Origin of the sequence: Bifidobacterium aerophilum, from assembly GCF_010667685.1 — a bacterium.
Lineage (GTDB): Bacteria > Actinomycetota > Actinomycetes > Actinomycetales > Bifidobacteriaceae > Bifidobacterium > Bifidobacterium aerophilum.
The window spans coordinates 1-57,671 of the sequence record NZ_WHZW01000009.1 but is presented as its reverse complement, the minus strand read 5'-3'; the positions used below and the strand labels follow the sequence as shown (position 1 = coordinate 57,671).

43 protein-coding genes and 1 pseudogene (1 of these 44 running past the window's edge) are annotated in these 57,671 nt (G+C 65.0%); 30 read left to right on the top strand and 14 right to left on the bottom strand.

What is annotated here, in order from left to right:
* On the top strand, positions 1-1,549 hold the 3' portion of the coding sequence (locus tag GFD25_RS05440) for a Na+/H+ antiporter (RefSeq protein ID WP_163230726.1). The gene continues 530 nt to the left of window position 1, outside the view; 1,549 of the gene's 2,079 nt are visible here — the last part of the coding sequence; its start codon lies off the left edge, out of view; it ends in the stop codon at positions 1,547-1,549.
* Positions 1,550-1,627: 78 nt separating this feature from the next.
* On the opposite strand, the gene GFD25_RS05435 is transcribed toward GFD25_RS05440, so the two are convergent.
* Positions 1,628-2,815, bottom strand: coding sequence for a hypothetical protein (locus GFD25_RS05435; RefSeq protein WP_163230724.1), 1,188 nt, complete (start codon positions 2,813-2,815; stop codon positions 1,628-1,630).
* Positions 2,816-2,973: 158 nt separating this feature from the next.
* Between GFD25_RS05435 and GFD25_RS05430 the strand changes: the two genes are divergently transcribed.
* Positions 2,974-5,616: a prolyl oligopeptidase family serine peptidase gene (locus GFD25_RS05430; protein WP_163230722.1), complete on the top strand. Its 2,643-nt coding sequence runs from the start codon at positions 2,974-2,976 to the stop codon at positions 5,614-5,616.
* Between the two features lie 240 nt (positions 5,617-5,856).
* On the opposite strand, the gene GFD25_RS05425 is transcribed toward GFD25_RS05430, so the two are convergent.
* The gene (locus tag GFD25_RS05425; RefSeq protein ID WP_163230720.1) at positions 5,857-7,278 is read right to left on the bottom strand and encodes a DUF4032 domain-containing protein; all 1,422 of its coding nucleotides are present in this window, start codon (positions 7,276-7,278) and stop codon (positions 5,857-5,859) included.
* Between the two features lie 176 nt (positions 7,279-7,454).
* Positions 7,455-8,582: an ABC transporter ATP-binding protein gene (locus GFD25_RS05420; RefSeq protein WP_163230718.1), complete on the bottom strand. Its 1,128-nt coding sequence runs from the start codon at positions 8,580-8,582 to the stop codon at positions 7,455-7,457.
* A gap of 354 nt (positions 8,583-8,936) precedes the next feature.
* Here GFD25_RS05420 and GFD25_RS05415 point away from each other — a divergent pair, with 354 nt between their 5' ends.
* A complete protein-coding gene (locus GFD25_RS05415) occupies positions 8,937-9,650 on the top strand; it encodes a LytR/AlgR family response regulator transcription factor (RefSeq protein WP_163230716.1) in 714 nt (237 codons plus the stop codon).
* 25 nt (positions 9,651-9,675) lie between these two features.
* The gene (locus GFD25_RS05410; protein ID WP_163230714.1) at positions 9,676-11,019 is read left to right on the top strand and encodes a sensor histidine kinase; all 1,344 of its coding nucleotides are present in this window, start codon (positions 9,676-9,678) and stop codon (positions 11,017-11,019) included.
* Between the two features lie 88 nt (positions 11,020-11,107).
* Here the strand turns inward: GFD25_RS05410 and GFD25_RS05405 are convergent, their stop codons facing one another.
* The 5 genes from GFD25_RS05405 to GFD25_RS05385 form a co-directional block, all read right to left on the bottom strand.
* Positions 11,108-11,605 (bottom strand): GtrA family protein, encoded by a 498-nt coding sequence (locus GFD25_RS05405; protein ID WP_239512421.1) that lies wholly within the window; start codon positions 11,603-11,605, stop codon positions 11,108-11,110.
* A gap of 58 nt (positions 11,606-11,663) precedes the next feature.
* The gene (gene gluB, locus GFD25_RS05400; protein ID WP_163230710.1) at positions 11,664-14,141 is read right to left on the bottom strand and encodes a beta-glucosidase GluB; all 2,478 of its coding nucleotides are present in this window, start codon (positions 14,139-14,141) and stop codon (positions 11,664-11,666) included.
* A 233-nt stretch (positions 14,142-14,374) separates the two neighbouring features.
* Positions 14,375-15,025 (bottom strand): helix-turn-helix transcriptional regulator, encoded by a 651-nt coding sequence (locus tag GFD25_RS05395; protein ID WP_163230708.1) that lies wholly within the window; start codon positions 15,023-15,025, stop codon positions 14,375-14,377.
* On the bottom strand, positions 15,006-15,683 hold the full coding sequence (locus GFD25_RS05390) for a DUF3990 domain-containing protein (RefSeq protein ID WP_163230706.1): 678 nt from the start codon (positions 15,681-15,683) through the stop codon (positions 15,006-15,008). The genes GFD25_RS05395 and GFD25_RS05390 overlap by 20 nt, the downstream gene beginning before the upstream one ends.
* A gap of 255 nt (positions 15,684-15,938) precedes the next feature.
* Positions 15,939-18,839: a glycoside hydrolase family 3 protein gene (locus tag GFD25_RS05385; RefSeq protein WP_163230704.1), complete on the bottom strand. Its 2,901-nt coding sequence runs from the start codon at positions 18,837-18,839 to the stop codon at positions 15,939-15,941.
* A 297-nt stretch (positions 18,840-19,136) separates the two neighbouring features.
* On the opposite strand from GFD25_RS05385, the gene GFD25_RS05380 reads away from it, so the two are divergent.
* The 4 genes from GFD25_RS05380 (at position 19,137) to GFD25_RS05365 (ending at position 24,082) form a co-directional block, all read left to right on the top strand.
* Complete coding sequence (locus GFD25_RS05380) at positions 19,137-20,096, top strand: LysR family transcriptional regulator (RefSeq protein WP_239512416.1); 960 nt, start codon at positions 19,137-19,139, stop codon at positions 20,094-20,096.
* A gap of 183 nt (positions 20,097-20,279) precedes the next feature.
* Positions 20,280-20,849 carry a LemA family protein gene (locus GFD25_RS05375; RefSeq protein ID WP_163230702.1) on the top strand — a complete coding sequence of 190 codons (570 nt, stop codon included), beginning with the start codon at positions 20,280-20,282 and terminating at the stop codon, positions 20,847-20,849.
* Positions 20,849-23,113 (top strand): DUF2207 domain-containing protein, encoded by a 2,265-nt coding sequence (locus tag GFD25_RS05370; protein ID WP_163230700.1) that lies wholly within the window; start codon positions 20,849-20,851, stop codon positions 23,111-23,113. Before GFD25_RS05375 ends, GFD25_RS05370 begins: the two co-directional genes overlap by 1 nt.
* A 108-nt stretch (positions 23,114-23,221) precedes the next feature.
* The gene (locus GFD25_RS05365) at positions 23,222-24,082 is read left to right on the top strand and encodes an aldo/keto reductase (protein ID WP_163230698.1); all 861 of its coding nucleotides are present in this window, start codon (positions 23,222-23,224) and stop codon (positions 24,080-24,082) included.
* Here GFD25_RS05365 and GFD25_RS05360 read toward each other — a convergent pair whose 3' ends face one another.
* Positions 24,083-25,630, bottom strand: a complete 1,548-nt coding sequence (locus GFD25_RS05360; RefSeq protein ID WP_163230696.1) for an aminotransferase-like domain-containing protein — start codon at positions 25,628-25,630, stop codon at positions 24,083-24,085.
* Between the two features lie 240 nt (positions 25,631-25,870).
* Here GFD25_RS05360 and GFD25_RS05355 point away from each other — a divergent pair, with 240 nt between their 5' ends.
* Entirely contained in the window at positions 25,871-26,542 is a 672-nt protein-coding gene (locus tag GFD25_RS05355) for a LysE/ArgO family amino acid transporter (RefSeq protein ID WP_163230694.1), read from the top strand.
* Positions 26,543-26,822: 280 nt separating this feature from the next.
* On the opposite strand, the gene GFD25_RS05350 is transcribed toward GFD25_RS05355, so the two are convergent.
* Complete coding sequence (locus tag GFD25_RS05350) at positions 26,823-28,433, bottom strand: peptidase U32 family protein (protein ID WP_163230808.1); 1,611 nt, start codon at positions 28,431-28,433, stop codon at positions 26,823-26,825.
* A 141-nt stretch (positions 28,434-28,574) separates the two neighbouring features.
* Between GFD25_RS05350 and GFD25_RS05345 the strand changes: the two genes are divergently transcribed.
* The 14 genes and pseudogenes from GFD25_RS05345 (at position 28,575) to pstB (ending at position 45,066) form a co-directional block, all read left to right on the top strand.
* Positions 28,575-29,588, top strand: a complete 1,014-nt coding sequence (locus GFD25_RS05345; protein ID WP_163230692.1) for a purine nucleoside phosphorylase YfiH/LACC1 family protein — start codon at positions 28,575-28,577, stop codon at positions 29,586-29,588.
* A gap of 284 nt (positions 29,589-29,872) precedes the next feature.
* On the top strand, positions 29,873-30,772 hold the full coding sequence (locus tag GFD25_RS05340) for an IspD/TarI family cytidylyltransferase (protein WP_163230690.1): 900 nt from the start codon (positions 29,873-29,875) through the stop codon (positions 30,770-30,772).
* A gap of 31 nt (positions 30,773-30,803) precedes the next feature.
* Positions 30,804-31,514, top strand: a complete 711-nt coding sequence (locus GFD25_RS05335; protein WP_163230688.1) for a pyroglutamyl-peptidase I — start codon at positions 30,804-30,806, stop codon at positions 31,512-31,514.
* A 159-nt stretch (positions 31,515-31,673) separates the two neighbouring features.
* Positions 31,674-32,969, top strand: a pseudogene (locus GFD25_RS05330) (cell division protein); the annotation flags it as partial.
* A 271-nt stretch (positions 32,970-33,240) separates the two neighbouring features.
* Positions 33,241-34,587 (top strand): C1 family peptidase, encoded by a 1,347-nt coding sequence (locus GFD25_RS05325; RefSeq protein ID WP_163230684.1) that lies wholly within the window; start codon positions 33,241-33,243, stop codon positions 34,585-34,587.
* 417 nt (positions 34,588-35,004) lie between these two features.
* A complete protein-coding gene (locus GFD25_RS05320; protein WP_163230682.1) occupies positions 35,005-36,135 on the top strand; it encodes a 3-deoxy-7-phosphoheptulonate synthase in 1,131 nt (376 codons plus the stop codon).
* A 381-nt stretch (positions 36,136-36,516) separates the two neighbouring features.
* Positions 36,517-37,743 carry a 3-deoxy-7-phosphoheptulonate synthase gene (locus tag GFD25_RS05315; RefSeq protein WP_163230680.1) on the top strand — a complete coding sequence of 409 codons (1,227 nt, stop codon included), beginning with the start codon at positions 36,517-36,519 and terminating at the stop codon, positions 37,741-37,743.
* Positions 37,744-37,758: 15 nt separating this feature from the next.
* Entirely contained in the window at positions 37,759-38,466 is a 708-nt protein-coding gene (mtnN, locus tag GFD25_RS05310) for a 5'-methylthioadenosine/S-adenosylhomocysteine nucleosidase (RefSeq protein WP_163230678.1), read from the top strand.
* A 121-nt stretch (positions 38,467-38,587) separates the two neighbouring features.
* Complete coding sequence (locus tag GFD25_RS05305) at positions 38,588-39,889, top strand: sensor histidine kinase (protein ID WP_163230676.1); 1,302 nt, start codon at positions 38,588-38,590, stop codon at positions 39,887-39,889.
* A gap of 155 nt (positions 39,890-40,044) precedes the next feature.
* Positions 40,045-40,749 carry a response regulator transcription factor gene (locus GFD25_RS05300; protein ID WP_163230674.1) on the top strand — a complete coding sequence of 235 codons (705 nt, stop codon included), beginning with the start codon at positions 40,045-40,047 and terminating at the stop codon, positions 40,747-40,749.
* 275 nt (positions 40,750-41,024) lie between these two features.
* On the top strand, positions 41,025-42,167 hold the full coding sequence (locus GFD25_RS05295) for a phosphate ABC transporter substrate-binding protein PstS (RefSeq protein ID WP_163230672.1): 1,143 nt from the start codon (positions 41,025-41,027) through the stop codon (positions 42,165-42,167).
* A 129-nt stretch (positions 42,168-42,296) separates the two neighbouring features.
* Positions 42,297-43,256, top strand: coding sequence for a phosphate ABC transporter permease subunit PstC (pstC, locus tag GFD25_RS05290; RefSeq protein ID WP_163230670.1), 960 nt, complete (start codon positions 42,297-42,299; stop codon positions 43,254-43,256).
* Entirely contained in the window at positions 43,256-44,254 is a 999-nt protein-coding gene (gene pstA, locus GFD25_RS05285) for a phosphate ABC transporter permease PstA (protein ID WP_163230668.1), read from the top strand. Before pstC ends, pstA begins: the two co-directional genes overlap by 1 nt.
* A gap of 32 nt (positions 44,255-44,286) precedes the next feature.
* Positions 44,287-45,066: a phosphate ABC transporter ATP-binding protein PstB gene (gene pstB, locus GFD25_RS05280; RefSeq protein WP_152359196.1), complete on the top strand. Its 780-nt coding sequence runs from the start codon at positions 44,287-44,289 to the stop codon at positions 45,064-45,066.
* A gap of 20 nt (positions 45,067-45,086) precedes the next feature.
* Here pstB and GFD25_RS05275 read toward each other — a convergent pair whose 3' ends face one another.
* Together GFD25_RS05275 and GFD25_RS05270 are read right to left on the bottom strand one after the other, a co-directional pair.
* The gene (locus tag GFD25_RS05275; protein ID WP_163230666.1) at positions 45,087-45,344 is read right to left on the bottom strand and encodes a hypothetical protein; all 258 of its coding nucleotides are present in this window, start codon (positions 45,342-45,344) and stop codon (positions 45,087-45,089) included.
* Complete coding sequence (locus GFD25_RS05270; protein WP_239512415.1) at positions 45,341-46,084, bottom strand: endonuclease domain-containing protein; 744 nt, start codon at positions 46,082-46,084, stop codon at positions 45,341-45,343. The genes GFD25_RS05275 and GFD25_RS05270 overlap by 4 nt, the downstream gene beginning before the upstream one ends.
* Positions 46,085-46,560: 476 nt before the next feature.
* Here GFD25_RS05270 and GFD25_RS05265 point away from each other — a divergent pair, with 476 nt between their 5' ends.
* From GFD25_RS05265 to GFD25_RS05235, 7 genes are all read left to right on the top strand, one after another.
* Positions 46,561-47,955, top strand: a complete 1,395-nt coding sequence (locus GFD25_RS05265; protein WP_163230662.1) for an NCS2 family permease — start codon at positions 46,561-46,563, stop codon at positions 47,953-47,955.
* A gap of 273 nt (positions 47,956-48,228) precedes the next feature.
* Positions 48,229-49,536, top strand: a complete 1,308-nt coding sequence (locus GFD25_RS05260; protein WP_163230660.1) for an MFS transporter — start codon at positions 48,229-48,231, stop codon at positions 49,534-49,536.
* 456 nt (positions 49,537-49,992) lie between these two features.
* Positions 49,993-50,514, top strand: coding sequence for a 50S ribosomal protein L10 (gene rplJ, locus GFD25_RS05255; RefSeq protein WP_033890556.1), 522 nt, complete (start codon positions 49,993-49,995; stop codon positions 50,512-50,514).
* Positions 50,515-50,619: 105 nt separating this feature from the next.
* Entirely contained in the window at positions 50,620-51,003 is a 384-nt protein-coding gene (gene rplL / locus GFD25_RS05250; RefSeq protein WP_033493861.1) for a 50S ribosomal protein L7/L12, read from the top strand.
* A gap of 252 nt (positions 51,004-51,255) precedes the next feature.
* On the top strand, positions 51,256-52,662 hold the full coding sequence (locus GFD25_RS05245; protein WP_163230658.1) for a variant leucine-rich repeat-containing protein: 1,407 nt from the start codon (positions 51,256-51,258) through the stop codon (positions 52,660-52,662).
* 7 nt (positions 52,663-52,669) lie between these two features.
* Positions 52,670-56,269 (top strand): helicase, encoded by a 3,600-nt coding sequence (locus GFD25_RS05240; protein ID WP_163230656.1) that lies wholly within the window; start codon positions 52,670-52,672, stop codon positions 56,267-56,269.
* Entirely contained in the window at positions 56,266-56,487 is a 222-nt protein-coding gene (locus GFD25_RS05235) for a hypothetical protein (RefSeq protein ID WP_163230654.1), read from the top strand. The genes GFD25_RS05240 and GFD25_RS05235 overlap by 4 nt, the downstream gene beginning before the upstream one ends.
* A 15-nt stretch (positions 56,488-56,502) precedes the next feature.
* Here the strand turns inward: GFD25_RS05235 and GFD25_RS05230 are convergent, their stop codons facing one another.
* Positions 56,503-57,186, bottom strand: a complete 684-nt coding sequence (locus GFD25_RS05230) for an SAF domain-containing protein (RefSeq protein ID WP_163230652.1) — start codon at positions 57,184-57,186, stop codon at positions 56,503-56,505.
* Between the two features lie 123 nt (positions 57,187-57,309).
* Complete coding sequence (locus GFD25_RS05225) at positions 57,310-57,504, bottom strand: FmdB family zinc ribbon protein (RefSeq protein ID WP_163230650.1); 195 nt, start codon at positions 57,502-57,504, stop codon at positions 57,310-57,312.
* Between the last annotated feature and the right edge of the window lie 167 nt (positions 57,505-57,671).

Sequence of the window (57,671 nt, the reverse complement as noted above, 5' to 3'; positions counted from 1 at the left end):
CGAGGCGGCCGGCGAATTCGTCATGTCGTTCATCGGCGGCGGTCTGTTCGGTCTGGCGATCGGACTGATCGCGAACTGGCTGTTCGAAACGATCCGTTCGCTCGGCTGGGAGACGACCACCACGCGCATCCTCATGGAACTGTTCCTGCCGTTCCTGCTGTACCTGGCCGCCGAGGACGTGGCGCACGTCTCCGGCATCCTGTCGGTCGTCGCCTCCGGCCTGTTCATCCGGTTCGACCGCACGGGCATCGGTCCGAACGTGGCACGCACCAACATCGTGTCGAACAGCGTGTGGGGCGTGCTGTCGTTCGCGCTCAACGGCGCCGTGTTCATCCTGCTCGGCATGCTGCTGCCCGAGGCGATGGGCACCAGCTGGGACGATCCCGGCGTGAGCAACACGCTGCTCATCGGCGTGATCCTCATGGTCGCCGGCATCGTGATCGTGATGCGCTTCCTGTGGGTGAGCGTGATGCTGCGCCTCGCGCGCGACGTGAACACCCACCTGCGCCGCAAGATGACCCCGGAGCGACTGCGTTCGGCCGCGGTCATGACGTTCGGCGGCGCGAAGGGCACCATCACGCTGTCGCTGATGTTCACGATCCCGTACATGCTGGCCGACGGCACCTGGTTCCCGATGCGCGACGAGCTGATCTTCGTCGCGTCCGGCGTGATCATCGTCACGCTGCTGCTGGCGAACTTCCTGCTGCCGCTGCTCGCGCCGAACCGGTCGAAGGACACGTCGACGGAGATGACCGAGATCACGATCGAAGTGCTGCGCCGCACGGTCGAGGAGCTCACCGGCCGCGTGACCGACGAGAACCGCCGCGCGATCCTCATGGTCATCGACTCGTACACGAAACGCATCACCCGTCTCAAGCAACGCGTCGGCGAACTCGACCCGCAGGGATACGCGCAGCTGCAGATCGACGCGCTCGGCTGGGAGAAGGACTACGTCAAGCAGCGTCTGATCGACACGAAACAGGACAACGGCAACGTCTCGCCGCGCGATCGCGACCTTGAGATCGAAGCCTGCGAGCATCTGCTCGACCAGATCATGAACTCGCTACGCCACATCGACACCGACCGTAATTCCGGCACCATGCTGTGGCAGATCCGCGGCCGCATGCGCGCCCTTCAGCGTCGCACGCTCACGCTGATCAGGCGCACGAGCAGCCGCATCCGGCACACGACGCCGCTGATCAGCGATGACGCGATCTTCGCGCACTCGCGCATGGTCCAGCTCGACGCGTTCGACCATGTGATCGATCGTCTGTACGAGGAGATGACGCGCGACCGGTACAACACGGAGCACTGTTCGATGCTGCTGCTCGACTATCGTCGCGCGGAGTCCGCGCTGAGGTCGCGGCCGAACATGAGCGGCAGCGCCCAGTCGATGGCGATGGCGGAGGACGTCAAGCGCGAAAGCTACGGCATCGAGCTCGGCGTGATCCAGGACATGTTCGAGGCCGGCGACATCACGCGTGCGCAGGCCAAGGCGTTGCGCCGCAACGTGTACGTGATGAGCGTCGACGCGGATTCGAGTCTGTGACGCGAGTCCGCGTCGGCCGACGGTCGCGCGGCGTCGTGGACGCTACGGATGCCGTGGGCTCCATGGCCGTCGTGGACGCTACGGCCGCACGCCGTCGCGAATGATCCGGTGGATCCGCCCGGTCAGGTCGGCGATTTTCGCGTTCACGTCCGCCGGATCCAACGGCGCGTGATCGTAATAGGCGACATACGGCTCGAACCGTCGCGTCCAGGACTCGTAATCGCACACCTGCAGCTGGTTGCGGTAGCCGTCGTCCGTCGCGTTCCAGGTGATCAGCGAGCCCGGCGTGACTGGCAGCGCCATGGTCGTGTCGTGATCCACGATCAGGAACAGGTTCGGCACCGCCTTGGCCGGATTCGCGGTGATGAGCCCGTTGCGTTCCATCACCGTGTAGGACAGGCAGTCGTTCACTTCGAACCCGGCGAACTCCTTGGTGTCCGGGTCGACGCGCGACTCCAGCGTCGGTCGGACCAGGTCGCGCCGCGACAGGTCGGCGGCCTGTACGGAGGACCAAGACACGAAGCCGTTGGTCGCCGGATCGTACGGATCATAGATGGAACCGGCATTGCGGGGATCGCGCCGCGGATCGAAGATCTTGTACAACAGCGGCATCACGGGATCCTCGTTGACGGCGAAGTATTCGACCGTCAGCCGCGCATGCCGCAACGCCAGGCCGTCGACCCACGCGCGCAACTGTTCGAGCGTGGTGTCCTCCGACGTGCGCAGCGCATCGTACGCGACATGTGCCGTGGCGCCGTGCATCCGTTCGGTGCCGTTGCCGTCCGCCTCGGCCGTCATGACGGGCGGACGGTCGTCCGCGGGGTTCCCGTCTTCAGCGGAGCCCGGGGAATCATGTTGCGCGGTCGTGTCGGCTTGCGCGGTCGTGTCGGTTTGCGTGGCCGCGTCGGCTTGCGCGGTCGCCGGATCCGCGCCGATCGGGCCGAACGCCGCGAAATGCCGCAGGATCTCCGTCCGTATCGTGTCCGGAGTGCCTAACTTGCGCATGCGGTTGCAGAACCGCAGATGATCGAGCCTGTTCGCCAATTCGAGCACGTAATGCCGCGGACACAGCCTGCGCATGTGGGACGTGGTGCATTTCTCGTTCTCGCACATGACGACGAGGTAGTATTCGGCGCGGTCGGCGCAGTGTTCTCCCGTCCAATCGCAGGTCTGCGGACCTTCTCCGGTGAAGAAATCCGGTTCGTCGGGACCGGTCGTGCCGGACTGTACGGGCTTGTCGTTGTTGGGGTTCGGGGTATATGTCATATGGTTCGGGGGGAGTGTCGCCATTGCCTCGCTCACGTTCGTCGTCGTTAACTGCACCGTCGATGTGCACTGTCGATGGTAACAGGTCGGGGGAGACCCCGCGACACGGCGTGATTCGAAGGGGGAGCTGTGCGCATGGGGGAGTATGGTCGATTGGTATGAACGATACGGTTGATGTCAACGAAGCGATCACGAATTTCCCACGGCGCAGGGCGCGTACGTTGCGGTTCACCTGCGGCGCGCCGCGTTCCGCTCAGGTCATCGCAGACGGCACGCGGGCGCTGTTCCTGCGCTCCGACGGGCCGGAGGACCTGGTGACCTCATTGTGGATGAGCGAAACCGGTACGGACGCGGACGGAAACGAAACGCACCGCGAAGTGAAGCTCGCCGACCCGCGCGACCTGCTGGCCGATGCCGACAGCGAGGACGTGCCCGCCGAGGAGAAGGCGCGCCGTGAACGCGCCCGCGAAGGCGGTACCGGCATCGTCGGGTATTCGGTCGATGCGGCCGGCCGGCGTGTCGTGTTCACGATCAACGGTCGGCTGTTCCTCACCGAAATCGCGGATGAGAATGGCGATACGGCCGACGGCACCGCGGCCGACGGTGCGCCCGCACGTACGCGCCAGCTTGCCGCGGACCGGCTCGACGGCGACGCGGACCGGCAGGGCATGTACGGTCCGGTGCTCAACCCGCGCATCAGTCCGGACGGCCGTCATGTGCTGTACACCACCGGCGAGCATCTCATCCTCATCGACATCGCCGACTGGGCCGATGCGCAAGCCGATGCACAGGAGCGTGCCGACGCGCCCGCCGGCGACCTCGACGACGGCGTGTTCATCGCGATGGACGACAACGAGGACGCGCTGTCCGAAGGCGTGTTCGACGTGCTCGCCGACGATGCGATGGTCGACGAAGCGATGGCCGACGGTCGCGCATCCGACGCCGGGGGCGATCGGATCGGCGCGATCTGGGGAGTGTGCGACGGGGGCGACGGCTGCGGTGCCGGTCACGGCGACGACTCCGGCAACACGTGGAAGATCGGCCTCGCCGAATTCGTCGCCGGCGAGGAAATGGACCGCTACGACGGCTTCTGGTGGGCGCCCGATTCGCGTCACATCCTCTTCGAGACCTTCGATTCGTCGCCCGAACCGATGTGGTACATCAGCGATCCGGCCAATCCCGGTCGTCCCGCGGTCGGCCGCCGCTATCCGCGCGCGTTGACCGCCAACGCCGACACGACCCTGACCGTCGCGGCGCTCTCGTTCGACGATGACGGCCGCTACGCCGGCATCGACGGCGCGCCCGTGCGGTGGGACCGCAAGACGTACGAATACATCGCCGCCGTCCACTGGAGCGCCGGCCATCAGCCGATCGTGCTCGTGCAGGACCGTTGCCAGCGCAACGATCAGGTGCTCGCGGTCACGCCCGACGGCGATCGCATGGGCGAAACCCGCGTGCTGGCAACGCATCACAACGACCAGTGGATCGACCTGATCCACGGCACGCCGGCGTTCACGCCGGACGGGCGTCTGGTCTGCTCGCTTAACGACATGGATTCCGACACGAACCGTCTGACGGTCGACGGCCGGGCCTTCACGCCGGCCGGCTGGAACGTGCGGCAGGTGCTCGACGTCACCGACAAGGACGTGCTGGCGGTCGTGCAGCGCGAGCCGGATCTCGCGCCCGACGTTCCGGCCGCGTGGACGAAAGCCGGTTCGGGCGCCGCTGACGAGCGGCGGTGCGGCGGCCACGACGCGCGCAGCTTCGACGTGGTGAGCATCGCGTTCGACGGCGTGATCGAACCGGTCACGACGGTGCCCGGATCGTGGACCGCGTCTCGCGGCGCACGTGGCATGGTGGTCAGCGGGCGCGACATGGCTCACGACCATGCGATGATGTGGCACAACGGCCACGCGATCGCCAGTGATTCCGCGCACCCGGGATTCACGCCGAACGTGACGTTCACGCGACTCGGCGAACACCGTCTGTACACGGCGATCATCGCGCCGAGCGCGTCCAGCCCGTACGCGCATGCGACGAGCCTGCCCGTGCTCATGAAGCCGTACGGCGGACCGGGATTCCAGCAGGTCGTCGCCTCGCAGTCGTTCTACTGGGAGGGTCAGTGGTGGGCCGATCAGGGCTTCCTCGTCGTGACGGCGGATGGTCGCGGCACCACCGGTCGCGGACCGAAGTGGGACCGCGAGATCTTCGAGAACATGAAGGACGTGACCCTGGCCGATCAGGTCGAGGCCGTGCGCTCGCTGCCGGATGCGGTGGCCGCGCTCAACGCCGAGTGTGACGATCCCGGGAAAGTCTCGGGGCAGGCGGCGGATGAGGAAGCCGGTTCGGTCGCCGGTCGCATGCGCATTCCCGAGCCTGACCTGGACAAGGTGTGCATGATCGGATGGTCGTACGGCGGATTCCTGTCCGCGCTGGCCGTTCTGGACGCGCCCGACGTGTTCAAGGCCGGCTGCGCGGGCGCGCCGCCCACCGACTGGACGCTGTACGACACGCATTACACCGAGCGGTACCTCGGCCTTGATCCGAAGGTGTACGCCTACAACGGCATCGTGCAGGACGCGCCGAAGCTGAGCCGGGCGCTCATGCTCATCCACGGGTTCGCCGACGACAACGTGACCATCGCGCACAGCCTGCGGCTGAGCCAGGCGCTGATGGCCGCGGGGCGTCCGCACACGTACCTGCCGCTGACGGGCATCACCCATATGACCAACGACGAGACGGTGGCCGAGAACCTGCTGGTGCTGCAGCGCGACTTCCTGCGCGAGAAGCTGGGATTGTAGGGTTGTGTTTGATGTGAGAGGGTCTTCGCCGGTTTCGCTGGATTTGGGTGATGGGCGTGACCCCCTCAGTCAGCTTTGCTGACAGCTCCCCCTATCAGGGGGAGCACGTCCTAGTGAGCCGTTTGATCGCATGCAAACTGACGGCTCCCCTATCAGGGGGAGCAGGTTCTGGCGAATCGATCGAGCGTATGACAGAGTGACGGCTCCCCCTGATAGGGGGAGCCGTCAGTTTAGGGGAGCTCAGTGGCTCCAGACCGCCGCGTCCGGATCGTCGTCCGGGTTGTAATCGTCGTCATCGTCGTAGTCGGACTCGTTGTACGTGTACTCGTCGTCCACCACGCCCGAATCGGCCTCGGCGTTGAGCGCGTCCACGTCCTTCTTGTCGAGCTTGTACTGCGGCAGCACGTTCTCGATGTAGCTCTTCACGGCGACGGCCATCGGCACGTCGTGTCCGGCCTTCTCCGCGAGGAACCAGCGGTGGGTGAGCACCTCGTGGAAGAACTGCGCCGGCTCGATCTGCGAGCGGTATTCGCGCGGGATCATGCGCACGGTCGGCTCGTACACCTCGCGCATCCAGTCGGTCGCGACGATCTCCAGCTCCTCGCCCTCGCGCCACGTCGACGCGCGGTAGGCGTCGAGGTCGTTGAGCAGGCGTCGGGCCTGGTTCTCCTGCACGTCGAGGCCGGTCAGACGCAGCAGCTTGCGCGACGCATAGCCCGCGTCGACCACGCGCGGACGTACGAGTACGCGCTTGCCGTCCTCCGCGGTCTTCATCTCGAGCTCGTCCACGTCGAAGCCGAGCTCGTTGAGCTTGTTGACGCGCTTCTCGATCTTCCACATCTCGTCCGGGTTGAACTTGTCGGTGTCCGTCAGCGCGCTCCACAGCGAGTGGTAGCGGTCCGCGAGACGGTTGCCGACCTCGATCTCATCGACGTCGCTCGGCAGCAGTCGGCCGGACGACAGATCCATGAGTTCGCCGATGATGTTCGTGCGGGCGAGATCGATGTCGTACTCGCGCTGGCCCTGGGTCAGGTTGATCTGCAGGTCGCCGGTCTCGGCGTCCACCAGGAACGCGGAGAACGCATCGGCGTCGCGCAGGAACAGGACGTTCGACAGGGACACGTCGCCCCAGTAGAAGCCGGCCAGGTGCAGGCGGACCATGAGCACGGCCAGCGCGTCGATCAGGCGCTCGGCGGTGTCGGGGCGCAGGTTGCGGGCGAACAGCGCGCGGTACGGCAGCGAGAACTTGAGGTGCTTGGTGACGAGGATCGCCTCGAGCGGCTCGCCGTTGGCGTCGTGGCGGCCGGTGACCACGGCGATCGGCTGGACGGTCGGCAGGTCGAGCTTCTGCAGGCGTCGCAGCAGCTCGTACTCGCGTTCGGCGACCTGACGGGTGATTTCCTTCATCGCGTACACCTCGTCGCCCACGTGTACGAAACGCACGACGTGGCGGGAGATGCCTCGCGGCAGGTTGGCGAGAAGCTCGGTCGGCCATGTGGCGAGCGGCTTTTCCCACGGCAGGGTGAACATCTTCGGATTCGAGCTGGCGGCGGTGATCTTCAATGCCTGGGGCTCGGGCGATTCGGCGGACGCATCCTCGGCTTTGACGGATGTGGCCTTGAGGGCGCGCGGATCCAACTGGTTCAGATTGTTTGATTCCATAAGGTTCTATCGTACTTGCACAGGCGGAACGGTGGGCGACACGGGAATATGGCCGACGCGGGACGGGCAAAAGAAAAGCCCCGCTACTACGCGGGGCTTTTCCAACGAGGCCTAAGAGAGGAAGAGAATGCCTCGTTTAATGGTTGACACGGTTATCTCTCCGTGCCAAGTATCTACTAGTTCAGACGCAGCTCGGTCGACGGAGCGAACAGGTGCATCTTGGACGGGTCGATCTTGATCTTGACGGTCGCACCGACCTTCGGCAGCGCACGCGGGTTCACGCGAATCGTGGTGAGCTTGTTCTGGTCGGACATGACCTGAGCGGCCTCCGCGGCGGAACCATCGGTGATGATGTTGCCGTAGATGTAGCCGTCGGAGCCAAGATCCTCGACGTTGACGACCTTCAGGGAGAAGGCGTTCGGGTCATCCGGGGTGGCCAGGGAGGCGTCCTCCGGACGGAAGCCGACGACGATCTTGCCGCCGTCCTCGGCGGTCAGCTTGTTGACGGCCTCGGCCGGCAGATCCACGGTGTCCTCGCCGATCTTCGCCTTGCCGTTGACCACCGGGTGGGTGTTCAGGTTCATTGACGGGGAGCCGATGAAGCCGGCGACGAAGACGTTGGCCGGACGATCGTACAGCTCGGTCGGGGCGCCGACCTGCTGCAGGATGCCGAGCTTGATGACGGCGATGCGATCGCCCATCGTCAGGGCCTCGGTCTGATCGTGGGTCACGTACAGGGTGGTGACACCCAGCTGACGCTGCAGAGCGGCGATCTGGGTACGGGTCTGGACACGCAGCTTCGCGTCGAGGTTGGACAGCGGCTCATCCATGAGGAAGACCTTCGGCTCACGGACGATTGCACGGCCCATGGCGACACGCTGACGCTGACCACCAGACAGAGCCTTCGGCTTGCGGTCGAGGTACTCGGTCAGGTCGAGGATCTCGGCGGCCTTCTCGACGCGCTTGCGGATCTCGTCCTTCGGAGTGCCGGCGATCTTCAGGGCGAAGCCCATGTTGTCGGCCACGGTCATGTGCGGGTACAGAGCGTAGTTCTGGAACACCATAGCGATGTCGCGGTCCTTCGGCTGCATCGTGGTGACGTCCTTGCCACCGATGAGGATGCGGCCCTTGTTGACCTCTTCCAGACCAGCGAGCATGCGCAGGGTGGTCGACTTACCGCAGCCAGACGGGCCAACCAGCACCAGGAACTCGCCGTCCTTGATATCCAGATTCAGATCATCCACGGAGGGCTTGTCGTTGCCCGGGTAGATACGAGTAACATGGTCGAAAACGACTTCTGCCATGATGTTTCATCCTTTCAGAGGCAGGTACGTGCCTCACGATCCGTTGTAAAGGGATTTCTTCTTGTTTGCTGTGCTTCGGTTCATGGCTTCCCACATTGGCTAAGTCCCAAACCTCGGCGTTCAGTTATCTTCGGTTCTTTGAAGATCTCTTCGCTGAGCCATGACCAACTATACACGTCGATCGGGGTCCGTCAACGGTGCGCCACGGCGTGTTTTGTCTCGTTTTATGAATCTCAACGTTAAGATTCTGGTCGGGTATGCTACACGCGATGTAATCGAGGCCGTCCCCTTACCCTTCCGAAGCGGACCCATCGGCTAGAATCGGGGTGGAACGGACACGGAAAGGCGGTCAGCATGCGCGAGATCCGGATCGGTGTGGTCGAGGACGACCCCGCGGCCCTGCAGCGGGCGGTCGACTACCTCAACCAATACCAGTCGGAAACCGGCGAACGGTTCGTCGTCTCCGTGTTCGACGACGGCGAGAAGATCGCCGAACAATACAAGCCCGTCTACGACATCCTCCTGCTCGACATCGAGATGAAGCGCATGGACGGCATGGAGGCGGCCCGGCGCATCCGCGAGCGCGACGACAGCGTCGTCATCGTGTTCATTACCGCCGCGCCGCAGTACGCGATCAACGGGTATCAGGTCGGTGCGCTGTCGTACATGCTCAAGCCGGTGCCGTACTTCGCGTTCAAGCAGGAGCTGAAGCGGTCGATCGAATCGGTGCGTCGGCGCGGCGACGACGCGATGCTCGTCGACGTGGGCGGCGGTCAGCAGCGGCTGGAGCTGGCGGACGTGCTGTACATCGAGTCGATCCGGCATACGATCATCATCCACACGCTCGGCGGGGGGATGCAGGTGTCCGGCACGCTCAAGGATTTCGAGACGCGGCTGGCCGACCATGACTTCTTCCGGTCGAACTCGTGCTATCTGGTGAACCTGCGGCACGTGACCGGCATGGAGGACCAGGACTGCGTGATGTCGAACGGCGATCGTCTGCGGGTGAGCCGGCCGCGCAAGAAGGCGTTCCTGTCCGCGCTGACGGACTATATGGGCGGCATGTGACGGGCATGCCGGTGGAGGTGCGAGCATGATCACCAATGCGTTGCCCGATATTCCGAGGCTGTTCACGGCGGTGTGCGAGTGGCTGGCGTGCCTGACGTACATCGTGGTGGTGTACCGGCGCGTGCCGTTGCGGCGGACGATCGCGGTCTGTGCGGTCGGCCTGGCGGCGATGATCGGCATCCAGTATCTGGCCGGAGCATTGCCGATGTGGCTGTGGACCGGGGGTATGCTGATGGCGGTCGCCGGCATGTACCTGATCGTTTGGCTGGGTGCGGGGACCGGCAAGCGTGAGGGACTGTATATTACGGCGCGCGCGTTCGTGCTGGCGGAGCTTGTCGCGTCGCTGCACTGGCAGCTGGCGTCGTTCCTGGGACTGAACGGGATGACCGTCCTGCCGGACCCGGACGGAGCGGCCGGCCTGTGGTCGCGCTGGGCGCCGGTGGCGCTGCTGGTGGTCACGTACGCGTTGTGCTTCACGCTCGCGTGGGCGGTCGAACGGGGGAATTTCAGCGCGGACGCGCCCACGTCGACGACGATGCAGCTGGCCGTGGGCACGGTGGCGATCACGTTGGTGACGTTCGCGATGAGCAACCTGAGTTTCGTGTCGACGAACACGCCGTTCTCCGGATCGGTGGGCCAGGAGGTCTTCTATATCCGCACGCTGGTGGACTTCTGCGGGTTCGCGATCCTGTTCGCCCAGCAGGAGCAGGCGCGACGCGTGGAGGCGAACGCGGAACTGGCGTCGATCAACGCGCAGCTGGAAAGCCAGCATCAGGAGTATCTCGCCTCGAAGGAGAACATCGAGTCGATCGGGCGGCTGGCGCATGATCTCAAGCATCAGATCGCCGCGCTGCGCGCCGAGGTCGACCCGCAGCATGCGGCGGCAGGATTCGAACAGCTGGAGCAGTCGGTCGCGCAGTACAGCGCGCAGCAGCATTCCGGCAACCCGGTGCTGGACGTCATCCTGACCACGAAGACCCGCGCCTGCGCGGACCGTGGCATCACGCTCACCGCCGTGGCCGACGGTTCGCTGCTGGCGGGCATGTCGTCGATGGACATCGCCTCGCTGTTCGGCAACGCGCTTGACAACGCGATCGAGGCGACGAGCAAGCTGGCCGACCCGCAGCAGCGTCTCATCCGTCTCGCGCTGTACCGGCAGGGACGGTTCACGGTGATCCGCATCGAGAACTACTACGATTCAGAGCTGAGCAAGGACACCGCAGGCAACCTGCGCACCACCAAGCGCGATGCGTCGCGGCACGGCTTCGGCGTCAAGTCGATCCGGCACATCGCCCAGCAGTACGGTGGCGAGGTGACGATCCGCACCGAGGACCACTGGTTCACGCTCACCGTGCTCATCCCGCGGTAGGCGCGGCGCCTCCGTTCGAAAACAGCCTCTCAAATGAAAAGCTGCCGGGCATTGCCGCGGCAGCTTTTCGATCATCGGTCGTATGCCATTACTTCTTCGGCATGACCCAGAACTTGAGCAGCGGGTAGCTGACCACCACCGCGAGCAGCGTGTTCACGATGGAGGCGACCGTGCCCGCGACCCCGGCGTTCATGCCCCAGCCCTGGCACAGCGCGGTCACATAGCCCGGCAGCACGAGGTTGACGACCACGATGACGACGGCGAGGATCGCGTACTTCCACGCGGCGTCCTTGAAGCTCGAGTCGGACTTGAACACCCACTTCATCTGCACGAAGAAGTTGACCACCTGCGCGAGCACCTCGGCGAGCAGGAACGTGAGGAATCCGCCCAGGCCGTTGCCGGACTCCGGGTAGTTGAAGATCAGGAAGTGGAACGGCGCGGTGATGCCCAGGCCGGCCACGAACACGGCGGTGCCGATCCAGGTGACCACGAAACGCGTGATCGTGGAGATGTTCGACAGCAGGTTGAACAGGATGAACTCCCAGATCGTCGGATGCGTGGCGATCCAGCGGCGGACCGGGCCCATCTTGGCGAGCTCCTCGGCGGTCGGCGCGGACGCGGTATTGCCCGCGGTCTTCGTGGCGTCAGTCATGGTTGATCTCCTTTGCGGTGCGCTTGTTGGCGGATTGGTTGCGGAAGTAGCCGGCGATCAGCCCGCCGAGCCCGCGGAACGTATGGCCGTTGCCGATCTTGACGATCGCGTCGACCATGGCCGAATCGACCATGCCCTGCGTCATCTTGCTCATGGCGCGCGGCGGCATGTTGAGGATGAACAGCGTGTTGAGGTCCGGCGCGCCTGTCTTCTCGCGCACGTCGGCCTCGCGCTTGATCAGCGTGTTCGCGACGGTGCGCGCCACGAACCCGCGCGAGCCGGCCCAGCTGGAGATCGGGTCGTTCACGCCGAACGTGTCCGGCTTGCCCGGCGCGATCACCTCATGGCCGAACAGCACGGCCATTTCGGCGTCAGTCACGTGCTTGACGTCGCCGGTCAGGTACGAGCCGAGCGCCGGATCGGCCGGCTTCGCGTCCACGTCGCCCGCGACCGCGAACGGCGTCGACAGCGGCAGACGTTCGGCGTTGTCGCCCACGGACAGCGTCCAGATGCCGGACTCGGTCGCCAACTTGTCGGCCTTGGCATCGAAGTGACGGAACGTGTACCGGTCGAACTCGATGCGCACGGTCGCGCTCTCGTGCGCGCCGAGCGAAACCTTCGCGAAGCCCTTGAGCTCGCGGACCGGACGCAGCACGCCGACCGTCCTGCCGTCGGTCGCGTTCGCCGCCGAACGCGACGGTCCGGACACGTACAGCTGCGCGACGGTCGCGCCGGGAACGTCGGAATCGTTGGTCACGGTGAACTCGACGCCGGTCTCGTCGGCAACCAATGCCGAGTACGTGAACGTCGAATACGACAGGCCGTAGCCGAACGGGAAACGCACCGGAACGCCGGCCGTCTCGTAGTAGCGGTAGCCGACGAACGGGCCCTCGCGGTAGATCGCGTCGCGGCCGATCGCCGGATACCAGCCGGAGGACGGGCAGTCGTCGTAGCGCAGCGGCCAGGTCTCGGCCAGATGGCCGGACGGATTGACCTCGCCGGTGAGCACGCGCGCGGTGGCCGAGGCGCCGGCCTGGCCGGACAGGCCCACGTACAGCACGGCGGCGACGTCGTCGAACCACGGCAGCTCGACCGGGGAGCCGGCGACGAGCACGATCACGACCGGCTTGCCGGTCTTGGCCAGCGCGGCGACCAGATCGTTCTGCGCCTGCGGAATGGCCATGGTGGAACGGTCGAGGCCCTCGGATTCGCTACGCTCGTCAAGGCCGACGACGGCGAGAACCACGTCGACGTTCTCACCCGAGGCCAGCGCGACCGCATCCTCGATCAGCGAGGGGTTCTTCGTGCCCTGACGGTCGTAGCCCTGCGCGTATCCGGCGACGGAGACGGAGTCGAGCTTGCCCAGCTCGTCGAGAATGTTCTCCTCGCGGGTCGCGTTGACCTTGGACGAGCCGGAACCCTGGAAACGCGGGGTCTTGGCCATGTCGCCGACAACGGCGACGCGCGCGCCGGGCTTGAGCGGCAGGGCGGCGGCGTTCGCGGTGGGCGCACCGTTCTTGAGCAGCACGGCCGAGCCTTCGGCCACGCGGCGCGCGACCTCGTGATGGTCGGCGGCCACGTCGTCGGCGAGCAGGTCGTCGCGGCCCACGCCGGTCAGGCGCGTCGCGGCCGCGATCCTGGCGACCTCGGCGGCGCGCGCGTTGAGATCGGCCTCGGACAGCGTGCCCGCGGCGACCGCGCACTCCAGCTCGCGCACGGACGTGAATCCCGGCGACGGCATCTCGAGCGAGCCGCCGGCCTTGACCGCGGCGACGGCCGAGTTCGAGCCGCCCCAATCGGAGACGACCATGCCGTCGAAGCCCCACTCGTCGCGCAGGATGTCCTGCAGCAGATGCTTGTTCTCATGCGCGTACGTGCCGTTGATCTCGTTGTACGAGGTCATGATGGTCATCGGCGCGGCCTCGCGCACGGCGATCTCGAAGCCGGTCAGGTAGATCTCGCGCATCGTGCGCTCGTCGACGACCGAGTTGGACGCCTGACGGCGCAGTTCCTGGCTGTTGACCGCGAAATGCTTCGGGCAGGCGGACACGCCGTTGGACTGGATGCCGCGGATCAGGCCGGACGCCATGCGGCCGGCGACGATCGGATCCTCGGAATAGTACTCGAAGTTGCGGCCGCATAGCGGGTTGCGCTTGATGTTCAGGCCCGGGCCGAGCAGCACGTTCACGTCGAGGTCGTGCGCTTCGCGGCCCAGCGCCTCGCCCATCGTCTCGGCGAGCGCGGGATCCCACGAGTTGGCGACCGTGCCGGCGGTGGGGAAGCAGGTGGCCGGCTTGGAGGCGCCGAGGCCGAGATGGTCGCCTTCGCCGAGCTGGCGGCGCACGCCGTGGGGGCCGTCGCTCATCACGAAGCTGGGGATGCCGGCGCGTTCGTTGCCACGCGAATCCCATTCGGAGGCGCCGGAGAGCATCGCCGCTTTCTCGACTACCGAAAGTTCTTCGAGTTCCATAATCGTTCTCCCTTGTACCGCAGGCGCCGCAGGGCGCCGTTGACGCTGTCGTCGTTCCGGCGGATCCGTCGTGCCACGCTGCCGCACGCCATCCGCCGCTAGTCTGATTGAATCAGGTTCGGTCGGGCTTCGTGGCCCGCATTACACAACCTGTCGTTTTGGCCGCACGATTGGTCGGGGGAAGGGTTCGTATCGGGTCCGCCGGGCCGGATTGCGGCGGAGTTGCCCCGCGCTCACGGCTCCAGCAGGTCCTCGATATGGCAGCCGAGGGTGCGGGCGAGGGAAAGCGCGGTGGAGACGGCGGCTTTGGCGAGATCCTTGCGACGTTGCTCGTACATCTGCACTGAGCGCAGCGATACGCCGGACCGTTCGGCCAGCTCTGCCTGGCTCAGGCCGGATCGGACCCGGATCTCATGCAAGCGGGAGTCGCCGTCCTCCCTCATCGAGCGTGCACGCGAATCGTAAACGTCGACGATGTGGCTTTCGTCGGCTTCATGCAATGTCGGGTACAGTCGCAGGAAATCGCGGATCGGCAGCACGTCGAGAATGTCCCGGAAACGCACTCCTCGCGCCCACTGGCAGTAGGCGAGCGCCCATCCCGCCCAGTATTCCGGCGTCGCGTGCATGCGTATCGGTGCGTCTGGAAGGATTGCGAGGCCCAGCCAGCCGGAACCTGCCATGATTTCGGCCACGAGCTCCTGCCCGGACATGCCGCACACGTATTTCGGCACGCCTTGTCCGAACAGGTCGGCGGTTTCGGATGCGACGAAGAAATCCGCGAACAGGTCGATGTCCAGTCCGCAGTCGTTGACCGCGTAGTCGAACGCTCCCGCGAGGTTCGCCATCGCGTCCGGCAAATAGTCGTCATCGTAGGCGTGGATCATCGTTGGTGATCTTCTCTCGAATGATGTCGCGCATGAACAGTCCGTCAAGGCTTGTGATGGCACCGTACTTCCGGTAGGCGGCGCGCGCCGCCGAGTCGCGTTCGTTGCGCAGCACATGGTAGACGGACGACTGCGCGATTTCGCAGTCCCGGAAACGCAGGTTCGCGAACGCCGCCGGGCTGACGAGCACGATCTGTTTGCCGAGCTCGCCCAGTCGCATCGCCTCGGAGAGCTGATCCAATGAGATCGTATTGTTGACGAATGCGCGGGCGAAGGAAAAATAGGAGTCGTCGGCGCGGTATCCGACGATCACGTCGGCATGGCTCATGTCCGGCAGGAATACATGTCGCAGATAGTCGATGCCTTGCGCGGCGACGGCTGTGTTCGGCTGGAATCTGCGGTGTTCGACGAGCAGCGCAAGCCAGTTGAGGATGGTGTACGGCGGCCGGGACAGGTCGAGGAACGTCAGATCATCGGTGTGCAGCAGGTAGTGGTTCGCATAACCGTCGTCAAGTCCGGCGCAGGCCCATTCCTTCGCCAGTTCGACGTGTTGCGTGCAGTAGAAGCCGCGTCCATAGTCGTTGTTCGGCTTGCCGAGGCCGTATTCCGGATGCCTGATGACCTGCGAGGAGCCGTGCCACAGTTCGATGTCCGCCATTGGTCGCTCCTTTCGCCGTATCGCCATGATATATCACCACAGTGACAGTCGTAAGGCATATGGATGGTCTGAAGGTCGCAACGACGGTAGCTTCTCAAAAAATTTGAGAAGTTATGCGGGAAACTTCTCAAAAATTTTGAGAAGTTGACGAACGGGCGGGAGACGATCCGAGGAGATGGATCGCCTCCCGCCCGTCCGGGGGAGACGCGGACCCGGGGCAGCGGGTCCGCGCAGGTTTGGAATGTGGCTCGCCGCTTACTTCGCCGCCGCGACGGTTTCCGCCGTCGCCTTGCGGCGCTTGAGGAAGCGGGCCACCGCGAGCGCCTCGAGTCCAGCCAGCGCCACGCCGAGCACCGCGTCGGCCACGATCGTCGCGATCTTCCAGGCCGGCATGTTCGCGTCCGGCTGTCCGTCCTCGTATCGCCAGCTGTTGACGGCCGTGTACAGGATGTTGTGCGCGGCGCGGCGCATGGCGATCACCGAGGTGGCCGAATGGTCGGTCACGTGGTTGGTGGTATCGGCGGTGGCGAGCATGATGTCGGTGTAGCCGCGGATCGCCTGGTCGGCGGTCTGGTAGCCGTAGTTCGGGCCGGAGAAGTAATCCGTCTCGAGCATGCCCTTGAAGCCCCACTCGTCGCGCAGCACGGTCTGGTTGAGTCCGACGTGGGCGCTCGCGTACGTGTTGCCGACGTAGTTGAACGCGCCCATCATGGCCTGCGGCTTGCCGTTGCTGGCCTTGACGACCTCCTCGAACGGGCGCAGGTAGATCTCGCGGATCGCCTGCTCGTTCGACCAGGTGCACAGCTGGCCGTTGCGTTCGGTCTCCTGCTCGTTGAGCGCGAAGTGCTTGGTGAATGCGTACACGCCGCGGTCCGCCGCGCCGAGCACCTGTTCGACGGCGAGTCCGGCGGTCAGCACCGGGTCTTCGGAGAAGTATTCGAAGTTGCGGCCGCCGAATGCGCTGCGGTGGTTGTTGATGGACGGCGCGTACCAGCCGGACACCTGCATCTCGTGGGCCATGTCGCCGATCGTTTCGCCGTACTGCCTGGCGAGGTCCTTGTTCCACGAGCAGGCGAGCGCGATGTTCGCGGGCAGGCCGATGGAGCTGACGCCGGTGAAGTTGTCCTTGAGGGCGGCCGGGCCGTCCACGTCGGACAGGCGCACCTTGCCGATGGACTTGATGGCCGCGTTCTGGTAGCCGCCGTTGGCGATGATGGTGTCCATCTCGTCGAAGGTCAGCTGGTCGAGCAGCTGGTCCCACTTGGCGTCGTCGTAGTCCGCGCCGCGCAGGTCGATCAGGCGCAGGCCGTTCTTCGCGCCGGTGGTCGGCATCTGGTCGTCCGCGTTGTCGAACTTGGTCGGATCGTAGTTGCCGTTGTTGTAGAACGTGGACTTCACGTCGTCCGGCATCGAGTAGTCGGTCGGCGCGGCGGTGGCCTCGTCGTAGTTGGCGAAGTGGTCGGCGCGCGACAGGTAGGTCACGTCGCCTTCCGCCTCGTCGAACACGTTGGTCGCGACGGTGGCGTCGCCGTTGTGCGTGTTGTCGGCCGAATCGTAGGTGATGGTCGTCGGCACGGTGACGGTGGCCGAGTCGATCTCGACGTGCGAGTTCTCGTTGATGGACACCTGGTAGTCGCCGGCTTCGAGCACGTACGCCTTCGCGTTCTGGTAGTCGTAGGACGCCATGTCATCGTCGTCGAACTCGATCTTGACGGTTTCGGATTCGCCCGGCGCGAGTTCCTTGGTCTTCTCGTACGCGACGAGGTTCGCTGTCGACTTTTCGATGCCGCCGTTGACGTACGGCGGGTTGACGTACGCCTCGACGACGTCCTTGCCGGCCGTGTCTCCGGTGTTGGTGACGGTCACGTCGAAGCTGACCTTGCCGTTCGCGTAGGTCACGTCGCCCATCTTCTGGTCGAACGTCGTGTAGCTCAGGCCGTAGCCGAACGGGTACTGCACGACGTCGTCGTAGTTGATCAGGCCCTCGTCGTCGGCGGTTTCGTAGAAGCGGTAGCCCACGTAGATGCCCTCGACGTAGTCCACGAACTTCGGCGAGCGGGTGCCGCGCGCGGATTCGACCTCGAACTCGGCCACGTTGTCATACTGGAAGGCGCCGAAGTTGTTCCAGTTCGGGGTCTTGGTCAGGTCCTTGACGAACGTGTCGGCGGTGCGGCCGGACGGGTTCACCGTGCCGTTGAGCACCTCTCCGAGGGCCTCGAAGCCGGCCTGGCCGGGGTGCGGCGCCCACAGCACGGACTTGATCTGCGGATAGTCCTTGAGGAAGCCGAATTCGAAGGCGTTCGCGCCGTTGTAGACCAGCGTCACGTTGTCGAAGTTCTTGGTGACCAGATCGATCATGTCCTTCTCGGACTGGCTCAGCTCGAGATAGTGCGTGCCCTCGGGGAAGTCCTTGTAGTCGGAGGAATTGTCGTTGTAGACGACGCCGTCCTTGTTCATGTCGGTCGGCAGGTCGAGGCCTTCGCCGCCGACGCGGCCGATCACGATCATCGCCGTGTCGGAGAAGTCCTTGGCGTCGCTGATGAGGCTGTCGGTGTACGTCGAGGCCGGCGGTTCCGGCAGCGTCCAGTCGGCGGAGGTCACGGCGATCACGCCGCGGTCCGTGCGGTAGTCGGTGTAGAACTTGGTCAGCTCGTCGTTGGTCTTGTAGCCGGCGTCGTGCAGGCCATCGAGCAGCGACGTGGTGTCGTACGCGTCGGAGAGCGCGCCCGAACCGGTGCCGCCGTAGATCGGGTTGGTCGACGCCCAGCCGAACACGTTGATGTTGCCGGCCGCGAGCGGCAGCATGCCGTCGTTGTTCTGCAGCAGCGTGATGCCCTCGCGTTCGATGTCGACGGCCAGCTTGTTGGTCTTGTCGATGGTTTCGGCGCTCAGCTCGTGCTTTTCGGCCGTGGCCATCGTGATCATGTTGCTCAGCGGGCCGGTCAGCATCATGGTGACGGAGACGACCGCGGCGATGCCCGCGACCACCCATGACGTTGAATGCGCGAGCTTGCGTGTGGCCTGGTCGGCGACGGTGTGCCTGTTCACCGCCGCGGTGATGACGATGGCCAGGACCAGGAAGACCGCGATGGCGATCAGCTCGGCCCGGATGGATTGGACGACCGCGATGACGTCGTCCATGTTGATTTCCAGCATGGCTGTTTCCTTTCTTCTCTCGCTCCCGCGCGATGCGACTGCCGTGTGGTGCTGAAACCGTTGGTATTGCTGGCGTTCACGGCTGTTGTGAACGGTGTGGCTCCATTGTGCGCGAATCTCGGAGCGAACAACAATGCCGACGGCGTTGGCTTTTCCATACGGATTGTGTATGGAATACAGGGCTAGCGCCCGTAGACCGTTGCAACGCGGCGGTTTGCGGTCGATGACGACCGTGATCCGCGGTGCCTCCGAACGGATCGTGGTCCGACAACCTGTCGTTTTCAGTGCATAATCTGTATGAAAGAAACCTATGCATACCGGCACCGCAGGGAGGCGACCATGGACACGCAGGCGCTGCGCCATTTCACGGTGGTCGTGCAGGAAGGCGGCATCGGCGCCGCGGCCGACGTGCTGCGCATGAACCAGCCGACGCTGTCACGCCAGATCGGCGCGCTGGAACGCGAGGTGGGAGCCACGCTGCTGATCCGGCGCGCTCGCGGCCAGCGGCTGGAACTGACGGACGCCGGCAAACTGCTGTACCGGCGCGCGCAGGAGATCGTCGCGCTCGCCGACCGGCTGGAATCCGAACTGCGGACGGACGTCGTCGCCGGCGACATCCATATCGCCGCCGCGCAGGTCCGGTCGATGGGCACGGTGGCCGAGGCTGCGGTCGCCACGCGCCGGGCGCACCCGGGCATACGGTTCCATCTCGATGACGAGAACGGGCCGACCGCCATCGAACGGCTGGAGAACGGGTTGGCCGACTTCGCCGTGCTCATCCAATCCGTCGACATGAGCCGGTACGAGCACATCGACCTGCCCGGCGAGGATCCCTGCGGACTGCTCATGCGGGAGGACCATCCGCTGGCCGCGAAGGAACGCATCACCAGGGCGGATCTGAGGAACGTGCCGCTCATCGTGTCGAGCGGCAGCATCGTGCGCGGGGAGCTGAGCGGTTGGATGACGCCAGTCGCCCAATCGCGCATGGTCGTCGGCACGTCGAACCTGATCTACAACGCCAGCCTGTTCGTGCGCGCCGGCTATGGTTGCGCGGTCACGCTCGCGGGGCTGGTGGACACGTCGCCCGGCAGCGGCCTGTGCTTCCGTCCCCTCGATCCGCCGACGTCGCTGCGGTGCAGCCTGGCATGGAAACGCGGGCAGCCGCTCACCCGGGCCGCGCAGGCGTTCCTCGAATGCCTGCGCGAGGTGATCGATGCCGGCGGTCGCGACGGCGAGGGCGACGACGGCGCGCGGTGACGGGGCGGTCGGTGATGACGTGCGGCAGTGGCCCGCGATTTGGGCGAGAAACGCCGAACGGACGATTTGCCGATAATCGCCTATCGGTTTCACGTGAAATCTGAGAGAATGGACGCGGACAATATACGCCGGTACACATGCCGCATGATCGGCGCCGGAACGGAGCGAAGGAGCAGGGGGAACATGCCATTCGTCATCACTGTTCTCGTCATTCTCGTCATTCTCGTGGCGCTGGCGCTGTGGGGCGTCGGCATGTACAACAACCTCGTCACGCTGCGCAACCGCGTCAAGAACGGCTGGGCGCAGATCGACGTGCAGCTCAAGCAGCGCGCAGACCTGATCCCGAACCTCGTGGAGACGGTCAAGGGCTACGCCGGACACGAATCGACCGTGCTCACGCAGGTCACGCAGGCGCGTGCCGGCGTGGTCGCCGCTGCCGCCAACGGCGACGTGGCGCAGCGCATGACGGCCGAAAACGCGCTGTCTCGCGCGCTCGTCAACCTGCAGGCCACGGCCGAAGCCTACCCGCAGCTGCAGGCCAACCAGAACTTCATGGACCTGCAGGCCCAGCTCAAGGCGCTCGAATCGAAGATCGCCTACGCGCGCCAGTTCTACAACGACATCGTCCTCAAGTACAACACGGCCACCGAAACCGTGCCGACCAACATCGTCGCCGGACTGTTCAACTTCGAGCAGGCGCAGTACTTCCAGGTTGACGAGACGTCGCGCCAGGTGCCGCAGGTCAGGTTCTGATGGACGTCAAACGCGTCACCAGATCCGCGGTCATCGCGGCGCTCGTCGTCGTGCTGGTGTTCGGCGGCCTGTTCATCGCGGCGCTGACCGACGGGGGCGCCGATCTGAGCTACCGCACGCTCGACTACGACGTCGCCGTGCAGTCGGACGGCAGTCTCAAGGTCACGCAGCACATCGACATGCGGCTGCGGAAACGTACCGATGACGACGACAACGTACGCCCGTGGAAACAGCTCTACCAGCGGTACGAAATCAACACCACGAACCTGTCGGACATCACCGACATCAGCGTGCGCAACGTGACCGACGGCCAGGACTACACGCAGACCAAGCCGCATCTGCCGGATGGCGTCAGCGAACGCGAATGGAACAGCGACTGGGCGGGTCATTGGTACATCGCCGACGCCACCGGCGTCTCGATGAAACCGTACGAGCCGATCACGGACGGATATCCGATCGGCGGCGGGAACGGCGGATACAAGACCATCGAGATCGGCTGGAACATTCCCGTCACCACCAAGGCGGACAGCCTCAAATTCGACGTGACGTTCACGCTCGTCGGCATGACCACGCTGTACGATGACGTCGCCACGTTCAAATGGGAGCCGTTCGGCGCGTCGAACCAGACGCCGATCGGCAAGGTCACCGGTACCGTGCGCTTCCCGGACGGCATCACGGCCGACGATTCGTGGGCGTGGCTGCACTACACGGGCACGTCCGAAACCTCGCGCGGCGACGGCGGGTCGCTCAAGTTCACCGCGTACGACGTGCGCGCGGGGGAGTACCTCGACGTGGTGGCCGCCTACGACGCGGACGTGGTCAAGGAGCCGGCGTGGTGGAAGGGCAACGATAACGTCGGCAGCCGGTCCGGCAACTGGATTCGACGAGGCGACGGCGATTATCTCGATTGGCTGAAGGCCGATGAGACGCGGCAGGAGACCTCATGGCGCGATCAGCAGCGGATCTACGCGCGCAACCGGCTGGTTATAGGACTTGGATTCGCGGTCGTCGGGCTGCTGCTGTGCGTGATCGCGGTCATTTCCGCGCTGCTCAGCCATCGTGGGGCGTGCTATCGCGGCGACATCGAATACTGGCGTGAACCGCCGGACGTCAGCCCGTCGTCGGCGGCGCGCATGGCCGACGTGCTCGGACTCGAAGCGCATGGTTCGATCAGCTCGCGGCAGATGACGTCCAACGTGCTCTCGCTCGCCTCGAAGAAGGCGATCGCGATCTATCCCGGGCCGATGTCGATCTATCGCGGCATCGATCTGAGCGCGGCGAACAACGCGGACATGGCCGCGATGATCGGTTCGAACGCGAACGATCTCGGCGTGGCCTCGAGCACCAGCACGCTCGTGCTGCTGCCGGCGTGTTTCGACCGGCAGGCGCGCGCGGCGCTGCGGCTCAGCCAATCGGAAGACGCGACGCTGCGGCTGTTCGAGAAGATCTCCAAACGCGTCGGCGGTCCGGTATTCGACCTCGAACGCATGAAATCCGTGTGCGCGGGGTGGAAGACGGGATATCAGGCGCTCGAAGCGTACGAGACGGCATGCTCGAACGAGTTCTCAATGCTCGGCGCTACCCGCACGTGCGGCATCGGTGCGAGCGTGAGCGGCGGCTTCGGCATGGCCATCGCGATCTGCTCCACGGCGCTTTTCGGAGCCTGGGGCAATGCGGCGCTTCTGCTGTGCGTGGCCGCGCCGATCATGTTCTTCAGCCTGTTCGCGCTGATCTGCGCGAAACACATCGCATTGACGACCGCCGGGCAGCGGATAGCCGGACAGGTGAACGGCCTGTACCGCTATCTGGTTGATTTCTCGAACTTCTCCGACCGCGGCGCGGCTGATCTGGTGCTGTGGGACCGCTATCTCGTGTACGCCGCCGCGTTCGGCATTTCCGAGCGTGTGCTGCGCGAGCTGGCGAAAGCGTATCCGCAGGTGACGGATCCGTCGTGGCTGGATGCGAACGCGTCCGATTCGATGCTGTATTGGCATTACCGTCCGTACGGCTGGCGGCATGACGTGTACGGGACCGGCGCCGGGACTTCCGGGCCGTTCTCGGGCGGTGGGTTCGACCCGTCGTCGTTCAGCGCGAACGTCGGTGACATCGGGGCGCAACTCGACGCCGGATTCGCGGACATCCGCTCCACCATTCAGGCCGCGGCGCCTTCCTCGTCGTCCGGCGGCTCGGGCGGTTCCTTCTCCGGCGGCGGGTTCGGTGGTTCCGGCGGTGGTTCCGGCGGTGGTTCCTTCGGCGGCCGTTAGTTTCGTCTTTCGTCCGGCGTCGCGTTCCGCACGATGCCGTTCAAATCCAGCCGCGTCCCTACGCTGGGAAGCGGAACCCTACGGCATCTATATCAAAGGAGAACCGTTATGCTGCACCGCAATCTCGGTCCGTTCGACACGACCGCCATCGGTCACGGCGAAATGCCGCTGACCATCGAAAACAACCGCGGCCACGACGTCGGCATCGAAACGCTGCACGCCTCGCTCGACGCGGGCTGCCGCCACATCGACACCGCGTGGGCCTACTACACGCCCGGCGAGGAGGAGCAGACCGGCGAAAAGCTGGTCCGCGAGGCGCTCGACACGTGGAAGGGGCCGCGTGAGGAAGTGCTCGTCGCCACGAAGATCGGCCTGCGCCGCGCATGGGATGGCGACAAGCCGGTCTGGCCGCGCGACGGCAAGCCGGAACACCTGCTGCGTTACGGCAAGGAGTCCGCGATGGCGCTCGGCGTCGACACGATCGACCTGCTGTACATGCACCGCCATGATCCGGAAGTGCCGTACAACGAGTCCATCGAAGCGTTGAAGCAGCTCGTCGACGAGGGCGTGGCCCAGTACGCGGGCGTGTCCAACGTGACCATCGAACAGCTTGACATCGCGCGCGGCATCCTCGGCGACAAGCTCATCGCCGTGCAGAACCAGTACTCACCGATTCACCTCGACACGCAGGACACGCTGGACTACTGCGCCAAGCTCGGCCTCGCGTTCGTGTGCTGGAGCCCGCTCGGCGGCTACCGTCACCCGTACGACGAATCCAAGTTCGACCCGTTCCGCGAGGTCGCGGCCAAGCACGGCGTCAGCTATCAGCAGGTCGTGCTCGCGTGGGAGCTCGCCAAGGGCGACCACATGTTCGTGATCCCCGGCGCGCACCGCCCCGAAACCATCCTCGATTCCCTCAAGGCCGGCGAGCTCGTCCTCGACGACGAGGACTTCGCCAAGCTCGGCTGATCACGCACCCAGCTCGCGCGCCGCGGCGGCCAATACCGCCGCCGCCCGCGCGAACTCCTCGGGCGTGGTGTACGAGTAGCTCAGACGCAGCGAATTGTCGCCCTCGAAATCGTAGATGTCGCCCGGGTTCAGCAGTACGCCCCGATCCAGGGCGAGCTGGAACAGCCGGCCGATCCTGACCGGTCGGTCGAACGTCAGCCAGATGTAAAACCCTCCCTGCGGCGTCGTCCAATGCGCCATCCCGCCGAACAGACGGTCCAACGTGTCAAGCGCCGCGTCGCGCCGCCGTCGCAACTCGCGCTTCAGGCCCGTCAGATATTCGTCGTACAGGCCGCTCGACAGGAACCGGGCGAACACCCACTGGCTGAGCACGCTGGCGCCGTAATCCATCTGCATCTTCACGTCGGCCAGCCGGTGCACGATGCGCCGGTCGGCCACGATCCAGCCGATACGCAATCCCGGTGCGAGCGACTTCGAAGCGCTGCCGAGCGTGATCACCATGCCGGTCCTGTCCAACGACTTGAGCGGTGTGGGCGTGCGCGTGGCGCCGGGTGCCGTGTCCGTGCTTCCCGACGTTCTCGTCGCCGTGTCCGTAACGTTCCTCGTCGTATCGCCGTCGCCGAAATACAGGTCCTGGTACGCTCCGTCCTCGATGATCGGCAACCGGTCCGCCTCGCAGCAGTCGATCAGCTCGCGGCGTCGCGCCTCGCTCATCGTGATGCCGGTCGGATTGTGATTCGTCGGGATCGTATACAGCACCGCGCCCCGCCTGGCGTCGCGCCCGTCCACCAGAGTCCGCAGCGCGGCGACATCCAGGCCGTCGCCGTCCATCGGCACGCCGGCCAGCCGCATTCCCGCCGACTGGAACACCTGCAGCGACTTGATATAGCTTGGCGCCTCCGCGATCACCGTCGATCCGGCCGACAGCAGGCTCACCGAAATCATCTGCAACGCCTGCAATGCGCCCGACGTGACCAGAATCTGCTCCGGCTCGCAGTCGATGCCGGTCGCGCGCATGTGCGCGACGATCGCCTCGCGCAGCACCGGCATGCCCTCGGGATCCGGGTATCCGAGCGCATCGATCTCGTTCGCGGCCTCGCCGGCCACGCGACGCCACATGTCGCGCGGGAACAGGCGCGGATCGAGCTCGCCCGTGCCGAGCCGCGTGACGCCGCGTTCAAACTCCATGCGGTTGATGGTTTGGATCGTCGCGTTGTTCGCCTTGAAGAAGCCGGACGAAACGTAATCGGCCCAGTCGGGAGCGCCCGGCAGCATCAGCGACCAGGTGTTGCTCACGATGCGCGTGCCCGCGCCGTGCAGGCCCTCGACGATGCCGTAGTCGGCCAGTTCGTTGATTGCGGCGATCACCGTGGAACGGTTGACCTGGAACGCGTCCGCCATCGCGCGCTGGGACGGCAGTCGTGATCCGATCGGCCATGAGCCCGACGAGATCTGCCGGCACATGTAGTCCACGATCTGCTCGGTGACGGGTTCAGGCGCGGTGCGGTCGGGTTCCCAGTCGATGACGAGCAGGGCGGGGCGTGGCATGAGCGGCTCGATTCTGCGAGGCGGATTGTGGTTTTGTTTGGTTTGGTTGGGATGTGCGATGGATATTTGGCTGGTTGCCGATTGTACTCGCGTTCGTAGAATACAGGATGGCTGCTATGAAACAAGCGGTTTTGCCGGGCCGGTTTGGTTGATTTGGTTGGGTTGATATGAACCAGCCAAACTGGATTGGCTGAGCGGGCGCGATGCATTGCTACACGTGCGAACGATAAGGAGACGGGCATGGGGTTTTATCTGCAGGGACTGACGATGGGCCTGGCGTACATCGCGCCGATCGGCATGCAGAACCTGTTCGTCATCAACTCGGCGCTCACCCGCACGCGCCGCAACGCGCTCATCACCGCGCTGATCGTCATCTGCTTCGACATGGCGCTGTCGCTGTCGTGCTTCTTCGGGGTCGGCGCGCTCATGCAGGCGCATCCGGCGCTGCAGACCGTCGTGCTCGGCGTCGGCGGACTGGTCGTCGTGAAGATCGGTTGGGGACTGGTGTTCCCGAAGAAAACGGCGGCCGTGGCCACGTCGGGCGCGGCGGATGCCGTGACCGACGTCCGCGAAAATACCGTCGTTCCGATCAAACATCTCGGCATGCGCGGCCTGCTCGACACGATCGGCACCGCCTGCGCGGTCACCTGGCTCAACCCGCAGGCCCTCATCGACGGCACGCTGATGCTCGGCGCGTTCAGCGCCACCCTCAGCGCGCAACAGTCCACCCCGTTCATCACCGGCGTGGAAACCGCGTCCGTGCTGTGGTTCCTGACCCTTACTCTGGTCATCAACGCGTTCGCGCACCGGTTCAGCCCGAAGATCATCGCCGTGCTCAACCGCGTGTGCGGCGGCGTCATCACCCTCTACGGCGTCAAGCTCCTCGCCGATTTCGTGCTCGCTGTGCTGTGACGCTGTCCCTGCGCTTTCGGATTGCGTCGAAACGGTAAAACAAGCGGCTTTCTCGGAACCTTGAGGTAGGTCAGGGCCTGTTGCAGGGGTCTTTCTCAAAACTTTGAGGCAGTCCCTTCCGCAACACGTCTCAGACGTTCCTGACCTTTGTGACGTTTTGGCGTCATAAGGTGGGTGCTGTGGGCGGTCGAGAGAGACGCCTGCCTCAAAGTTTTGAGAAAGACCCCTGCATTTTGGTGAAACTGCCTCAAAGTTCCGGGAAAGCCGTTATCGGCGTCTGTTACTCCGCCTTGAGCGTCGGTTTCTTCGTGCGCGAGCGGATCGCGGCGTTGTGCGGCACCGGGTGCGGACACGGCATCGAGAACACATGGGCCGGATTGTTGATCGCCTCGACCCAGTGACCGTCCGCGTCGCGGAACCCGCCGGCCGGCACGGTGTAGGCGAACGGGCGTTCGCCGGGCAGCAGGAATTCGATCTCCTGACCGGCCACGATCTTGTTGCGGCTCATCAGCGTCACGCGACCGCCCTCGTCCGGCGTCCAGTCAAGCACTTCGCCCACGACCATCCACGCGCGGAAATACGCGGAACGGTCGGTGTTCTGCGTGACCTTGTGCTCCGGATAATAGAAGCCGGTCGAATAGTCGCGGTGCGCGACCTTGTCGGGTTCGTCGAGCAGCCAATCGGGCAGCGTGACCGGCTCCGCCGGGCGAACCTTCGCATGGTGCCAGCCCTCGGGCAGCACCTCCTCGGCCGTGTTCGACTTGCGGCGGGCGCTGCGGGCACGATAGCTCAGGTCGTCGAGCCTGGCGCCGCCGGCGGAGCGGGCCGCGGCATCCTCGGTGTCGGACGCGGGCGCGGATCCGGCCGGATCGTTGCCTCCGAACTCGAGTCCCATGTCGCCGCCGGGCATGCCGGCGAACGCCTTGTCGGCGTCGCGTTCGATCGCATCCGGCGCGGCTTCGATCGACTCGGCGTAATCGGGATCGCCCTCGCGGATCACGCGGTCGCGGAACGGCTTGAGCACCGCCCCGGACGCGTCCTCGAACCCGCGCTGCACCATGTATTCGTTCACCGCGATCTTGTACGCGTTCGTCATCGCCGCGATGTAATACGCCGACTTCGATCGCCCTTCGATCTTCAGGCTCGTCGCGCCCGAGTCGATGAGGTCGTCGATGTGGTCGAGCATGCACATGTCCTGCGAATTGAACAGGTACGCGCCCTCCGAGGTCTGCTCGATCGGGAAGTACTGGCCGGGGCGTTTCTCCTCGACGATCGAATACTTCCAACGGCACGGCTGCGCGCATTCGCCGTGATTGCCGTCGCGGCCGGTCAGGTAGTTGGAGAACAGGCATCGGCCGGAGAACGCCATGCACATCGCGCCGTGCACGAAGCATTCGATGTCCATGTCGTCGGGGATGCGCGCGCGGATGTCGCGCACGGCCTGCAGGTCCATCTCGCGGGCGAGCACGACGCGGCGCGCGCCGAACTCGTACAGCGCCTGCGCCGCGCCGTAATTGGTCACGCCGGCCTGCGTGGAGACGTGCAGCTCCACGCAGGGGGCGATCTGATGCGCCATCATCATCACGCCGATGTCGGTGACGATCATCGCGTCGATGCCGGTGTCCTTGAGCTGGCCGATGTATTCGCGCATCGCCTCGACCTCGGCGTTGCGCGGCAGCACGTTGAGCGTCACGTACACGCGGGCGCCGCGATCGTGGGCGTAGCGGGCGCCCTCCTCGAAGTCCGCAAGGCTCAGGTTCTTCGGGGCGGATCGCATGCCGAACGCCTTGCCGCCGCAGTAGACGGCGTCCGCGCCGAAGTCCACCGCGGTCTTCAGCCCGCGCAGGTTGCCGGCGGGCGCGAGCACTTCGGGCTTGCGGCGGCGCGGCAGCCGAAGCGCGCCGGAGCCGCCGGTGTCAGAGGTCAGGGAAGCAGTCGATTCGTCAATAAGCACCAGATCAGTGTAGACGGGAACCGGTACGGCATTTCGCCGCGCGGGCAATGGCCCCGCCGCCCCGCTAGGATGGGAGCCATGAGCAACGAGACGAACAACGAACCGCAGTATGACGACGGCATTCTCGACAGCAACGCGATCAGCCCGACCGACGAAGCCGGCAACCCGATCCCGGTGACGATCCCGATCGCGCTCGCCCCCGGCGTGACGGTCGTGTACACGACGCGCCTCGGCGGCGTGAGCGCCGGTGACTTCGGCGACTGCAATCTCGGCGGCAAATCCGGCGACGCTCCGGCCGCCATCGAAGCGAACCGTGTGGCGCTCGCCAAGCAGCTCGGCTGCGGCCTGTCACTGGTCAGCCAGGTGCATTCGGCGACGGCGGTCGACGTGGACGAATCGTGGCATCTCAATACGCCGTTCGGATTCGACGTGTCCGGTACGCCCGGCCAGAGCGTTACGGACGGCGCCGATCCGGTCGTGGTCGAGGCGGACGGCCAGGTGACCAGCCGCAAGGGCGTCGCGCTCGGCATGTTCGCCGCCGACTGCCTGCCGGTCCTGTTCGCCGACCCGGTCGCCGGCGTGATCGGCGCGGCTCATTGCGGCCGCCGAGGACTCGTCAAGGGCGTGATCGGCGAAACCGTCGATCTCATGGTCGCCAAGGGGGCCGAGCGCGGCCGCATCGTCGCCACGTTGGGACCGCGCATCTGCGGCGACTGCTACGAGGTCGGCAACGAGGTCGCCGACGAATTCCAGAACCGGTTCCCGCTCACCAAGACGGTCACGCGCTTCGGCGGCGCGGGCATCGACATCGCCGAGGCCGCGATGATCGACCTCGCGTTCGCCGGCGTGAACCAGGTCGTCGACTCCATGCCGCGCGTCCACGCCGCCACGCAATACCTCGAAGCCGACGAGGAGCTCGCCGCGCTGTGTAGGACCGACGGCGAAGGTCCGGTCGATCTCGACGAGCGCATCGCGAACGTGAGCCACAGCATGTGCACGCTCGAAAACCCGCTGTGGTACTCGCATCGCCGTGCGGTCCTCGCCGGCAAGCAGCGCGAGGGACGCCTGCTTGCGTTGATCATGATGCAGTAGAGGCGTGTGGTGGGGATGTCATGCTGATCTGACGTGGTGGCTTCGGCGCCCTCTCAGTCGGCTTCGCCGACAGCTCTCCCTGACAAGGGGGAGCAAGAAGTGATTACGGAACGAGCGCACATGCGAGAAGCGGCTCCCCTGGAGAGGGAGCGAGAAGTTGGTTTGAAGCACTGGACGGCTTCCCCTGACAAGGGGGAGCGGACAATGGGGTAACCGCGCATATTCCGTGCAGAAGCGGTGTGGTGCATGTCACATTTGTCCCTGCACGAATTACGGTGGTGCCTATGAGTCAGAGCAAGAGAGCAACCAACGTGCCCGTCGTGGCGGTCGTGCTGGCGGCCGGGTTCGGCACCCGTTTCGACCCGAACAACCCCAAGCAGCTCGTCTCGGTCGGCGGCAAGCCGATCGTGTGCTGGAGCATCGAGGCGTTCGAGGAGAACCCGCGCGTCACCGACATCATCGTCGTGGTCAACCCGACCGTGCGCGCCACCGTCGAGGAACTCATCGAGCAGGCCGGCTATCCGAAGGTGCGCATGATCATCAACGGCGGCGCGGAACGCGTCGACAGCACGGCGGCCGCGCTCGGGGCGCTCGCCGACGCCGGCATCCCGGCCGATGCGAAGATCCTCATCCACGACGCGGTCCGTCCGTTCGTCGAGCAGCGTTCGATCGACGGCTGCATCGACGCGCTCGACGAACTCGACGCCGCCACCGTCGCCTTCGCCAGCACCGACACCGTATTGCTCACCGAATTCCGTGACGGACGCAAGGTCGTGCGTCAGGTGCCCGACCGTCCGCACACGTTCCGCGCGCAGACGCCGCAGGCATTCCGGTTCGACACGATCCGGCACGCGTACGAACTCGCGTCGGCCGATCCGTCGTTCCATCCGACCGACGACACGCGCGTCGTCGTTGACTATCTGCCCGACGCGGCGGTCGCCGTGGTCGACGGCAGCGAAACGAACCTGAAGATCACGACGCTCGCCGACATTCCGACCGCGGAACGGATCGCGGCGGCCCGGCTCGGCGGCGGCACCGGCGAGCCGTCGGCGCGGATGGCGATCGGTCCGGGCGATCCCGTGGAGTCGTTCGGACCGTCCGAACACAGCACGATGACCCGTGAGGAGGCCAAGGCCCGCATGCACGCCATCTTCGCCGAGGCCGCGCGCGGCATGCGCCGCTAACCGCCGGCCGGCAACCGTTAGGATGGGAACCATGCAGCAGCTGACCGTGGTGATTTCCGGATTCGACCATTATGACGGCGTCGACGTCAACCCGTGCGTCGAGGTGCCGCGCGCGCTCGCGCAACGCGGCGTCGCGTTCGACGTCTCGCAGCCGCCATTCGACGAGGCGGACGGCGGATTCGGCGTCACCGTCCACGCGGTGAGCCTGCCGGTCAGCTACACGCGCGCATGGGCCGTGCTGCACGAGGCATTGGAGTCCGTGCATCCGGACATCGTCATCGCCACCGGACTCAAGCACACGGCGCGCGGCGTGATGCTCGAACGCTGTGCCACGAACCAGATCAGCGACGGACGTCCCGACGCCGACGGCATGGCGCCGCCCACCGGCCCGATCCGCGAGGACGGTCCGGCCGCGTACTGGACGCGACTGCCGTTGCGGTCGATCCTGCGTGATTTCGCACATGACGGCGTGCCCGCGTCACTCAGTTCCGACGCCGGCACGTTCGTGTGCAACTCGCTGTTCTACCGGCTGCTCGACTGGACCGCGCGCCAGGACCATGTGCTCAGCGGATTCGTCAGCCTGCCCCGCGTCGCCGAGGACGGGACGTCGGACGGTGCCACGGGCGCCGCGCAGGGGCACGGGGTGCCGTTGGAGCACCTGATCGAGGCATGCGGAGACGTGGTGCGCGAAACGGCGCGTTACCGGCTCGAACCGTCGTCCGGAGACATCCTGATCGCCTGATTCGCCCGGCCGGAAGCGTCGTTTCTCGAACAGAGATTGTGGCTTCTGTAAGAATGATGGTTATCCAGCATGTATTCGGCTCGGATGCGCTAAAGTTCTGGCGTGGATGGTCCCGCTCGGGACTAGGGGTGTCTGAACAGATGGTGAAAGGACGTTGGCATGGTGGATCGTTTCCCGATCGTGTTGCGGGGGTACGACAAGGAGAAGGTGGACGAGGCGTTCGAGACGGCGCAGAACACGCTGGTGTCGCTGCGTGAGCAGATCCAGCAGTATGACCGTCAGATCCTGACCCTGCAGTCGCAGCTGCAGGAGGAGCGCAACAAGAAGTCCTCGCAGAAGAACTCGTTCGCCTCCCTCGGCGCGAACGCCCAGCAGATGCTGGCCTCGGCCGAGCAGACCAGCGCCGAACTGCTGTCGCGTGCCAAGCAGGACGCGAAGTCCACGAAGGACGCGGCCCAGGCGCAGGCCGAAACGCTGATCAACAACGCGCGTCTCGACGCGCAGCACATCGTCGACGACGCGAACGCGAAGGCCAAGTCCATCCTGCACGAGGCACGGACCCAGGCGCAGACCACGACCACCGCGGCGCAGGAGGAGGCCGCCCAGCTGCGCGGCGAAACCGCGAAGGTCGTGTCCGAACAGCGTCAGGCCACCGATCTGGAGATCAACAACGCCCGTGAGGAGCACACCAAGCGCATGGCCGCCGAGAAGGCCAAGCAGGAGCGTGAACTGAGCGAGCTCAAGGCCGCCGCCACCGCGCAGATCGCGGCGCAGCGCAAGGCCGCCAGCGAGGAGATCACCCGCCTCAAGAGCGAGAACAACGACCAGATCGAGGCCGCGCTCGCCGAGGCGAACAAGAAGCTCGCCGACGTGCGCGAACAGGTCTCCAAGATGAAGTCCGACGCGCAGCGCAAGGCCGCCGAAATCACCGATGCCGCCAATTCCAAGGCGCAGGGCATCCTCGACGAGGCCGAGGTGCACCGCACCAAGACCATGAGCCAGGTCAACGCCGAGGTCGAGCAGATCCGCACCGACATCGCCGCACAGCAGGACGAGGCCACGAAGAAGGTCAACGAGCTGCTCGAGCATCTCGAGGAGCGTCGCGTCGCCGCCAAGAAGGAGGCCGACGAGCTGATCGGCAAGGCCAAGACCGTGCGCGAGGACGCCGACGAGTATTCGGCGACCAAGCGCAAGGAGGCCCAGGCGCAGGCCGCCGAGATCCTGCACAAGGCCGACGCGGACGCGGCCGCGCAGATCGAAAGCCGCCGTCAGGCCGCGCAGGCCGAGATCGACGGTCTGACCTCGCACATCGCCGAACTGCAGCAGCGCGAATCACTGATCACGCAGCGCGTCACCGAACTCAAGGCGATGTTCGCCAACGCGTTCGGCAACTTCATGACCGCTCCGGCCGCCGACGTCCCGGCCGATGACGCGCAGAACGCCGGCGACGCCGCGGACGGTGCCGCCCAGCAGCCGGCCGAGCCCGCAGCGGAGCCGTCCGACGCGCAGTGACATCCGGCGAGTGACGTTCGTTCCCGGATCGTGTGTGAGAGCATCGCAACACGGCCGTGAACGGTAACGCGGGTCGAGTAGACTGGACATGTTTGTCGCTACGGCACCCCGTTCCCTGACGATGACCGCCATGCGGCCGTCGGGGGAGCGGGGTGCCGTAGCATGTGCGGGCTTGCATACCCAAGCCTGAAGTTTTCGATACGAAGGAGATCGCATGAGCGAAATCACCGCTCTGAGCGCCGACGCGCTGGGCAAGCTGCGTGACGAATTCGACGCCGACGGCACCAACCGTCTCGCCATGAACGCCGTGACCGCGGCCGGCATCGACAAGGTCGCCCGCAACTACGACCGCGCCCGCCTGCTGCAGCGTCGTTTCTCGACGATCGTCGACAACGGCGAGGTCACGCACCAGGACCGCTCCGGCCGTTGCTGGCTGTTCAGCTCGCTGAACGTCGCGCGTTTCGTCGCCAAGAAGAACATGAACTTGAAGGAGTTCGAGTTCTCGCAGAACTACGCGATGTACTACGACAAGCTCGAGCGCGTCAACTACTTCCTCAAGGACGTGGCCGCCCTCGTGGCCGCGGGCGAGCCGAACGACTCCCGCCTCATCAAGCACCTGCTCGACGACGTGATGGGTGACGGCGGCCAGTGGACGATGGCCATGAACGTGTACAAGAAGTACGGCGCCGTGCCGAAGGACCTGTTCCCGGAGACCGAGTCCTCCAAGAACACCGGCCCGATGAACACGCAGCTGCGTCACATGCTGCACACCGCTGTCGCGCGCCTGTTCGCCGCCGCCGGCGATGCCGAGAAGACCGCCGAGATCGTGTCCGAGGCGACCGCCGCCGGCCACCGCATCCTGACCATTCACCTCGGCGAGCCGCCGGTCTCCTTCGACTGGGAGTGGACCGACAAGGACGGCGAGTTCCACCGCGACGGCGAGCTCACGCCGGTCGAGTTCTGGAAGAAGTACGTCGGCTCCGCCGATCTCGAAAGCTACGTGTGCCTCGTGGACGATCCGCGCCAGGAGCACGCCAAGGGCAAGAAGATCGGCATCGAGCACCTCGGCAACGTGGCGGGCGGCGACCCGACCGAGTACCTGAACGTGCCGAACCAGTTCATGAAGGACTGCGTGCGTCAGATCCTCGAAGAGCAGGGCATCCCGGTGTGGTTCGGCGCCGACTGCGGCCCGTTCATGGACCGCGTCAACGGCGCGTGGGCGACCGACCTGTTCGAGTACGACAAGGTGTACGACTTCGACTTCGACCTGAACAAGGAAGACCGCGTGCGCTACTGCGACTCCGCGATGAACCACGCGATGGCGTTCGTCGGCGTGGACGTGGCCGAGGACGGCAAGACCACCCGTCGCTGGCGCGTCGAGAACTCGTGGGGCAAGGACATCGCCGACAAGGGCTACTTCACCATGAGCGACGACTGGTTCACCGAGTACGTCTACGAGGTCGCCGTCCCGAAGGCGATGCTCCCCGCCGAGTATCAGGCCGCCCTCGAAGAGCCGGCCACCATGCTCCCGGCTTGGGATCCGATGGGCGCTCTTGCCTGATCGAGCCCAGCGGGCTCGATCAGGCAAGAGCGCCCGAGGCGACAGGCCGTGTAACGAACAGTCCAGTGGACTGTTCGTAGGCCTGGCGGACGGCTGACAAGCCGTCCGGAATGCCGAGGGCAGAAACCAGCCTCGCCGCAGGCGAGTCCGTAATTGCGTAAGCCCAACAAGGCTTGGCTCCCAGAGTCATCCCGTGTGGCGGTTTTTACTCGCTGAGCACCTACTCAGCGAGTAAAAACCGCCACACGCATATTGCGGGGCATACGTGCGGCGTTTCGTTGTGACCATAGGCATCCCATATCCACATTCCAGTCTCGAATTACCCAATCCCGCACCCCTCGACTATCCTGTGTTCGGTATCGCAGCACGCGGCATCGTCGTACGCAAAGAGACACAGCAGCAGAGGAGAACATCATAATGGCAGCACTTCGCGGTCCGGACAGTTCCGAGGACGAGCGTCGTCTGAGCACGAACGCCGTGTTCCCCGAAACGGTGGACGTGAACATCCGCCAGCTCGACCCGATCCCGGCCCCGCGCTATTTCCTCAAGGAACTGCCGCTCACCGACGAGATGAGCGATCTCGTCCTGCAATCGCGCCAGCAGATCCGCGATATCCTCCACGGTCGCGACGACCGTCTGCTCGTCATTGTCGGCCCGTGCTCCATCCACGATCCGAAGGCCGCGCACGAGTACGCGACCAAGCTCGCCGCGGTCAACCGCGAGCTCAATGACCGTCTGCTCATCGTCATGCGCGTGTATTTCGAGAAGCCGCGCACCACGATCGGCTGGAAGGGCCTGATCAACGACCCCGATCTCAACGGCCGCTTCGACATCCGCAAGGGCATGTGGCTCGCCCGCAAGGTGCTCACCGACGTGCTCGGCCTCGGCCTGCCGACCGCTACCGAATGGCTCGACCCGATCACCCCGCAGTACATCTGTGACCTGATCAGCTGGGGCGCGATCGGCGCGCGCAACACCGAATCGCAGGTGCACCGCGAGCTCGCGTCAGGCCTGTCGATGCCGGTCGGCTTCAAGAACGCCACCGACGGTTCGATCAAGCCGGCCGCCGACTCATGCTATGCGGCCGCGTTCGAACACCACTTCCTGTCCATCAACCTCGACGGCCGGGTCATCTCCGCCGAAACCAAAGGCAACCCGGACTGCCATCTCGTGCTGCGCGGCTCGAACACCGGTCCGAACTACGACGCGGAATCCGTGGCGAAGGCGCTCGCCGACCTCAAGAAGTCCAAGGCGTCCGGTCCGAGCGAACACGGTCTCGTGATCGACGCGGCGCACGGCAACTGCGGCAAGGACGAGAAGGTCGAGGCCGAAGTCGTCGAGAACATCGCCTCTCGTATCGCCGCCGGCGAGCAGGGCATTCTCGGCGTGATGATGGAAAGCTTCCTCGTGGCCGGCCACCAGAAGCCCGCGCCGCTCGACCAGCTCGTGTACGGCCAGTCGGTTACCGACTCGTGCGTGCCGTGGGATCGCACCGAGCAGCTGCTGCACACGCTTGCCGACGCGGTCGCCACGCGTCGCGCCGCCTGATTAACGTGAATGAGCCGGTCAACCCTGACCGGCTCATTCGTATTGCGGCCTTTTCACAGACTTTGAGGCAGATCCCGCCGCGTGCAGAGGTCTTTCTTCGAACTTTGAGGCAGCGTCTCTTGGGAGCCGGCTCTGAGCGTGTGGTTAAGGGGGTGTGTTCACGGGTTTTGCGTGCTCTCGTCTGGCGCGGCTGCCTCAGGGTTTGCAGAAAGACCCTGTTCCCGTCGAGAATCTGCCTCAATGTTTGAAGAAAGCCTCACCTCGGACGCCTTGACTGGCATCAGCGCCGTCATGCACGGTACTCCGACTGCGGTGAAGGCCGTTCATTTGTTCCCGTGATTCCTTATCCTTGGGGAAGATCAAGGAATTACAAGGAGCATCATGCAGCAGCAGAACAACATGGGGGGCGCCGCGTACCACGCCGGCCCGCAGCCGCTGAACACCCCTGAAGAGTTGCGCGCCATCCGACAGGCCATGCGCGAGGGCAAGAACCCGCTCATTTCCACCGACGTGCCACGTTGGGAGGACCAGGTCGGCGTCGACCGGATCATCAACCGTCGCATCGTCGAACTCGAACCGTTGCCCACGCCCGCTCAGGTACTCGCCGAACAGCCGCTGACCCCGCAGGCGCAGGAGATCGTCGCCTATTCGCGCGACGAGATCCGCGCATGCCTGTACGGCCAGGACGATCGTCTGCTCGTGATCGTCGGCCCGTGCTCCGTGCACGACCCGGCCGCCGCGCTTGACTACGCGCACCGGCTTGCGCGCGTGATGAAGGAGGTCGAGGGCGAACTGCTCATCGTCATGCGCGTGTACTTCGAGAAGCCGCGCACCACGGTCGGCTGGAAGGGCCTGATCAACGACCCGGACATCGACGGTTCGCATAACATCCGCAAGGGCCTATTGCTCGCCCGCAAGACGCTGCTCGGCGTGCTGGACGAGGGGCTGGCCGCCGCGACCGAATTCCTTGAGCCGACCAGCCCGCAGTTCATCGCGGACGCGGTGAGCTGGGGCGCGATCGGCGCGCGCAACACCGAATCGCAGGTGCACCGCCAGCTGGCGTCCGGCATGTCCATGCCGATCGGCTTCAAGAACGCGACCGACGGTTCGGTCAAGGCCGCCGTCAACGGCTGCTACGCGTCCGCGCAGCAGCACACGTTCTTCGGCATCGACCACATGGGCCGCGCGTGCGCGGTCGAAACGCTCGGCAATCCGGACTGCCACGTCGTGCTGCGCGGCTCGATCCACGGCCCGAATTACGACGCCGAGTCCGTCGCCCGCGCGATGGACGACATCCGCGCGATGATGCCGGCCGAGTCGGCCGCCGCGCACGGACTGATCATCGACTGCTCGCACGGCAACTCCGGCAAGGACGAGCATCGCCAGGCCGAAGTGGTGCGCGACATCGCGCGACGCATCGCCGACGGCGAGACCGGAATCACCGGCGTGATGATGGAAAGCTTCATCGAAGGCGGCAATCAGCCCGCCGCGCCGCTCGACCAGCTCGTCTACGGCAAGTCGATCACCGACAAATGCATCAGCTGGGAGGACACGGAACGTCTGCTGCACGAGCTCGCCGACGCCGTCTCCGCCCGCCGCTGGAAGTGACTGAAAGGAATCCACATGACCACCATCGCCATCATCGGCGCACTCACCGAAGAAGTCGCGCACATCGCCGGCTCGCTGAACAACGTCGAACACGACCGCGCTGCCAGCCTCGACGTGTCGCGCGGCACCATCGAAACCACCGACGGCAAGACCATCGCCGTCGCCGCAACCGTCGGCGGCATGGGCCTCGTCAACGCGGCCGCCACCACGCAGCGCCTCATCGACGCCTACCGGCCGGACGCCGTCATCTTCTCCGGCATCGCCGGCAACCTCAACACCCACCTGCACATCAACGACGTGGTGCTCGGCGGCACGCTGCGCTACCTCGACACCGACATGCGTCTCGTCGGCCAGTGGACGCCCGGCACCGAGGAGACCCCGGTCGAGGAATTCCACTCCGACGACCGCTTGCTCGCGCTCGCCGACGCGGCCCTCAACGACATGGGCATCACGCATATCACCGGCATCATCGCGTCCGGCAACTATTTCGTCGACTCGCCCGAGCAGGTCGCGAAGACCATCCACGACACCGGCGCCGACGCGGTCGAGATGGAAGGCGCGGCCGTCGCGCACGTCGCCGCCCGCAACGGCGTGCCCGCGCTCGTGATCCGTGCCCTGAGCGACAACGCCGACACCGATTACGAGGTGTTCAAGGAGTTCGACATCTCCGAATACGCGAACACCGCCGCCGCGCTCGCCGTCAACATCCTCAAGCGGCTGTAAGTCGGAATCCGCCGCCCCAACGTGAACAGCCGTTGAACTTACGTAGCCGTGCGTGCAAACTACGCATGTCGCCCACTACGCTGGAACCGTAGCATTCGTTTCGCGCGGAAGGGTTGTTTCCATGATGTGGTGGCAGATCGCACTCATCGTGCTGCTGGCTATGGCCATGGCCGCGGCCATAGCCGCCGTGCTCGCCTATGACGCCGGCCGTCGCCGCGGCGACGCTCAGGTCGCCGAGCTGTTGCGCGACCCGGCCCGGCAGTCGCTGTTCGGCGAGGGTGTGCCGGTGCGCGACGCCGAACGCGGTCTGATCGAGGTCGCCCCCGAATCGGTCGTCATCTGCGACGCGATCGGCAACGTGCGCTACTTCAGTCCCGGCGTGAAACAGTTCGCGCTCGTCGATCACGGCCTCGACTCCGACGAAATCAAGGATTTCCTTTCGCTCACCGTCGCGGACGGTCGGGCGCGCGAACGCGAGGTGACGATTTCCGCCGATCTCGGCCACCGGTCCGACGCGGCCGACGGTCGCGGCGTGCGGCCGGGACAGGAGGTTCCCTCGGATCTGCTGTATCTGAGGGTGCGCACCGGTCGCATTGTGGACGGCCTGTACGCGGTGTTTCTCACCGACATGAGCGAGCAACGTCGTTTTGAGGCGATGCGCCGTGATTTCGTCACCAATGTCTCGCATGAGCTGAAAACGCCGGTCGGCGCGATCTCGCTGCTCGCCGAGACGATCACCGATGCCGCGGACGATCCGGACGCGGTGCGGTATTTCTCCGGCCGCGTGGTCAAGGAGTCGAACCGGCTGACCGAACTCGTGCGTCGTCTGATCGACCTGCAGAAGGCGCAGTCGATGGAAGGCGTGGTCGAGATGAAACCGGTGTCGGTAATGACGGTCGTGCGCGATGCGATCGGCGAGAACCAGCCGCAGGCCGACGCCAAGAACATCGCCATCCGGCTGACCGACAACGGCACGTCGGTGCCGCTCGTCGTGCCCGGTGGCGCGGACGATGGTTCCGCGGCCGAGGTCGGCGACGAGGTGACCGTGATGGCCGACGACGAGTCGCTGAAAACCGCCGTCAAGAACCTCGTCGAGAACGCGATCCACTATTCGCCCGCGCATACGGTCGTTGCGGTCGGCGTCGCCGAGCAACACGGCAAGGTCACGATCCGCGTGGTCGATCAGGGCATCGGCATCCCCGCCGAATCGCTGGGACGTGTCTTCGAACGGTTCTACCGGGTCGATCCGGCGCGCTCGCGCGAAACGGGCGGTTCCGGGCTGGGGCTGGCGATCACCAAGCATTGCGTGCAGGAGTGCGGCGGCACGATCTCCGTATGGTCGCGCGAGGGCGAGGGGTCGACGTTCACGATCGAACTGCCGGCCGCCGGCGACGATCGCAAGGATGCGAAACCTTCGGCATGACTACGTTGATATAGTTCGCGCGATGAGTTACGTAGTTGGGGAAGTTCGTCATATTCGGTTCACCGAACGGCTACGATATTGCCTCAGCAGTGAGATCGTCGCCTGTGCCGGGACGAGATGAGACGAAATCAACAGAGGAACAGGACTAAGGACAGATGACCCGCATTCTTATCGTTGAAGACGAGGAGTCGTATCGAGAGCCGCTGGTGTACCAGCTCACGCGCGAAGGCTACGACGTGTCCGCCGCCGCGACCGGCGAGGAGGGGCTGGAGCTGTTCACGCACGGCGGGTTCGACCTGATCCTGCTCGACCTGATGCTGCCCGGTCTGGACGGCACCGCGCTGTGCCGCCGCATCCGCGAGCAGAGCCGCGTGCCGATCATCATGCTCACCGCGAAAAGCGCCGAGATCGACAAGGTCGTGGGCCTTGAGATCGGCGCGGACGACTATGTGACCAAGCCGTACTCGTTCCGTGAGCTGCTCGCGCGCATCCGCGCCGTGCTGCGCCGCAACCAGATGGTCGCCGAAGTGGCGGGCAACGCGGACGGCGACATGCCGCTGACCTGCGGCGACATCGTCATGCGCATCGGCCAGCATCAGGTGAGCGTGCGCGGCGAGAACGTGTTCTTCCCGCTCAAGGAATTCGAACTGCTCGAATACCTCATGCAGAACAAGGGGCGCGTGATGACGCGCCACCAGCTCATCGACCGCATCTGGGGGTCGGATTACGTGGGGGACACGAAGACGCTCGACGTGCACGTCAAGCGCGTGCGCGCCAAGATCGAGGTCGACCCGGCGCATCCCAAGTACCTGACCACCGTGCGCGGGCTGGGATACAAGATCGATACTCCAACGGAGTGACGCTTCGCGTCACGCAGTACTCAGCGCGTGCGCTGGTGCGCACGGCTATGAACAGTCCACTGGACTGTTCATCCACGGAGTGACGCTTCGCGTCACGCAGTACTCAGCGCGTGTGCGTACGTCCCGGCTATGTCAAAAACGACGTAGCCGGGGCGTAGTCGTATTGATTGGCAACTGTTCATCTTACGTTCACCGATTTTGGCGGACCGGCCGCCAAACCTCCCATAATCTTGAACTGTCAAAAGGAAATATTGACAGAATAGAGAGAAACAGACATGCGTAAGAATGTTCTTTTCCGTTCCATCGCGGCCATTTCCGGCCTCGCGATGCTGGCCTCCCTCGCGGCCTGCGGCGACAACACCGCCTCCACCGATAATGGTTCTTCCAACAACAACTCTTCCGACACCACCGCCAAGTCCGAGCCGATCTCCGGCAACTTCAACGGTGCCGGCGCCTCCTCGCAGAAGTCCGCGGTCGACGCTTGGGTCGCCGGCTTCCAGGCCACCAACCCGGACGCCAAGATCGCGTACGATCCGTCCGGCTCCGGCTCCGGCGTCAAGACCTTCCTGACCGGCGCCACCGCGTGGGCCGGCTCCGACAAGGCCCTTGCCGACGAGGATGTGGACGACTCCAAGTCCGTGTGCGCCTCCGGCACCGCCTTCGACATCCCGGTCTACATCTCCCCGATCGCCGTGATCTTCAACCTCAAGGGCGTCTCCGACGCGGGCAAGCACATCAAGATGGACGCCGCCACCATCGCCAAGATCTTCGACGGCAAGATCACCAAGTGGAACGACCCGGCCATCGCCGACCAGAACAAGGACCTCGAACTGCCCGACCTCGCGATCACCGTCGTGCACCGTTCCGACAAGTCCGGCACCACGCAGAACTTCGTGAGCTACTTCAAGGATCAGGCCGCCGACGCATGGTCCTACGACCTGTCCGAGAACTGGCCGAACTCCGTCGGCCAGGGCGCCAAGGGCACCTCGGGCGTCGTGAGCACCGTCAAGCAGGCCGACGGCACCATCGGCTACGCTGACTTCTCCGCCGTCGGCGACCTCGGCACCGTGGCCGTCAAGGTCGGCGACACCTACAACGAGATCTCCGCCGAAGGCGCGACCAAGGTCGTCGACGCTTCCGAGATCGACTCCTCCGTCAAGGGCGACAACCGCGTGGTCGTCAAGATCAACCACGCCGCCACCGGCGAAGGCGTCTACCCGATCCTGCTGGTTTCCTACATGATCGCCTGCCCGGAGTACAAGGACACCAAGACCGCCGAGTTCGCCAAGTCCTGGCTGACCTACGTCACCAGCTCCGAAGGCCAGAAGGCCGCCGCCGCGGCCGCCGGCTCCGCCCCGCTGCCGGACGCGATCGCCCAGAAGGACGCCGCTTCCATCGAGGCCATCAAGACCAAGTGAACCGGTCATCCGGACGCTGACTGAAGTGAAATCCTGTAGGCCGCAGTCGCATCACGCGGCTGCGGCCTACAGGCGGTCAGGTTCCGAATACGGTTCGCTCGTTCATCGCACAGACAATAAGGAGAACCTGTGAGTTCGCAAGACAAAACGGCGGTCACGATGCCGGCCGCGAGCGGCAAAACCGCGGACAAGGTGTTCCGCTGGATCGCGTACGCCTGCGGCATCCTGATCCTCGTGGTACTCGCCGCCGTGTTCCTCTTCCTGCTGTTCCGCGCATGGCCGCTCATCGGTGGTGACCAGGCGGCGAACAGCAAGACCATTTCCGACTTCACCGGCGGCAAGGCCACGAACTTCTGGGCTTACGTCGGACCGCTGCTGTTCGGCACCGTGCTCGTCTCTGCGCTGTCGCTGCTGATCTCGTTCTTCGCGTCCATCGGCATCGCGCTGTTCATCTCGCACTACGCCCCGAAGAAGCTCGCCACCGCGCTGAGCTACGTGGTCGACCTGCTCGCCGCCATCCCGTCCGTTATCTACGGTCTGTGGGGCGGTCTGATCCTCGTGCCGGCCATCTACCCGTTCTGGAACTGGGTGGCCACCTACCTCGGCTGGATCCCGTTGTTCAACGGTCCCGCGGCCAACCCGTCGCGTACCGTCGCGACCGTGGCCGTGGTGCTCGCCGTCATGATCCTGCCGATCATCACCTCGCTGTCGCGTGACATCTTCCTGCAGACTCCGCGTCTGCAGGAGGAGGCGGCGCTTGCGCTCGGCGCGACCAAGTGGGAGATGATCAAGCTGGCCGTGATCCCGTTCGGCAAGTCCGGCGTCGTGTCCGCCTCCATGCTGGGCCTCGGCCGTGCACTCGGCGAGACGATGGCCGTGTTGATGATCCTGTCTCCGGGCCTGACCTACTCGTTCAAGCTGCTGCAGGCCTCGCAGAACCAGACGATCGCCGCGAACATCGCCGCGCAGTACCCCGAAGCTAACGACCTCGGCGTGTCCGTGCTGATCGGCACCGGTCTGGTGCTGTTCCTCATCACGTTCGTGGTGAACTACGTCGCGCGTCGCATCACGGAAAAGAAGGTGGCATGATGGCTGATCTCACCCAGGATCCCAAGGCGTCGCTCGCCGGCGCTCCCGTCATCGACTTCGACAAGTTCAAGCCGTCCCGTTCGTTCGTCGCGTCCCGCAAGCGCAAGGACATGGCGATGCGCGTGCTCATCTCGCTCGCGTTCGTCGTCGCCTGCATCCCGCTGGTCTCCGTGCTGTGGACGACCATCGCCAACGGTGTCAAGCGACTGAACCTCAACTTCCTGAGCTACAACATGACCGGCGTGGTCGGCGGCAACCCGACCCCGTCCGGCGGCTACGGCGGCGTCTTCCACGCGATCATCGGCACGCTCGAGATCACCGGCGGCGCCATGATCATCTCGATCCCGATCGGCCTGATGTGCGCCGTGTACCTCGTCGAATACGCGCACGGCGGCAAGCTCGCGCAGACCATCACGCTGCTCGTCGACGTCATGAGCGGCATCCCGTCCATCGTCGCCGGCCTGTTCGCGTTCTCGATGTTCACGATCCTCATCGGCCCCGGTTCGGTCAACGGCTTCGCCGGTTCCGTCGCACTGTCGCTGCTGATGCTGCCGACCGTCGTCAAGTCCAGCGAGGAAATGCTCAAGATCGTCCCCGGCGATCTGCGCGAGGCCTCGTACGCGCTCGGCGTCACCAAGCAGCGCACGATCACCAAGATCGTGCTGCGCACCGCCCTGCCGGGCATCGTCTCCGGCTGCATCCTCGCCATCGCGCGAGTGATCGGCGAGACCGCGCCGCTGATCATGACCGCCGGTTTCATCGTGTCGACGAACTTCAACCTGTTCGACGGCAAGATGGCCACCCTGCCGGTGTACGTGTATCAGGAATACTCCACGCTGTACGCGAACTGCGCCCCGAGCGCAGGCCCCGAGTGCGTCGCCACGATCCCGATGGAACGTTCGTGGGCCGCGGCGCTCGTGCTGATCCTGATCGTCCTCATCCTCAACGGCATCGGCCGACTCGTGGCGAAGGTCTTCGCCGTCAAGTCCGAACGCTGATAACCTCGGTAAATAACAAATAAGGAATTCACATGGGACAACGCATTGATGTCAACCATCTGAACATCTACTACGGCAACTTCCTCGCCGTGGAAGACGTGAACATCAACATCGAGCCGAACAAGGTGACCGCGTTCATCGGACCGTCCGGCTGCGGCAAGTCGACCGTGCTGCGCACCCTCGACCGCATGCACGAGATCATCCCCGGCGCCCACGTCAAGGGCGAGGTGCTGCTCGAAGGCAAGAACCTGTACGACAAGGACGTGGACCCGGTGTCCGTGCGCCGCGACGTCGGCATGGTGTTCCAGCGTCCGAACCCGTTCCCGACGATGTCGATTCGCGAGAACGTGCTCGCCGGCGTGCGCCTGAACAACCGCAAGATCTCGAAGTCCGACGCGGACGACCTGGTCGAGTGGGCGCTGCGCGGCGCGAACCTCTGGAACGAGGTCAAGGACCGTCTCGACAACCCGGGCATCGGCCTGTCCGGCGGCCAGCAGCAGCGCCTGTGCATCGCACGCGCCGTCGCCGTGCACCCGCAGGTGCTGCTGATGGACGAGCCGTGCTCCGCTCTTGACCCGATCTCGACCCTCGCCGTCGAGGACCTGATCCAGGAACTCAAGGGCGACTACACGATCGTGATCGTCACCCACAACATGCAGCAGGCCGCGCGTATCGCCGACTACACAGCGTTCTTCAACCTGAAGGCCGTTGGCCAGCCGGGTCACCTCGAGTATTTCGCGGACACCACGACCATGTTCAACAACCCGCAGAATGAAGAGGCCGAGCGCTACGTCTCCGGCCGCTTCGGCTGATCGCGCGACGGGCTATGCCGTCACGCTGCTTCTCGGAAAGCCTCGCTTCGCGCGGGGCTTTCCGCGTTTGTGAGGCCGGGGCGGGCGCCGGCCGCCGGCTCCGCACTGACGATTTGTCTCCAATTCTGTTTTCTCCCCATATCGTGATTTGCAGACACATTATTTGTCTTCACTCCCTCGATACCGGCTATTTGCGCATGTGGAGACAATGCGTGTGCATCGAAAAGCTTGATATTGCAACGTTTTGTGATGTCGCCAATATCAGCGTCTGTCTTCATCGTGAAAAATCGCGACGATTTGCATTTCGAGACAATCTTTTCGAGGCCTCTTCAAGCGTCATCGCTTGTACGGTGAACGTGAACGTGGCTCCGCGAGCGGTCAGATGTCGCGCGAGGCGGAAGGCGAACTCGGCGCGGGACATGTCGTCGGCAAGACTCGATGCCGTGATGGACATGACCACCCATCCATGACTCTGCAACCATTCTCGTTTCTCCCGGTCTCGACGCCATTGATCCTTGTCGGTCCGATGCTGGTCGCCGTCGTACTCGACCGCAACGCGGAACCGCGCCCAAGCCATGTCCAGCGTCATGCCGACTCCGGATGCGAACCGTGCGTTAGGCACGGCGTAGCCGGTTTCCGGTGCGGGGATCCCGTGAAGGACGGCGGCCAGCCGGGCTCGGGTTTCCATGGGCGACATTACTCGCGGACTGAGCAGCGGCAGTGCCCGGCGGCAATGCTGTTTTCCCCTGAAATATGTCATGCCGTCGAGAAATCCGTACAGGCTTGACGCATCGCTGGCACGTTGCCGTTCCAGTATCGCGTCTCCGAGCATGACGAGATCCTCGAGCGGTATGTGATCGGAAAGCTGCGCCCATGTATGCGGAGGACTGAGCGCGTACACATCCGGCGCGATGCGTATGCACACGTTGTCGTTCACGTATTTCCAGATATGCGGCTGTGAATTGCTGGCTACGGCTCTCACCCGTCTGGCCGAGGTGCTGGACACGGTGTGCAGCATGGTCGTATCCAGATCGCAGCGTCGCGGTTCCGGAATGGATTGCAGCGCCAATGAGGTGGTCATGCCGAACAGCATCCTGCGGCGCAGTCGACGTGCCTCATCGGCGCATTGCCGTGTGACTTCGGCTTTGCGGTCGGCGAGGGACTGGGTGAGGGTGACGGTCTGGTCCATGCGCCGACAGTACCGGATCCGATCGCGGAAAGAAACCGGCACGATGGGGAATGTGGATAACTTCGGGCCGTTGCCGCCGATTGTGGATAACCGAGCCGGTTGACGTTCCGTGTCCCCGCGCCCACGATGCGGGACGCGTTCACGAAACCTCCATGACTTACGGCGGTGCTATCGTGGGCGCGTTCGACAAAACGGACGCAGGCGAGTCGCGATTCTCGCCGGGATCGGCCGACGGCACCCATGCATGCGCGCGTGGAAAAGGCGTGATCGGTCCCTAACAACCCACGAAAAGGAAGCAGAGATATATGGAGAAGTTCTTCCATTTGAAGGAGAACGGCACCACCGTGTCCACCGAGGTCATGGCCGGCCTGACCACGTTCTTCGCGATGAGCTACATCATCGTCGTCAACCCGCAGATCCTGAGCCAGACGGGCATGCCGTGGGGCGGCGTGTTCCTCGCCACGATCATCGCGGCCATCATCGGCACGCTCGTCATGGGCCTGTTCGCCAACGTGCCGTACGCGCAGGCCGCCGGCATGGGCCTGAACGCGTTCTTCACCTACACTGTCTGCTTCGGTCTGGGCTTCACCTGGCAGGAGACGCTGTGCATGGTGTTCCTGTGCGGCCTGATCAACATCATCATCACCGTCACCAAGATCCGCAAGATGATCATCCAGGCGATCCCGGAGACGCTGCAGCACGCGATCGGCGGCGGCATCGGCCTGTTCGTCGCGTACGTCGGCATGCTCAACGTCGGCCTGATCACCTTCACCCCGAAGGACGCGAAGACCGCCGGCAAGGGTCTCGCCACCGCCGCGACCCCGGGTCTCGCCGCGTTCGACAACAAGGTGCTGTGGGTGTTCCTCATCGGCCTGCTGCTCGCGATCGTCTTCACCGTGCTCAAGGTCAAGGGCGGCATGCTGCTCGCCATCGCCATCACCACGATCGCCGGCATCCCGTTCGGCGTGACCAACTTCGGCCAGTCCGTCTCCATCGGCGACACGTTCGCCCAGCTTCCGCAGACCTTCGGCGTGATCTTCACCGGCGCCGGCTTCCCGGCCCTGTTCTCCGACGTGGCGCGCCTGCCGCTCGTGATCGTCACGATCTTCGCGTTCTCCATGTCCGACACGTTCGACACGATCGGCACGTTCATCGGCACCGGCCGCCGCACCGGCATCTTCTCCGAGGCCGACGAGAAGGCCCTCGAGAACGGCTCCGGCTTCTCCTCGAAGATGGACAAGGCCCTGTTCGCCGACTCCATCGCCACCTCGATCGGCGCGATCTGCGGCACCTCGAACACCACCACGTACGTCGAGTCCTCCGCGGGCATCGCGGCGGGCGGCCGCACCGGCCTGACCTCCGTGGTCGTCGCGATCTGCTTCGCGCTGTCCGCGTTCCTGTCCCCGATCATCTCCGCCGTGCCGTCCGCCGCGACCGCCGGCGTGCTCGTGATCGTCGGCTGCATGATGGCCGCCTCCCTCAAGGAGATCGACTGGAACGACATCACCGAGGCGATCCCGGCGTTCTTCGCCGCCGTGTTCATGGCGTTCTCGTACTCGATCTCGTACGGCATCGCCGGCGGCTTCATCATGTACTGCATCGTGATGACCTGCAAGAAGAAGGCGAACAAGGTGCACCCGGTGATCTGGGTCGTCGCGATCCTGTTCGTGCTCGACTTCATCCTCAACGCGGTGCTGTGATCGGCTGACCGCGTTCCGTGAACCTCGAAGGTCCCCGTCGGATTCGTTCCGGCGGGGACCTTTTGCGTGGGCGAACACCACCGCGTGCGTTCACTATGTGGTCAGACCCTTCCGCCGCGGACGGTTTTCCGCCACACTCATGTACCAGCACAGCGGTGTGCGGCACCGCTGGCCAAAAGCCCCTGATGCGGATGTCGCATACCCGTGCGTTCCTGCATGGCCGTTGCCATTCATCGCCGGCCGCAATCGAGATACAGAGGGGAAAGACGCATCATGTCCGCAGTCGCGTCGCTGTCACAGGAAACCACGAAAAAGGATTCCGTGCCCGAGATCATCGCAGCGTCGATGATCGGCACGGCCATCGAATTCTACGATAACTACTGCTACTCCATCGCCGCCGCCAGCTACTTCGGCCTGGTCTTCTTCACGACCGTCGCCAAGTCGAACCCGGCGCTCGCCACGCTGATGTCGTTCGTCACGTTCGCGGTCTCGTTCCTCGCCCGCCCGTTCGGCTCGCTGCTGTTCGGCCACTTCGGCGACAAGCTCGGCCGCAAGAAGACCCTCGTCGTCGCGCTGATGACGATGGGCATCTCCACGTTCCTCGTCGGCGTGCTGCCCGGCTATGAGCAGATCGGCGCATGGTCGGTCGTCATCCTGTGCCTGTGCCGCGCCTGCCAGGGCATCGGCCTGGCCGGCGAGTGGTCCGGCGCCGCGCTGGTCGCCACCGAGAACGCCCCGGCCGACAAGCGCGCGCTGTACGGCTCCTTCCCGAACCTCGGCGCCCCGATCGGCTTCTTCTGCGCGTACGGCATCAACCTGCTGCTGACCACTTCGCTGAGCAAGGACCAGATGGTCGCGTTCGGCTGGCGCATCCCGTTCCTGTTCTCCGCGGTGCTCGTCATCATCGGCCTGTACGTGCGTGCCCGCATGTCCGAGACGCCGATCTTCGCGAAGGCCGCGGCCGAGAAGCGCACCTCGAAGCACCCGCTGACCGACCTGCTGCCGTACTGGAAGGAAGTGCTGCTCGGCACGGTCGCGATGGGCATCACCTACACGCTGTTCTACATCCTCGGCACCTGGTCGCTCAGCTACGGCGTCTCCGGCCTGAACTTCACCCAGCCGCAGTACCTGGGCATGCAGATGGTCTCCGTGTTCTTCTTCGCCGCGTTCATCATCGTCGGCTGCCTCGCCGCCGACAAGTACGGCCGCAAGCGCACGCTGGTCGTGTTCACCGCCGCGACTCTCGTGTTCAGCCTGTTCGCCCCGGCGCTGCTGCAGCACAACGTGACGACGATCATGCTGTTCCTGTGCGTGGGCTTCGTGTTCATGGGCGGCCTGTTCGGACCGTGCGGCGCGTACCTACCGGAACTGTTCCCGACGAACGTGCGCTATTCCGGCGCCGGCCTGAGCTACAACCTCGCCGCGATCTTCGGCGGCGCGTTCGCCCCGTCGCTGGCTACCTGGCTCGTCGAGAACCACGGCGTGATGGCCGTGGGCTGGTACATGGCCGTGATGGCCGCGCTCGCGCTCGTCGCCCTGTTCCTGATCAAGGAAAGCAAGGACAAGGACTACACGAAGTGATGCGCATGGTCGCCGTGATCATGCGGTGACCACGGACGATCCCGTTGCCGCGTGGGGTCGGGATATGCGATGTTCGACACGCTCCAGGGCGCTCGCCCAAGTCTTACGGTCGACCATCGCATATCCCGACCCCACGCTCGTTTGTGCGGTGATGTTGCGTTTTGCGCGGTCATGAGTTGCTTTAAGAACGACACGCCCGGGTTTGACGGAAGTCAAGGCTCGGGCGTAATTTATCTCTCCGTAAACCACAGACCGTTGGTTTGGGATGCAAATCCCACGAAGTTTGGTTCGCCAAGCCAGCGCAGGTTGAGAAATATGTGCCCGTTCGCGGGATGCCGCAAGACGCAAGTCGAAACGCGGTGGATGTTGCTCTGCCTGTGCGCAGGGCTTTTTTATTGCCCTGGAATGGAATGGCGCGCCGGACCGAGATCAACGGCCGATCTAGGAAGGAACGCCATGAAGAGGCCCGAAAAGGAAGCGGTGGTCGCTCAGCTTACGGAGCAGTTCCGTAACGCCGATGCCGTCTACCTGACCGAGTACCGCGGGCTTACCGTTCCGCAGGTTTCCGAACTGCGCGAAAAGCTAGGCCGCGATACTTCCTACACTGTGGCTAAGAACACGCTGGCGCGTATCGCCGCCAAGGAAGCGGGCATTGAGGGTCTTGACGACCTGCTCAAGGGCCCGACCGCCATCACCTTCGTGAAGGGCGACTTCATTGAGGCTGCGAAGGTCCTGCGTGACTTTGCCAAGACCAACAAGGCTCTCGTTATCTCGGGCGGCTATGCCGATGGCACCGTCTACGACGGCGAGGGTGCGAAGAAGCTGGCGGACATGATGTCTCGCCCGCAGCTGCTGTCCAAGTTCGCCGGCGACCTCAAGGCCACGACCGCCAAGGCCGCGTACCTGTTCGTCGCTCTGCCGACCAAGGCCGTGCGTACGATCGACGCCCTGCGCGAGAAGCAGGAAAAGGCAGCTTGATCCCCATGCGGCTCGCCGCATGAACCATTCGGAAAACAAACAAAACATTGAGACGGTGCGCAGGCACGAGCACGCAGGCCGCCGCCAGAATGAAAGGAAGCCATCATGGCTAAGTACACCAACGAAGAGCTGCTGGAAGCTTTCGGTGAAATGACCCTCGTCGAGCTCTCCGAGTTCGTCAAGGCCTTCGAGGAGAAGTTCGACGTCGAGGCTGCCGCTCCGGTCGCCGCCGTCGCCGCCGTCGCCGCTCCGGGCGCTGCCGCTGAGGAAGAAGAGAAGACCGAGTTCGACGTCGTCCTGACCGCTGTCGGCGACAAGAAGATCCAGGTCATCAAGGCCGTCAAGGCCATCACCAACGCCGGCCTCGCCGAGGCCAAGGCCATGGTTGACGGCGCTCCGAAGGCCATCCTCGAGAAGGCCAAGAAGGAAGACGCCGAGAAGGCCAAGGCTCAGCTGGAAGAGGCTGGCGCCACCGTCGAGCTCAAGTAATGAACGCGGGAGGGAATCCCGCACATTGCAAGCGCTTTTCGAACCCCGTCACCGCGCCCACGCGCGGGGCGGGGTTCCGCTATATGCGGCTATACAAGCCCTGTGCGATGATGAAAGATGCGGTGTCCTGTCGGTGCGGTTTTACGAAAAACGCGTGATGACGTGCGATATGTCACGCGGCATCCAAGAAAACCATGCCACAATGGCACATAGTTATTCCCGAGGGGTCGGTAGGAAAGGAAGGCTGACGCGGTGAGTGGTGAACAACGATCTCGCAGGTGGCTGGTGAAGGTCAAGGGCTGCGATCAGGTGAGCGTGCTGCCGTTGGAAAGCCTTGAGATCGGGCGCAAGCCGATCCGCCCGCTGGCCGACGACGGCGTACCGCGCTTCGAGATCCCCGATGAGACGCGTTCCATGTCCAAGCGCCACGCGGTGCTGCGTGTGCTGGAGAACGGTTCGGCGACGCTGCGCGACATGCGTTCCACGAACGGCACGTATCTGGTGCGTGCGGACGGCCAGCTGATCCGCATCCCCGAGGGTGTCGATTTTCCGTTGCCTTCGGCCGCCGTGCGCATGCAGTTCGGCGACGTGCCGATCGATTTCATGCAGGTCGAGGAGACCGCCGAACCGGCGCCTGCCGCGGTGACGGATCTGTTCGAATACGCGACCGACGATGGCAAAGCGTCCGAACCGGACGTGGCCGACATGTCGGTCGACGACATTCTTGACCTGCGCGCCGGCGAACCGACCAGCGCGTTCGCGGCCGGCAGCGTCACCCACCGTGCGAGCGAGCTGAAGGCCGCCGCATTGCAGAGCTTCACGCCGATGGTCGCACCCGTCGACGATCCGAACCGTCCGGAGGCGATCGCGAATCCCGTGCCGCTGCACGTCGAACATCCGAAGACCACCGAGCCCCGCGACCTGTTCGTGGACGCGATGTCGAACGTGCTCGACGGTCCGATGCCGCAGACCAAGGCCCCGGAAACCGTTCCCGCCGCGGAGCCGGACGCCGTGGAACCGGACTCCGCAGAGTCCACTCGTCCGGTGGAGACCCGTCAGCCGGTCGCGGATACCGTGAGCGCCATCGATTTCATCGTCGCCAACCAGGCACGTATGGCCGCCGTGATGCAGTCCCGGAACGCCGGACAGTCCGTCGAATCGAAGCAGCAGGCCGGGTCGGTTGAACCGGTACAATCCGAACCGACACAGGTCGGGCCGTCCCCGGTCGAATCGACCGCAACCGAACCGGCCTCAGTCGAGCCTGTCGCCGAGGAGCCGTCCGCGGTCGAACCGCAGGCCGAGCGATCCGCCGAACCGCAGTCGGTCGAACCGCAGCCCGACCTGTCCGAAACGGCCGCCTACACCCCGGTGTTCGAACCGGGATCGGTGTTCGAACGCGTAGCCAAGGGCGAATTCCGCAAGCCCGAGCCGACCATCGAGGTCGCGGGCCTGACCTCCGACGAGGCGAAGCGCACCGACGACTACACGATGCAGTTCAACATGGCCGGCCATCCCGAGCTGCTGCCGTTCCTCGCGATGAACCCGGGCCTGTACGACGACCTGTACGCGTGGCTGGCCGCACGCGGCGACGCCGACATCGACGCGGCGCTCGACAACAACCCCGGATATCAGGAATACCGCCACGCGGTAGGCAAGTGAGGTCCAGATGAGTGACAACACCCCGAACAGCGCGGACATTCGCGCCTGGCGAGAACAATACCGTCATGCGCTGGCGCCCTCGCCGCTGGAAAACATCGGCCAGCTGACCGCCAAGCTCGACCTGACCCACGCGCACCCCTCCGGCATCGCCCAGCTGTTCGCCAGCGGTCATGCGCCGCTCGACGCGCTGTTCCGCGACGCCGCCATGCTGCGCGCCGCAGGCCGCCGCATCGAACGCGTGCTGGACGACAAGGCCGCGAAGGCCCGCATGTCCGGCGTGGCGGAACTGTCGCTCGCGGTTGGCGTAGCCGGCTGGAACGGCAACCAGATGCCCGTACTGCTGTACCCGCTCGGCGTCACGCGCGACGACAACGACCTGCACACCGTGATCCGGTTCGTCGGACGCGTCGAGCTCAACACCGCGTTCGTGGCCGCCATGCGCGAGCACGGCGTGACCCTGGACGCCGACGAACTGTTCGACGGCGCGAACTACGAGTCCGGAACGCCGGACACCTCCGCCGTATTCGGCGCGATCAGCGACCTCGCCCGCGTCGCGTTCCCCGATTTCACGATCGAACGGCAGATCGTGGCGGGCTGCTTCGTCGACCCGTCATCGATGATGCTCGCCGAAAGCCAGCGGATCATCGACCAGCTCGAGCAGGGCCGGACCGGCAATCGCATGCTGGACGCGCTCGCCGGATACTCCGACGCCGCCGACGAACTGTCGGGCGAGACGATGGCCGACTACAGTCCGTTCGACGCCGATCCGCACACCGAATACGAGATCGGCGACGTCGACAACACCGTGCGGTACGCGGCGAACATGGCCGCGTCCGGCCGCAGCCTGTTCGTCGACAGCGAGGTCGGCAAGGACAGCGCCGACCAGGCCGCCGCCATCGCTTCGCGATGCGTGATGAACGGCCGTACCGTGCTCTACGTGCCGTGCGTGCCCGACCAGAAGCGCCGCTTCCAGCAGGCCGTGCGCGCCGGCGAACTCGACGGGCAGATGCTGGATATCGCCGACGAGAAGGCCGCGGCCAGCATCGACCGTCAGCTCATCACCGCCGTCGGATTCCATCCGGGCGTGGCCACATCGCGCTTCGACCAGCTCGCCGATGAGCTCGTGGGCGTGCGCTCGCGCCTGACCCGTTACCTCGGCGACTTGCACGGCGTCAACGAGCAGTGGGGCGTTTCCGCCTACCAGACCATCCAGAACCTCGCCAACATCGCCGCGTTGCCCACGCATCCGGCCACGCGCGTGCGCCTCAAGCCGCAGACCGCACATGCCGTCGGTTCCCGTCTCGACGAATGGGCCGGCAAGCTCGAACGCGCCGCCGAACTCGGCGAGTTCACGATCGGCGCCGGCGACACCGCGTGGTTCAAGGCGTCGCTCACCAGCGAAGCAGAGGCGATCAACGCCTACCAGCACGTCGTCGACCTGCTCAACAAGCTGCTGCCCGCCACGCGCGAGCAGGTGACCGCGGTCGTGCAGACCTGCGGTTTCCCGGTGCCGAACACCGCGCGCGAATGGGGCCGTCAGGTCATGGTGCTCAAGAACCTGCGCCGCGTGCTCGACGTGTTCCAGCCCGAGATCTTCGAACGCGACATCGATTCGATGATCGAGGCGAGTAAGCCCAAGGCCGCGCGCAAGTCCGAAGGCACGTCGATGGGCTTCTGGGAACGTCGCCGCCATATCAAGGAGGCGAAGAGCCTGCTGCGCGTCGGCGCACAGGTCGAGAACCTGCACGAGGCGCTCAAGGTCGTGTCCAAGCAGGCCGACCAGTGGCACATGTTCGTGCCGCACGGCGGCTGGCCGGTGCTGCCCGCCAAGCTCGACGCGATCATCGAAACGCAGGAGGAGCTCGCGGCCGGACTGACCGCGCTCGACACCGTGCTGGCGACCACGCCGGCCGGCGGCAACATCGATGCCGTGGACTTCAACGACGTCGAAACCAGGCTCAAGGCGCTGTACGACGACCGTCGCGCGCTCGACACGCTGCCCGAGCGCTGCTGCCTCGAACGGGAGTTCCAGTCGGTCGGACTGACCGAACTGGTCGACGACCTGCACAACCGCCGCGTCGGCGCGGACGCCGTCGCCGGCGAACTGCAGCTCGCATGGTGGACCACCGTGTTCGAGGAGATCGTGCGTTCGTCCGCGATCATCTCGAATCAGGACGGTTCTGCCATGCAGGCCGCCGCCGACCGGTTCGTGCAGGTCGACGTCGAACATGTCCGTTCGATCGGTCCGATGGTCGCGCAGGAATCCATGCGCAAGCTGTCCGACCTGTTGTTCTCGCGCACGCAGGAGGCCAACCAGCTGCACACGCTGCTCGCCGGTTCCGCCGCCCGCGCCCCGTTCGGCCGCATCCAGCGCGACTACGGTCACATCCTCGGCGCGGCCAAGCCGATCCTCGTCGCCACGCCGGCCACGCTGGCCGCGTTGACCGGACCGTCGCCGATAGCCGATGTGGCGATCATCGACGCCGGCGCGCACATGCCGTCCATCGAGTTGCTCACGATCCTCGCGCGCGTACGCAGCGTGGTCGTGCTCGCACACCGCAATACCGTCACCTGCGCCTCGCTCGACAAGCTCCTCGGCCTTTTGCCGGGCGTCGAGGCGGCATCGCACCCGGTGCGTCGCGCGCCCAAGCTCACCGCGTTCCTCGAAACGCACGGCTACGGAGACGTGAGCCATGACGCGGCCACCGTGCAGGGAACCATCCGCTTCCATTACGTCGAAGGCAGCGGCGTGCCCGTGATGTCGAGCGGCCTGGTCGAATCCAGCCAGCAGGAGCTCGACGAGGTCGTGCGGCTCATCACCGAGCGTGCGGCGACCTTCACCATCGTCCCCGCCAGCTACATCCTCACCGTCGTGAGCCTGACCGACACGTTCCGCTCGCGCCTCGGCGCCGCGCTGAAGACGATCGCCACGCGCGACAAGACGATGGGCCGGTTCCTGCGTCACGTACGCATCGTGAACATCGCGGAGATCGCCGGCGCGCACGCCACCGACACGATCATCGCGATGTGCTACGCCAAGACTACGCACGGCCGTCTGATGCAGCAGTTCGGCAAGCTCGAGGTGCACAACGGCAAGAACCTGCTGCTCGACGCGCTGGCGCTCGCCGACCGCAACGTCGACATCACCTCGGCGTTCCGTGCCGCCGATCTCGAGGACGACCGCATCCACCAGAGCGGACCGAAGATGCTCAAGACCGTGCTCGCCTGGGCCGAACAGCTCGGCGAGGGGACGGTGTCCGCGGCATCCCTGCCGATCGACGACAACGTGCTGTTCGACGATCTCGCCGACCGTCTGCGCGCACGCGGACTCAACGTGGCCGTCAACTACGGGTTCGAACGCGGCATGCGCATCCCGCTCGTCGTGGGCGTCAACGACAAGCCGTACGCGTTGGCCGTACTCACCGACGACGTGCAGTTCATGAGCACGCAGTCGACCCGTGAACGTCACCGTCTCATGATGCAGAACCTCACGACGCTCGGCTGGTCCGTGATGACCGTGTGGAGCGTGGCCGCGTTCGTCAACCCCGACAAAGAGGTGGACCGCGTGGTCTCGCGCATCAGCGAACTGTATCAGGAGACGCGATGAGCGACGAACGTGATTCGGCGCCCGCGTACGATGCGAGCCGGCGCACCCCGCGCAAGCACCGTCGCGTCGTGTTCCACGGCAGCGAACTGTTCGATGCCGACGGCGTCAAGCTCGAACCCGGCGACATGACCACCGCGGCCCAGCGCGACGCCGACGACGACAAGCGCATCCTCGGCGAGTTGCCGCCGCATTGGGCTGTGTTCAACGACAGGCGCTGAACACAGGTCGACGAGTCAGCGAGCGACGGCGATGATGGCACCGGCCTCCTGGGAGGACATGACGCGCAACGCGTCCTCCGGAGGCATCGCCAGTGCAGCCGTCGCATCGGTCGCATAGCCGGCGGCGCTTGCCTTCGGCGACTGTCCCATCACCAGCGCGCGTTCCACCAGCACGCATGACGGGTGCGACGCATCGTCCCCATCGGTCCGTCCCGAGTCCTCGTCCTTGTCCGCATCATCGCATCCCGCCGCCGAAGCCAGCGCGATCTCATCGCCCGCCATCAGCGCGTCCGCATCGCTCGCCAAACGTACCTCGATCACGGTGAATCCGTTCGGTATCGTCGGCTGGTCGCGGATCATCGGACCATACACCGGCTGCCCTGCCACGATGTCGACCTGCGCGATCCCGTGACCGGGCAGGTCCTCCAGCGATGCCCATGCGCCGTGCAGCGCCGACCCGTCACCGGCCGGCATCCGCGCCAGCCGCAGCATCGACCCGTCCACGGCCGTTCCCCGCGCGATGTCGGCGGCCGCAATCACCACGGTCCTCGTCGCCACCGAACCCGTCACGCATGCCAGCGCCGCGAACACGGCCAATCCCACGCATACGGCGACCATCATGCGCCGTAGGGCGTCCATCAGCCTGCGCCGTCGCAGACTGCCGGGGCGACCGGCCTTGCCAACAAAAAAATCCGTCATCATCCCACGATGATGACGGATCGACGTTCGCCGGCGCAAGCCGAAACGGGTCATGTGGTCGAACGCTATGAGTTATCCACATTCACCCGCCGAACCGGACCCGGCCGGCATACGCGGCCGCGGTCACTTCTTGGAGCCGGAGCCGCTGTCGGTGCGGTAGAACCCGCTGCCCTTGAACTCGATCGGGACGGCGGAGAACACCTTGCGCACCTGTTCCTTGCCGCACTGGGGGCAAATGGTGATCGGGTCGTCGCTGAACGACTGCTGCTCGGTGAAATCGTAGTTACAGCTCTTGCAACGGTAATGATAGGTAGGCAAGTCTCTTCCTCCACGAAACTGTTCGCGTCACGGTACTCAACGACTCATTATCCTAATCGTCAGGCCGACAGCCGCATACCGATATCTCGCGACCGTGTTTGCTGTTCTGATGGAGGGGTGGGAATAGTTAGAGGCTTCTAGGCAGAATGGGTGGTGCCTAAACCTAT

What these genes read in the sequence shown, in the direction of transcription:
- GFD25_RS05435 (WP_163230724.1), bottom strand. Translation starts at nt 2,815, where the DNA reads ATGACATATACCCCGAACCCCAACAACGACAAGCCCGTACAGTCCGGC.
- GFD25_RS05430 (WP_163230722.1), top strand. Translation starts at nt 2,974, where the DNA reads ATGAACGATACGGTTGATGTCAACGAAGCGATCACGAATTTCCCACGG.
- GFD25_RS05425 (WP_163230720.1), bottom strand. Translation starts at nt 7,278, where the DNA reads ATGGAATCAAACAATCTGAACCAGTTGGATCCGCGCGCCCTCAAGGCC.
- GFD25_RS05420 (WP_163230718.1), bottom strand. Translation starts at nt 8,582, where the DNA reads ATGGCAGAAGTCGTTTTCGACCATGTTACTCGTATCTACCCGGGCAAC.
- GFD25_RS05415 (WP_163230716.1), top strand. Translation starts at nt 8,937, where the DNA reads ATGCGCGAGATCCGGATCGGTGTGGTCGAGGACGACCCCGCGGCCCTG.
- GFD25_RS05410 (WP_163230714.1), top strand. Translation starts at nt 9,676, where the DNA reads ATGATCACCAATGCGTTGCCCGATATTCCGAGGCTGTTCACGGCGGTG.
- GFD25_RS05405 (WP_239512421.1), bottom strand. Translation starts at nt 11,605, where the DNA reads ATGGGCCCGGTCCGCCGCTGGATCGCCACGCATCCGACGATCTGGGAG.
- gluB (WP_163230710.1), bottom strand. Translation starts at nt 14,141, where the DNA reads ATGGAACTCGAAGAACTTTCGGTAGTCGAGAAAGCGGCGATGCTCTCC.
- GFD25_RS05395 (WP_163230708.1), bottom strand. Translation starts at nt 15,025, where the DNA reads ATGATCCACGCCTACGATGACGACTATTTGCCGGACGCGATGGCGAAC.
- GFD25_RS05390 (WP_163230706.1), bottom strand. Translation starts at nt 15,683, where the DNA reads ATGGCGGACATCGAACTGTGGCACGGCTCCTCGCAGGTCATCAGGCAT.
- GFD25_RS05385 (WP_163230704.1), bottom strand. Translation starts at nt 18,839, where the DNA reads ATGCTGGAAATCAACATGGACGACGTCATCGCGGTCGTCCAATCCATC.
- GFD25_RS05380 (WP_239512416.1), top strand. Translation starts at nt 19,137, where the DNA reads ATGAAAGAAACCTATGCATACCGGCACCGCAGGGAGGCGACCATGGAC.
- GFD25_RS05375 (WP_163230702.1), top strand. Translation starts at nt 20,280, where the DNA reads ATGCCATTCGTCATCACTGTTCTCGTCATTCTCGTCATTCTCGTGGCG.
- GFD25_RS05370 (WP_163230700.1), top strand. Translation starts at nt 20,849, where the DNA reads ATGGACGTCAAACGCGTCACCAGATCCGCGGTCATCGCGGCGCTCGTC.
- GFD25_RS05365 (WP_163230698.1), top strand. Translation starts at nt 23,222, where the DNA reads ATGCTGCACCGCAATCTCGGTCCGTTCGACACGACCGCCATCGGTCAC.
- GFD25_RS05360 (WP_163230696.1), bottom strand. Translation starts at nt 25,630, where the DNA reads ATGCCACGCCCCGCCCTGCTCGTCATCGACTGGGAACCCGACCGCACC.
- GFD25_RS05355 (WP_163230694.1), top strand. Translation starts at nt 25,871, where the DNA reads ATGGGGTTTTATCTGCAGGGACTGACGATGGGCCTGGCGTACATCGCG.
- GFD25_RS05345 (WP_163230692.1), top strand. Translation starts at nt 28,575, where the DNA reads ATGAGCAACGAGACGAACAACGAACCGCAGTATGACGACGGCATTCTC.
- GFD25_RS05340 (WP_163230690.1), top strand. Translation starts at nt 29,873, where the DNA reads ATGAGTCAGAGCAAGAGAGCAACCAACGTGCCCGTCGTGGCGGTCGTG.
- GFD25_RS05335 (WP_163230688.1), top strand. Translation starts at nt 30,804, where the DNA reads ATGCAGCAGCTGACCGTGGTGATTTCCGGATTCGACCATTATGACGGC.
- GFD25_RS05325 (WP_163230684.1), top strand. Translation starts at nt 33,241, where the DNA reads ATGAGCGAAATCACCGCTCTGAGCGCCGACGCGCTGGGCAAGCTGCGT.
- GFD25_RS05320 (WP_163230682.1), top strand. Translation starts at nt 35,005, where the DNA reads ATGGCAGCACTTCGCGGTCCGGACAGTTCCGAGGACGAGCGTCGTCTG.
- GFD25_RS05315 (WP_163230680.1), top strand. Translation starts at nt 36,517, where the DNA reads ATGCAGCAGCAGAACAACATGGGGGGCGCCGCGTACCACGCCGGCCCG.
- mtnN (WP_163230678.1), top strand. Translation starts at nt 37,759, where the DNA reads ATGACCACCATCGCCATCATCGGCGCACTCACCGAAGAAGTCGCGCAC.
- GFD25_RS05305 (WP_163230676.1), top strand. Translation starts at nt 38,588, where the DNA reads ATGATGTGGTGGCAGATCGCACTCATCGTGCTGCTGGCTATGGCCATG.
- GFD25_RS05300 (WP_163230674.1), top strand. Translation starts at nt 40,045, where the DNA reads ATGACCCGCATTCTTATCGTTGAAGACGAGGAGTCGTATCGAGAGCCG.
- GFD25_RS05295 (WP_163230672.1), top strand. Translation starts at nt 41,025, where the DNA reads ATGCGTAAGAATGTTCTTTTCCGTTCCATCGCGGCCATTTCCGGCCTC.
- pstA (WP_163230668.1), top strand. Translation starts at nt 43,256, where the DNA reads ATGGCTGATCTCACCCAGGATCCCAAGGCGTCGCTCGCCGGCGCTCCC.
- pstB (WP_152359196.1), top strand. Translation starts at nt 44,287, where the DNA reads ATGGGACAACGCATTGATGTCAACCATCTGAACATCTACTACGGCAAC.
- GFD25_RS05275 (WP_163230666.1), bottom strand. Translation starts at nt 45,344, where the DNA reads ATGAAGACAGACGCTGATATTGGCGACATCACAAAACGTTGCAATATC.
- GFD25_RS05270 (WP_239512415.1), bottom strand. Translation starts at nt 46,084, where the DNA reads ATGCTGCACACCGTGTCCAGCACCTCGGCCAGACGGGTGAGAGCCGTA.
- GFD25_RS05265 (WP_163230662.1), top strand. Translation starts at nt 46,561, where the DNA reads ATGGAGAAGTTCTTCCATTTGAAGGAGAACGGCACCACCGTGTCCACC.
- GFD25_RS05260 (WP_163230660.1), top strand. Translation starts at nt 48,229, where the DNA reads ATGTCCGCAGTCGCGTCGCTGTCACAGGAAACCACGAAAAAGGATTCC.
- rplJ (WP_033890556.1), top strand. Translation starts at nt 49,993, where the DNA reads ATGAAGAGGCCCGAAAAGGAAGCGGTGGTCGCTCAGCTTACGGAGCAG.
- rplL (WP_033493861.1), top strand. Translation starts at nt 50,620, where the DNA reads ATGGCTAAGTACACCAACGAAGAGCTGCTGGAAGCTTTCGGTGAAATG.
- GFD25_RS05240 (WP_163230656.1), top strand. Translation starts at nt 52,670, where the DNA reads ATGAGTGACAACACCCCGAACAGCGCGGACATTCGCGCCTGGCGAGAA.
- GFD25_RS05235 (WP_163230654.1), top strand. Translation starts at nt 56,266, where the DNA reads ATGAGCGACGAACGTGATTCGGCGCCCGCGTACGATGCGAGCCGGCGC.
- GFD25_RS05230 (WP_163230652.1), bottom strand. Translation starts at nt 57,186, where the DNA reads ATGACGGATTTTTTTGTTGGCAAGGCCGGTCGCCCCGGCAGTCTGCGA.